This is a genomic window from Kitasatospora sp. NPDC101155 (assembly GCF_044768305.1).
GTDB lineage: Bacteria > Actinomycetota > Actinomycetes > Streptomycetales > Streptomycetaceae > Kitasatospora.
This window is the reverse complement of the sequence record NZ_JBIWPN010000014.1, coordinates 48,189-91,596: the sequence shown is the minus strand read 5'-3', so window position 1 is coordinate 91,596 and position 43,408 is coordinate 48,189. Positions and strand designations below refer to the sequence as shown.

The following is a 43,408-nucleotide window of genomic DNA, read 5'->3' as shown; positions in this document are numbered from 1 at the left end:
GGGGGGGCCCTGCCGGCGGCGGCCCCCGGGGGGGGGTCTCCCCGGGGCCGCCCCCCTCGGGGCGCCGAGCGGGGGGGGCCGGGGGGGGGGGGGGGCCCCCCCCCCCCCCCCGGGGGTGCTCCGAGTGGCTGTGGGTCCTACTTGGTCGGGGTCGCCGAGGGCGAGAGCGAGGCACTCGGCGTGCTGCTCGGCCCGGCGGACGGGGTGGTGCTGGGGGTGCCGCTCGGCGTGGGCGTCGGGCAGCCGGGGGTGGTGGGGGAGCCGGACGGCGTGCCCGTCGGGGTGCCGGTCGGGGTGCCGGTCGGCCTACCCGTGGGGGTGGCCGTCGGGGAGGGGGTGTCGGTCGGCGTGGCGGTGCCGGTGGGCGTCGCGGTCGCCGTCGGGCTCGGGCAGGACGTGGGCGTACCCGTCGGGGTGCCGGTCGGCGTACCCGTGGGGGTGGCCGTCGGGGACGGGGTGCCGGTCGTCGGCGTGGCCGAGGGGCTCGCGGAGGGCGACGGCGAGCCGCTGGGGGTCGGGGTGGTGGTCGGCTGCGGGGCCGTCGTCTGAGTGGGCGTCGGTGTCGGCGTCACTGCCGGCGTGGTCGGCTGCGGCTCGGCGGCGGGCGTGGTCGGCTGGGTGCTCGGGGTCGGGGTCGGGCTCGTGGTGCCGGAGCCGGTGGTCCCGGTGGTGCTGCCGCCCGTGCCGAACGGCGGGAGGTACGGCGTGGGCAGCGTGCCCGGCACGGTCGAGGTGCCGGGGAGGTCCGGGACGCTGGTCACCAGGCCGCTGCCGTAGTGGGCCATCCAGTTGCGGACCGTCCGCAGGTACTCCGTGGAGTTGTTGTAGCTGAGGATCGCCCGGTCGAGCTGGGCCGGGTCGGAGAGGTCGCGGCCGCCCGCGCACAGGTAGCGGGCTGCGGTCTCGGCGGCGTCGAAGATGTTGTTCGGGTCGGCCTTGCCCTTGCCGGTGGTGTCCACGCCCCAGGAGGCCCAGGTGGACGGGATGAACTGCATCGGGCCGACGGCGCGGTCCCAGCGCGGGTCGCCGTCGTAGCGGCCGCCGTCGGTGTCGGGTATCGCGGCGAAGCCGTTGCCGTCCAGCACCGGGCCGAGGATCGGGGTCAGGGTGGTGCCCGAGGCGTCCACCTGGCCGCCGTTGGCCTGGCCGGACTCGACCTGGCCGATCCCCGCCAGTAGCTGCCAGGGCAGGTGGCAGCCGGGCGTGCGCTGGGCGAGGGAGGCCTCCGCCTGCTTGTAGGCGGCGAAGACGGTGGCGGGCAGCGAGGCCCCGGTGGCCGCGAACGGACCGGCCGAGGGCAGGCCGGGCAGCGTGCCGGGCGGCTGGGGCAGTTGGACGGTGCCGCCGCCGTCGGCCGGGCGGCCGGTGCCGGGGGCGGCGGCCGTCGGGCCGCCGAACGGCGAGGCCGGGGTGCCGGGAGCGTCGGTGCCCTGCGCGGTGGTGCCGCCCTGCGCCGGGTTGGTGTCGGCGGCTGCGGCCGGGGCGAGCCCGAGGCCCGACACCTGAGAGCTGGTCAGCGCGGCCAGTGCGGCGAGCGTCGCCGCCGTCCCCGTGACCCGCTTGCCGAGCCGAACCTTCTGCCCACCCTGAGCGCTGCCGAACCTCGCCGCCATCAGTTGCCTCTCCCCATCGCCGTCCGGACCATCCCGGAACGGTTGAGCCCTCGTCATCGTGCCCGCCCACCGCTCGGCGGTAGCCGCCGCCGTGACGATTAGTATCACGACGATCTGACAGGGACAGGATGGCCGGGGGGCGACCCGGCGCCCTCCGAGGGGCGAACGCTGCACTTCAGCGGGGGTCCGGCGGACCCGAACCGCCGTTCCGGAAACCGCCGCGCACCCGATCGGAAACCGCTGCACACCTGATCTCCCATGCTAATAAGGGGAGTTGACCGTGCGCCCAACGGCTGGGGCCCGGGCGCCCCGGTGCCCGGGGCGGCGGTTCGAAGTGCGGGGGTGGTACGTGGGCGTCGCGTCGGGCTCCTCGGCGGCGCCCGTGGTCGACCGCGCTGACCTGCCGGGATGTCCGGCGCCGACCCCGGCGACCCCTAGCAGGGCGGGCCGGTCGACACCAGGGGCCTCCCCAACTCGGCCCTGGAAGGATGACGTTCAGATGAAAGTGGGCATGCCAGGAAATGCCGTCCGGCATGCTGAGCCGCGTGACCATGTGGATGGAGGCCGAAACCGTGAGCGCGAACCTGCCGGAGACCGTCGCTGAAGGAACGGTTGTCCTGCCGGCACCCCCCAGGGTGGTGGACGATCTGGCCCGTGACCTGACCCAGGCCGCCGCCGCCGTCCGGGCGGTGTCACGGTCCGGCCGTTCCACCGGCGGGGACATCGCGGTCGCCGCCTACACCGCGGTGGTGTGCACGGGCCGTTCGGCCGCCCGTGCGCTGGAGGAGGCGGCCGCCTGGTGCCGCCAGGCCCCGGACGCCGAGGTCCACTCGCTGGCCTGGGCCCGGGTGCCGGGGCACCGGGAGGACGTCTACGAGTACCGGGTCACCATGGCCGTCAGCTTCCCCGACGACGAGACCGGCGAGCACCCCGGCGACACCCATCACGCCTGCCGCTGAGTCCTGCGGTGCTCTGCGGCGCTCTGCGGCCGGAGAGCTGAGGCCCGAGTATTGAGGCCGTATCATCGGCCCATGGGTGATGGGGGCACGAACGACATGGTCGACGGTGGCGCGGCGGCGGAATCGGCCAACGGCACCGCGGGGGGCGTCACTTCGACCGCCGCGGCCGACGGCGGTCCGCGCGAGCTGTCGCGGGCCGCCGCCGTCGGGGCCACCGTGCTGGCCGTCCTGTGCGGCTGCGCGGTGCTGCTGGCCATGTTCCACTGGCTGGGCTGGAGCGTGCCCGGTGTGGGCTGGATCGTCGCCAAGGCCGGGATCAAGCTGGCCGTCGGCGGCTTCGCCGGGCTGGCGGCGGCCGCCGCCTGGATCCGGACCAAGCTGCGTTCACGTTCAGGGAGTTCCGGGAGCTGACCTCTCGGCGGCTCAACCCGCCTGCGGCGACGGGCAGGTGAGGTCGTGCTCGGGCGCCTTGCCGTCCAGCAGGTAGCGCTCGACCGTGCCGGTGACGCAGGGATCGGAACCCGGGTACTGGCCGTGGTTGCCGTTCCCGGTGACGGTGACCAGCTTGGAGGCGCGCAGCGCGCGGTGCGCGCCGAGCGCCGCCTCGTAGTACGTCGCCGGGTCGTGCAGCGAGTTGAGCATCAGCACCGGGGGCAGATGGGCGCCGGTGACCTTGACCTTGGGTGCCGGGCCCGTCGGCCAGGCCGCGCAGACCGAGCTGAAGGCGAGCGTACGGGCGCCGAGCAGCGGGTAGCGGGCGGTGTTCTGCGCACCGCGCTCGATCCAGGTGTCCATGTCCTTGGTCCACGGGGTGTCGCCGCACGTCACCGAGAAGTACTCGGCGAGGAACTCCGGGCTGAGGTACTGGCCGAACAGCTGGCGGGCCGTCTGCTTGGCGGCCGGATCGGCGCCCGGCCAGTCGTCCAGGGCGGTCAGGGCCCGGGCGAGGGCCGGGAAGGCCTTGTCGCTGTAGATCGCGCTGATCGTGCCGTTGTCCAGCTGGTTGGGGCCGAGCGTCAACGACCCGTCGGTGATGGGCTGGTCGTGCAGGGCGGCGCGGCGCTGCTCCCAGTGCGCCTTGACCTCCTCCGGGGTCGAGCCCCAGTGGTACGTGGCGTCCCGGGCCGCCATCCAGGGCAGGAAGTCCTCCTCGAAGCGCCGCTGGAAGCTCATCGGCTGGCCCAGCTCGAACTGCTCCCAGGTGCCCTCGAAGCCGATGTTGCTGTCCAGCACCATCCGCTCGACCCGGTGGGGGAAGAGCGTGCCGTAGTAGGCGCCGATCATGGTGGCGTAGGAGGCGCCGTAGTAGCTGATCTTCTTCTCGCCGAGCAGGGAGCGGAACAGGTCCATGTCGTGGACGGTCTGCTCGGTGGTCAGGTAGGGCAGCAGATCGCCGCTGTGCTCCTCGCAACCGGCGACCAGCTTCCGTGAGTTGGCGATGACCCGGTCGATCGCCTCGGGGGACTGGTCCCGGTAGTCCCCGGCCAGGAACTCCTGGAACTCCTCCGGACTCTGGCACTGGGCATGGGTGCTCCGGCCGACACCGCGCTGGTCGAAGCTGACGATGTCGTAGGCGGCGGCGACCGCGGGGGCGCCCTGGGCGAGGTCCATCGGCCGCAGCAGGCCCTGCCCGCCGGGGCCGCCCGCGGCCTCCATCAGCGTTCCCTTCCGCTTCGCCGGGTCGGCGACGCGGTGCCGGGAGACGGCGATGGTCAGGTCGGCCCCGACGCCGGGGTGGTGCCAGTCGCGCGGGACGGCCATGGTGGCGCAGTCGAGCGCCGACTGCCCCCCGCAGGGCTGCCAGTTGAGGGTCTGGTGGGCGTAGCGGGCGGGCGCGGGCTCGGCGTCGCCCGGGTTGCGGCCGGAGTCGGCGTTGGCGGCGGCGGGCAGGGCGAGCGAGGCCAGGACCGCGGTGGCGACGACGGCGGCCGCGCGACGGGTGCGGGATGCGGTGGTGTTCACGGGAACGATCCTGTCCGACACCGCTTCTGACGGGCGATGATGCTGGACACCGTCTTTGGGGTGGTGCTGGGTACACCCGTCTTCCTGGAGGGATGTACCCAGCGGTCGGCGCCTCGGTGGCCGGTTCCTGAACGGTCGGCGTCCCGGTGTCCGGCGTCCCGGTATTCGGCGTCTCAGTAGCCGACGGTGAAGCGGGCGCGCCGGTGGGCCGGGTTCTCCGCCTCGTCGAGCAGCGCGATGGCGAGGTCCTCCATGGAGATGGCCGAGTCGCCCTCGGCGTCGACCAGCAGCTCGTCCAGGCCGAGCCGGAAGCGGCCGGTGCGCACACCCGGTTCGAGCAGGGCGGCCGGGCTCAGGTACGTCCAGTCGACCTTCCCGTCCGCGCGGTAGAGGTCCAGCTGCTCGTTGCAGGCCAGCGCGATCGGCCGGATCTCGTCGGGGAAGCCGGGCGACTCCGCCAGGACGGTGCCGTCGCTGCCCGGGACGGTCAGGCTGCCCGCGCCGCCGACCGCGATCAGGCGCACGCCGGTACCGGCCAGGCCGTCCAGCAGGCCCCGGGTGGCGGCTGTCAGCTCGTGCTCGCTGCCGGGCGCGGGGCGGGTGGCGGTGATCACCAGGTCCTGCCCGGCGGCGATCCGGGAGACGTCCCCCGGGTCGCGGGCGTCGCCGACGGCGAGGGCGACGGTGGACGGCAGGCCGTGTGGCTTGGCCGGGTCCCGTACGACGGCGGTGACCTCGTGGCCACGGGCGAGTGCCTCGGCCACGACGCGGCTGCCGACGTTGCCGGTGGCACCGAACACGGTGATGCGCATGAGGGTTTCTCCTTGGACTGAACGTTGGACCTTTGGGACTGAGGGACTGAGGAACTGCTGGATCCTCGGCGGTGCGGGGTCAGGCGGTTTCCCGTACCGGCTGCTCGTCGGCCCCCTGCTGCGTGGCGGGTGCGGGCACAGGCGCGGGCGTGGCCGTGCGGGGCCGCTGGGTCTGGGCGACGATCAGCGAGCCGAGCACGACCACCGCGCCGAGCGCCTGGAGCGGGCTGAGGTCCTGGTCGAGCGCCAGCCAGCCGGTCACGGTGGCGACCACCGGGCTGAGCAGGGAGAGGAAGGACAGCGAGGTCGGTGGCAGGGCGCGCAGCCCGCGGAACCACATCGCGTAGGTGAGGGCCGCGCCGATCAGGCAGAGGTAGGCGTAGCCGAGCACGTTGTCGGTGGTGTAGTGGGTGGGCGGGGCGCCCTCGGTCAGCAGGGTGACCGGCACCAGCAGCAGGCCGCCGGCGGTGAGCTGCCAGCCGGTGGTGGCCAGCAGTGGGGCGGGGGAGACCCAGCGCTTGGACAGGACGACGCCGAAGGCCATCACCACCGCGCCGCCGAGTGCGGCGAACACGCCGATCGCGTCCAGCCGGGCGTTGGCGCGCAGCACCAGCAGACTGACGCCCGCCACGCCGGCGATGCCGGACAGCACCGTACGCAGCGTGAGCCGGTCGCCGAGCAGCGCGGCCGAGAGCGCGGCGGTGATCAGCGGTTGGACGGCGCCGACGGTGGCCGCGATCCCGCCGGGCAGGCGGTAGGCGGCGATGAACAGCAGGGCCTGGAAGCCCCCGATGTTGAGTGCGCCGAGGACCAGCGCGCGCCACCACCAGTCGCCCTTGGGCAGGGTGCGGGTGAGGGCGATCAGCAGCAGTCCGGCGGGCAGGCAGCGGATGACGGCGGCCAGCAGCGGTCGGTGGGGCGGGAGCATTTCGGTGGTGACGAGGTAGGTCGTCCCCCAGATGGCGGGGGCCAGGGCCGTCACCAGCACCATGGCGAGGCGATTTCTTAGCACTAAGCCAATGTATCTCAGCGCTAAGGCATCTTTCATCGGAAGCGACCGGTGACGTGGCTCACAGTTACCTCACCGCTAAGAAATCTCCTGGGCATCCCCTACCCTGAACCCGTGGCAGATCATGTGGACCGCGTAGTAGCGCAATGGGCCGCCGAGCGGCCTGAGCTGGACACCTCCCCGATGGAGGTGTTCGGCCGGCTCAAGCGCCTCTACCGCCTGGTGGACGCGGAGCTCAACCGCACCTTCGCCGAACACGGCCTGGACGCGGCCTCCTTCGATGTCCTCGCCACCCTCAAACGCAGCGGCCCGCCCTACCGCCTCACCCCCACCGGTCTGATGCAGTCCGCCATGGTCACCTCCGGCGCCATCACCCAGCGCCTGGACCGCCTGGAGGCGCGGGGACTGGTCACCCGCACCCGCAGCGACCAGGACGGCCGCAGCCGCGACGTCGAACTCACCCCCGAGGGCCACGCCCTGATCGACCGCGCCCTGCCCGACCACGTCGCCAACGAGCACCGGATGCTGGCCGGCCTCGACGAGGCGCAGAAGGCCGCGCTCATCGACGCGATGCGCGCCCTGCTCGCGGACCTCGGCGACAGCTCCGGCTGACCGCCGGATTAACCGCTTGCCGGCCCGGCCGCCCTCCCCTTGGATGGCGGCCATGGACGACCCGATCTGGCAGGCCCTGTCCACCGATGCCCGGCGCACGGTGGACGAGCACCTCACGGCCTCGCGCCATGTGTACGCGATCAAGGCGATCCGCGACGCGTCGCCGGATCCGGTGCCCGGCCTGCCCGCCTGCATGGACGTGATCACGGTCCGGCGGGTGGAGCTCGGCCTGGACGGTCGCGGATCGACCCCGCCGGCGGACCCGGCCGACCCGGCTGGCCTGGTGGCCAAGGCCGAGGCGCTGCCGGAGCGCGTCGAGTCGATCCGGGCCGAGTGGGACGGCGACACCTTCGGCTGGTGCGTGGACCTGCGGGCGGTGACCGCCGGGCACCCGGGCGGATACGTGCTCGCGACGATCCGTCACGGCGGTGACATCCGGATCTTCAACGGCGAGGTCCCGCCCTGGACCGAGGAGGCCGAGGCTGAGTCCGTCGGCCGCGAGGTGGCCGCCCGGCTGGGCGTGCCGTTCCACTTCGCCCGGGAGGGCGGGCCCGGGGCTCCGTCCACCGGAATTAGTTGCAGTGTGCCGGGCTTCAGCCCGGTGGTGAAGCGATTCTGAACCCTGCTCTGAGCTGAGCCCGGCTCGTTTTCCCGTACTGTGGACCTCGGCTCAGGCGAGCCGGTTCCGCTGCTCGATATACCGCTGGATGATGCTCAGGGCTGCGCCGCCGACCGAATCGGTGAAGTACGATCCGGACCAGAGCCGCCGTGCTCGCCAGTAGTGCCGGACCAGGTCGGGGAACTCTCCCCCGGAGGGGGCACCCCCAGACGAAGGCGTCGGGAGCTGACGCCCTTGAGACTGTTGACCGGCTTGGAGGTCGCCACTTTCGGCGGGAAGTTCACCAACAGGTGGACGTGGTTGGCCTCGCCGTTGAACTCCACCGGCTCGGTCTCGAAGTCCGCGCAGACCGCCCGCGTGATCTCTTCCATGCGTTTGAGGTGGGAGTCGGTGAACATGCGATGCCGGTACTTCGTCACAAAGAACCAAGTGAGCGTGCATGGTGAAAGCACAATGCCTGCCGGTGTGTGATTTTTTGATACTCGGCCGTAAACCAACTTTTAGTTAGTACAGTGATTGCCGTGCAGCTTCGGTACAGCTTCCGTCTGTACCCGAACGGGCCTCGGTGTGCCGCGCTGGCACGGGCGTTCGGGTGTGCGCGGGTGGTCTTCAACGACGCCCTTCGGGCTCGTGAGAGCGCCCGCGCGGACGGGTTGCCGTTCCCGAGGATCGGCGACCTGTCGAAGCTGCTGATCACCGAGGCGAAGAAGACCCCCGAGCGCGCATGGCTCGGGGAGGTGTCGGCGGTCGTCCTGCAACAGTCCCTCCGGGACCTGGAGACCGCGTACGCCAACTTCTTCGCCGGCCTCAAGGGCACCCGCAAGGGCCCGAAGGCCGGTGTGTCCCGCTTCAAGTCCAAGCGGGACACCAGGCAGTCGGTCCGGTTCACCGCGAACGCCCGGTGGAAGATCACGCCGGGCGGTGACCTGTCCTTGCCGAAGATCGGTGATGTGCGGGTGAAGTGGTCCCGTTCCCTTCCCTCGGTTCCGTCCACGGTGACCGTGGTCAAGGACAGCGCGGGCCGGTACTTCGCGTCCTTCGTCATCGAGACCGATCCGAACGCCGACCTCGGGCGCATGCCCGAGACGGACGGCCGGATCGGGATCGACCTCGGTCTGACGCACTTCGCGATCCTCTCCGACGGAACGAGGATCGACAGCCCGCGTTTCCTGCGCCGGGCCGAGAAGCGCCTCAAGAAGGCGCAGCGGTCCCTGTCCCGCAAGGAGAAGGGCTCGAAGAACAGGGACAAGGCCCGCCGCAAGGTCGCCCGTGCTCACGCGCGGGTGGCCGACGCCCGGCGCGAGTTCCACCACCAGCTCTCAACGAAGATCATCCGCGAGAACCAAGCGGTTGCCGTTGAGGACCTGGCGGTCAAGGCACTCGCCCGGACGAAAATGGCCAAGTCCGTGCACGACGCCGGATGGTCGCAGTTCCTCGCGATGCTGGAATACAAGGCCGCCAGGTACGGGCGCATCTTCACCCGCATCGGCCGGTTCGAACCGACATCGCAGGTCTGCTCGAACTGCGGCGTCAAGGACGGCCCCAAGCCCCTACATGTCCGCGTCTGGCAGTGCCCGGCATGCCGGGTGTGGCTGGACCGGGACATCAACGCCGCCGTCAACATAGCCAAGGCCGCCGGACTGGCGGTGACAGCCTGTCGAGCGCGGGTAAGACCGGGACCTGTCCCCGCGCAGCGCGAAGAAGCAGGAACCCACCGAGACGGTCAGACGACCGTGGTAGGAATCCCCCGGCTCTAGCCGGGGGAGCGGAAGTCAAGGGTTGACCGCCACCGCCTTGAAGAAGGTGTAGTGCAGCGTCCCGCCGGGCTCGGCCGCGCGGCGCAGGTCCGCGATGCCGTGGTCGAAGGCCTCCGGGGTGGTCAGCCCGGAGGCCAGCGCCTCCGCCCGGACGGCCTCGACCATCGCGACGAAGGTCCGCAGGGTGAAGCCCTCCACCAGCGCCGGGCGGCCGCCGTCCGCGTAGGCCGTACGGGGGCGGACCGTGACGTCCGCGAAGCCGGCGGCGGTGAGCAGCGGGTACAGCCGACGCCCGATCAGCGCGTCGCCGCCCGCCTCGGCCTGGAGCCGGACCAGGTGGTCGACGGTGCGGCGGGCCGGCGCGCTCTCCGGGTGGAAGAGGGCCGAGCCGTGGTCGCCCTCGATCACGGTGATCGTCCCGCCCGGCCGGAGCACCCGGCGCAGCGCCGCCAGACCGGCGGCAGGGTCCGGCAGGTGCTCCAGCACGAAGCACAGGAAGACGTGGTCGAACGCGCCGTCGGCGAAGGGCAGCCGGTGCAGGTCGCCGTGGTGCCAGGCGACCTGGGCGGCGGGTGCCTCGGCTGCCACCCGGGCCCGGGCCTGGGACAGCGAGTCCGCCGAGAGGTCCGCCGCCGTCAGCAGCACCCCGGGGCTCCCGGCCAGCAGGTGCACCGTCTGCGCCCCCACCCCGCAGCCCGCCTCCAGCACCCGGCTGCCCGCCGGGTAGGCCGTGCCCGCGTGGAGCAGCTCCGCGAGGGTGTCGGCCTGGTCGCCGAGGCGCTGCGCCTCGGTGTCGGAGTAGCCGTGGACGTAGTGGGTGTGGTGTGTGCTCGTTCGGGTGGTCATGGCTCCACCCTCGCGCCAGTATGGACCGGTGAACAGGTCCAAAAGTGAGGCGGTCGACAGGTCCAAAGAGCTCGGCGCCGACTTCCTCCAGCTCGACGCGGCCGACGCACCGCCCGGCGGCCTCACCCAGTGGCTCGCCCGTCGACTGCGCGAGGCCGTCGCCGACGGTCGCCTCCCGGCGGGCACCCGGCTCCCCGCCAGCCGAGTGCTGGCGGCCGAACTCGGCGTCTCCCGAGGGGTGGTGACCGACGCCTACCGTCGGCTCGCCGAGGCCGGGCAGGTCGCGGGGCGGGGGAGGGGCGGCACGGTGGTTGTCGCGGGCCCGGTCCCCGCCGCCGCACCGCCCGTACCCCGCCCCGCGCCCGTCATCTTCCGAGCGGACCCCGACCCCGAGGTCTTCGGCCACCTGCGCGCCGCCCCCGCCCGGATCGACCTGACCCCCGGCGTCCCGGACCTGGCCGCCTTCCCGCGCGGCGCCTGGCTGCGCGCCGAGCGGGCCGTCCTCGACGGCCTCGCCGCCCACCACCTCGGCTACGGCGACGTCCGGGGCGCGCCCGCCCTGCGCGAGGCCGTCGCCCACTGGCTCGCCCGCAACCGGGGCATCCGGGCCGACCCCGATGAGGTGCTCGTCGTCGCCGGGACGGCCCAGGCCCTCGCCCTGCTCGGCCGCGCCCTCGGGCACCTGGGCATCACCGAGGCCGCGGTCGAGGACCCGGGCTCGCTCGGCGCCCGCCAACAGCTCGCCCACTGGCTCGCCGCCACCCCGCCCGTGCCCGTCGACGCGCAGGGCATCCGGGTCGACGCCCTGCGAGCCACCGGCGCCCCGGCCGTCCTGCTCACCCCCGCCCACCAGTACCCGACCGGCGTCGTCCTCGGCGGCGACCGGCGTCGCGAACTCCTCGGCTGGGCGAGCGAGGGCGGGCTCGTCATCGAGGACGACTACGACGCCGAACACCGCTACGACCGCCCGCCCGTCCCCGCCCTCCGGGCCGCCCTGCCGAACCAGGTCTGCTACGCGGGCAGCATCTCCAAACTGCTCGCCCCCGCCCTGCGCACCGGCTGGCTGCTGGTGCCCCCGCGCCTGCGCGACGCCGTCCTGGACGCCAAACGCTTCGCCGACCTCGGAAACCCGGTGCTGCCCCAGCTGGCGCTGGCGCGGCTGATGGAATCCGGTGAACTCGACCGCCACCTGCGGCTGTTGCGCCGCCGCCACCGCCGCCGCCGGGACGCCGTGATCGCCGCCATCCGCACCCACCTGCCCGGCGCCACGGTGCACGGTGCCGCCGCGGGCCTGCACCTGATGCTGACCCTGCCGGAGGAACTCGGCCGCAGCGACACCGAGTTGGCCGCGGCGGCGCTCGCGGTGGGCGTGAAGGTGCAGCCGCTGTCCTGGCATGCCCGGCTCCCCTACCCGCCGGGCCTGGTCCTCGGCTACGCGGCGGTCTCGCCGGGTGAGATCGAGGAAGGAGTGGCGGTACTGGGGCAGTTGGTCCGGCGCGCGGGGTAGCCGGGCTTCCGTGGGGTGGCGGCGGGTTCCGTGCCTTCTCTGAACTACGGGGAGCTGTCCGGCCGATCACAGGACCGGTACTGAGGAGAGCTCAAGAGGCTTCCGGAACTCGGGCGGACAACTCGTCGTAGGCTGCGCCCATGAGCGTGCGGGATGTCTTGCCTGACAGTGCTACGAGCGACCGGTTCTACTCGGTCCGCAGCGCGGTGGCGGTCCGGGAGCGCGCCGCCCAGCCGGCCGGCAGCAGTGCCCCGAGCAGGGCGATCGCGATCCCGCCGGCCAGCAGCGGGAGCAGTATTCCGGGGGTGTAGACATGGGTCACGCTCGACGGCAGGTTCCTGCCGATCGCGGTCACCATCTGGGTCAGCGTCACCTTCTCCACCGCCATCCCGATCGGGACCCCGATCAGCCCGGCGACCAGGCCGGTGAGGCTCACCGAGGTCAGCACCATCGCGATGGTCTGCTTGGGCGTCATCCCGAGGGCCTTGAAGATCCCCAGGTCGTGAATCCGTTCCCGGGTGTCCTGCACCACGGTGTTCAGCACGCCGAGCGCGGCGACCACGATCATCATCAGTGTGAGGGTGGCCACCAGGGCGACCATGGTGAGCACCGTGGCGTTCTCGTACGTGATGTTCGGGGTGGCTTCGGCGTGCAGCGGGGTCAGCGCGGGGGCGGCCGAGGCGGACCAGGCCGGGCCGCTGACGTTGTCGGCCAGCTTGACGTTGAACTGGGTGATGTACGGCGTCAGACCGGCGGCGGTGAACGTGGCCGAGTCGGTCATCACGACCCCGCTGCTGCTGCCGTCGAAGTCGATGCCGACGATCCGCAGCGGCAGTCGCTTGTTGTCCTGCTCCACGGTGACGGTGTCGCCGACGTGCATCCCGGCCGCCGAGGCCAGGTGGTCGTTGATCACGGCTTCGCCGGTGTTCTGGTACCAGCGGCCGTTAAGCAGCCCCAGCTCGGTCCAGGACAGGTCGCCGGTGGTGGTGTCCACCTTCGTGTAGTCCCCCGTCGGCGCGCCGATCACGGTCGCGCCGCTGTCGCCCCAGCCGAACGCGGCCTTCGTGCCCGGGACCGAGGCGAGCGCGGCGGCCACCCCGGTGGAGTCCAAGTGGGGGACGCCAGGACCACCGCCGGGGGCGTGGAAGCCGGCGGGCGTACCGGCGGGCACCACGAGCATCGACCCGGCCCTGAAACCGGTGGTATCCGCGTCCATGTACTTGGTGAACGTGGTCTCCAGCCCGATTGCGAAGGTGACGCTGACCGCACCGAACAGCACCGCGGCGCCGACCAGCACGGCCCGGGCCGGCTTGGCGAACGGCTGGGCCAGTCCCAGCGACATCGGCCGGGGCAGCGGCAGCCTGCTTGCCAGGCGCTGCGCGCCTTGGCCGCGCTTGGCCTTCGGGGCGCGGCCGACGACCAGGGTCTGCACCGCCGGCATTCGGCCGGCCCGAAGTGCCGGGATGAGCGCGGTGATACCGACGATGACCAGGGTGCCGATCGGGACGACGAGGCTGACCCACACGGGCAGGCTGGTGTCGGCGGCACCGAGGTCCTTGCTGGCTTTGCCCAGGACCGGAACGGCCAGCAGGTTGCCGAACAGCGTGCCGCCCACCACGCCGATCGTCGCCGGGATCAGGGCTTGTGCGGCGTAGGCGCGGGCCACCTGCCAGGGGGTGAAGCCGAGCGACTTCAGGATCCCGATGCGCCGGACTCCCGAGACCACCGCGCCGCTGACCACGATCGCGATGATCAGCACCGACAGGAACAGACCGAGGACGCCGAAGACGATCAGGAACGGCACGAAGGACTTCGCGGCGCCGACGGCCTGCTTCTCCACGGCCAGGTAGGACTGTCCGCTCTCGACCGAGCCGGCCGGCGCGGCGGTGGCGATCGTCTGCTTGTCCGTGGCGAGGTCGGCGTCGGTCCCGGACTTGGCGAACCGGTAGAGCATCTGCTCGTCGGTCTTGGCGCCGGCGGCGGTCAGCCGCGCGAAGCCGTCGCCGGTGAGGAAGCCGGTCGCGGTGTTGGTCAGCGAGTTCGCCAGGCCGACGACCTTGAACGAGGGCTGGCCCGGCAGCGAGTCGAACACCACGGAACCGTCTGCGCAGTGATGGTCCCATGAGGCCAGGACGATCTCGTTCGCGGTGGTCGGCCACCTGCCATCGACCAGGGCCAGATGGTCCAGACCGGAGGTGCCGGCCAGGTCGGGTCGGGTGGCGGCGACGACCGGCTGGTTGGCGCGACCGGCCATCGGCATGCCCGCGGCGATGTTCGCGGTGCAGTCCGTGCCGAAGCTCGTGTTCAGGGCGGCGGTGACCGGGTACGGCCCGGACGCCTCGGTGACGCCGGTGGCGTGCGCGGTGGCGGCGGCCTGCGCCGCAGTGGCCTTCGAGCCGTCGAACTGGACCGACAGATGCGCGCCGTTCCGGGCTTTGAAGGCCTGCTCGAACGGAGCCTGCACGGCGGCCAGCAGACCGAGCGAGAGCACCGAGGAGGTGACGGCCGCGAACGTCGTCAGGGCCATGACGAGGGACTGCACACGACGCCGGCCGACGCCGGAGCGCACGACCTTGCCCAGGGCGCTCATCGGCCCGCCGCCGGCAGCAGACGGGCCACGGCCCGGAAGGAAACCTCGTACAGGCGCTGGGACGGCAGCGCTGGGAGCCGCGTCATCGGACCGCTCCCGTCGAGCTGTTGACGGTGGCGCCGCTGACCGTGTTGACCACGTCCCGGGCCACGGCACCGTCCACCAGCTCGATCGTGCGTCGCGCGGTGTTCGCGGCCAGTTGGATGTCGTGGGTCACCAGCAGGATGGTCTGGCCGTCGGCGTTCAGCTCCAGCAGCAGCCGGCGCACGTCCTCGGCCGAGTTCGAGTCCAGCGCGCCGGTCGGCTCATCGGCCAGCAGCAGCGCCGGGTCGTTCATCAGGGCCCTGGCCACCGCCACCCGCTGCCGTTGCCCGCCGGACAGCCGCTGCGGATAGCCATTGGCGTGCCGGTCGATGCCCAGCGAGCCGAGCAGGTCGACGGCCCGCCGCTTCGCTTCGTTCCTGCCCATCCCGGCCAGCTGCGCCGGAACCATGACGTTGTCCAACACGGTCAGGTCGTCCAGCAGGTTGAAGAACTGGAAGACCATGCCGATGGAGGCCCGGCGGTACCTCGCCGAATCGGCCTCGCCGAGCTGGTCGACGCGGATGCCGTCGACGGTCACGGTGCCGCTGGAAGGCTTGTCCAGACCCGCGACCAGGTTCAGCAGCGTCGACTTGCCACTGCCGGAATGGCCGAGGATCGCCACGCACTCACCGGCCGCCACGGACAAGGTCACCCCGGCCAGCGCGGGCGGGCCGTCGTCGTATTTCTTCATCGCGTCCTGGAGATCGATCATCGGCTCATTCGTCATGGCCATGAACCTAGGAACGGATCATGATCCATCGCGTCGGCCGGCGGATGTCACCTCTGCCCCCAGGCCGTCGGCCCGGGGGCGTACCCCGCGTACATCCCCGGGGTGACGCGCAGCGCCGACGCCAGTCAATACGATCTCCGCATGGAAGAGCTGCTCTGGCGTTTCTCGACATCGGCACCCGTGACCTGGCTGACGTCGCGGGCCGTGGTGCTGGCCGCCGCCGGCTTCTACGCGCTGATGCTCTTCTGGACGATGCCGGTCGGTCGGGTCCGGAGCGCCGGCGGCACGTTCCGGTTCCCCGCCCTCGGGCCCGACCAGATGATCGGTCTCTGCGTCGTGCTCGCCCTTCCGATCCTGCTGGTGCGCCGGCTGCCCGCGGCGGTCTTCGCGGCGGTCCTGGGCGAAGCAGCCCTCGGCGACCTCTTCGGCGCGAACCCCTGGATCGTGGTCCTCCTGCTCCCGGTCCTGGCCGGACACCTCGCCGCCCGGCGGCCGACGGCTGCCGCCGTCGCCTCCGTCGCGGCCGTCGCGACCGATTTCGTCGAGCGCACCCTCGGCTACCACCGGGAATCCGTCGGCTTCGCGGCCCCGCGGGCCGGGCAGCTCGCGTTCGTCTTCGCGGTCGCGTGGGTCTTCGGCGGGGTGTACCGCAAACGCGGTGAATACCTCGGAGCCCTGCACGAGCAGACCGCGGCTCGCGCCGTCATGGCCGAGCGGCTGCGGATCGCCCGCGAACTGCACGACAGCGTCGCGCACAGCATCGGGATCATCACGGTGCTGTCGGGAGCGGCGGCGCGGGTCGTGGAGACCAAGCCCGAGCAGACGCGGCAGGCGCTGACCGGCATCGAGACCACCAGCCGGGAGACGCTGCTCGGGCTGCAGCGCATGCTCGGGGCGCTGCGCCGCGCCGAGCCGGACGACGCCATGCCGGGGGCCGCTCCGCTGGCGCCGGCCGGCAGCCTGGCCGATATCCCGCGGCTCGCCGAACGCACGGCCGACACCGGGGTGCGGGTCCACGTGACCTGGCGGGGCGAGCAGCGTCCGCTGCCGCCGGAGATCGAGCTGTCGGCGTTCCGGATCGTCCAGGAGTCGGTGACGAACGTGGTGCGGCATTCCGGTGCGCGGACGTGCCGGGTCGCGGTCGGTTACGAGCCGACCGGAGTGACGATCGAGGTGGTGGACGACGGGGACGACGGTCTCGGCGGGCCCGGCCGTCCGAGGCTCTCGGCGGCGGCCGGCGGGAGCGGCTTCGGCCTGCTCGGCATGCGCGAGCGGGTGTCGCTGCTGTCCGGCCAGTTCAGCGCGGGTCGGCGTCCGGAGGGCGGATTCCGGGTGGCGGCGAGGATTCCGGCATGAGCGTGCGGGTGCTGCTGGTCGATGACCAGCCGCTGATGCTGGTCGGGTTCGGGATCCTGATCGGCGACACCGACGACCTGGAGGTGGTCGGCGAGGCCGGCGACGGCCGCGAGGCGGTGCGCCTGGTGCGTGAGCTGCGGCCGGACGTCGTGGTGATGGACATCCGGATGCCGGGCATGGACGGGATCGAGGCGACCCGGCAGGCGACCGCCGAGCCGGACCCGCCCAAGGTGCTGGTGCTGACGACCTTCGACGACGACGAGTACGTCTACGGCGCTCTGCGCGCCGGGGCCAGCGGATTCCTGCTCAAGAGCATGGCCCTGGACGCGATCCTGGATGCGATCCGCGTGGTGGCGGCCGGCGACGCGTTGATCGCGCCGAGCGTGACCCGACGGCTGATCGCGGACTTCGCCGGAGCGTCCGGTCCCGCGGCCCCCGAACCGGACGCCGAGCCCGCCGCGGACCCACGTCTCATCGCGGGGATCACCGACCGGGAGCGCGAGGTGCTGGCACTGGTCGGACAGGGACTGTCGAACGCTGAGATAGCCGAGCGGTTGACGATCAGCGCGGCGACCGCGAAGACGCATGTCGCGCGTCTGTTCGCCAAGCTCGAAGCCCGGGACCGCGTCCACCTGGCGATCATCGCCTTCGAGACCGGACTCGTGCCGCGTAGACGGTAGGGCAGGGGGAGAAGGACGATCGAGACTGCGAGTTCGTCGCGTTCCAGACGCGCCAGCACACCCACCTGGCCGCAGCGGGATTCGAGTCGAGGTTGTTCAGGAAGTCACGGACCCCACCTGCGCCTCCTCGGGCGGCGGCGCGAGGGACAGGTACTCCCCGAAGCCCCGCTCGCTGATCCGCTGCACCACGCGTTCGGCCACCACCAGCTCGTCCCGCTCGACCCGCACCTCGGCGAGCTGCTTCACCAACTGCTCCTCCAGGAGATCCAGGTCAGCACGTCGCTGGCTGCCGGGGAAAGCATGGGCGATCTTCTGATCAGGCACTGCTTAGCAGATCGTTTCCGTACGACCGCAGAGTCGTGGCCGGGGTATCGCGGGCGAGGAGATCCCTGAAGTACAGGGCGACGGGCTGGGCCGGGTCCCCGGACGGAGTCAGGAGCTGGTAGGGCTCCCACCGGTCACCTGTCTCGCAGCTTGCCGATCTCCGGCAACACAAAGCTCGACAGGTCCCTCCCGGGACCGCTTCCCGGGCTGCCGGGCAGTCGATCCCTGGGTACGCTGGCGAACCGTAGGCCGCTGCTCACCCTGGAGGCATGATGGCCCCGTTCCGGCGTGTTGCCCAGCTCGGGTCGGTGCTGCTGGTGCTGGGGGCCGCACTCGGGCCGGTCCCGGCCGGGTCGACGACGCGTAGCGGCGCGCTCCCCGCCGAGAGGACCGCAACGGTGATCAGCCAGGACCAGGACTCCCGGCAGCTCGCCGGACGTCGGATCGTACTCTCCTACCCGGGCTCGACGCCGCCGCCCGGAGTGCTCCAGGCCATCCGGGAGGGTCGGGCCGCCGGGGTGATCCTGTTCCGCGACAACGTCACATCGCAACTCGCAGAGGTGGTCACCCAGTTGAAGCAGGCGGCGACCGAGGCGCCACACCCGCGCCCGCTGCTGCTGATGACCGACCAGGAGGGCGGCAAGGTCCGCCGCCTGCCCGGCGCGCCCGAACTCTCCGCCCGCGGCACCGGATCGGCCCCCGACCCGCTCGCCGCCGCCGTGGACTCCGGCACCGGCGCCGCCGCGACGCTCACCGGCGCCGGGCTGAACGTCAACCTCGCGCCGGTGCTCGACGTCTACGACACCCCGGACAACTTCATCGACCACTTCGAGCGCTCCTACGGACAGGACCCTGACCGGGTAGGCGAGTTGGGCAGCGCCTTCCTCACCGCCCAGCAGGGCCGCGGGGTCGCCGCGACCGCCAAGCACTTCCCCGGTCTCGGCTCCGCCGCCCAGGACGAGAACACCGACCTCCGCCCGGTCACCCTCCCGGTCCCGCTGTCCCAGCTCCGCACCCGCGGCGAAGCCCCGTACCGAGCCGCCATCACGGCGGGCGTGCGTCTGGTGATGGCCTCCTGGGCGATCTACCCGGCCCTCGACCCCGACCACCCGGCCGGCTTGTCACCCACCGTCATCCAGGGCGAACTCCGCGACCGCCTCGGCTTCGACGGCGTCACCATCACCGATGCCCTCGAAGCCGGCGCCCTCACCGCCTTCGGCGACACCGGCACCCGCGCCGTCACCGCCGCTGCGGCCGGCATGGACCTGCTGCTCTGCTCCGACCGCGACCCGCAACAGGCCGAGGACGCCGCCGCCGCCCTCGCCGCCGCCCTCGATTCCGGCCGCCTGGACCGCGCGGCGTTCGCGGAGGCCGTCACCCGCGTGGACGCCCTGAGGGACGCGCTGCGCTGATTCAGGGGTGACCCGCGCCCCGCCGCTCACCCGGGGTGGCGGCAGCACCGCCGGTCGACGGTGGCAGCGGGAGAGACGAGGCCGCTACCGAACGGCGGAGCCGGACCGTGGCCCGGTCCTGCTCCGCCGACAGCCGGGCACGCCCGGCCCGGCTACCGGTTGAGCAGGGTGCGCAGGTCGATGAGGCGGTAGCCGCGGGCGCGGGCGGCGTCGATGATGCGGGGGAGGGCCTCGGCGTCGAGGCAGGTGTCGGGGCCGCCCTCGTCGGTGGCGCCGACGTGGAGTTGGAGCACGGCGCCCGGGGTGAGGGCGGCGAGGGCTCGGTCGACGGCGCGGTCGGTGGTCATGCCGTGTCCGGGGCCGAGGTAGCCGTTGGTGTCGGTGGTGAATTCCAGGTCCGCGTAGCCGAGCCCGTTGACGGTCTCGATGGCCTGTGGGGTGGTCGCGCTGTACGGGAAGCGGAAGAACGGCAGCGGGTCGGCGTCGGCGGCGCGGCGGATGGCGGTGTCGGCGCGGCGCACCTCGGCACGGGCCTGGTCGGGGGTGAGGGTGGTGAAGTCGGGGTGGCTGTAGGAGTGGTTGCCGAGGCCGTGTCCTGCGGCGGCGATGGCGCGGACGGCGTCGGGGTGTCGGTCGGCGAAGTCGCCGGTGGGGAAGAAGACGGCCGGGGCGGCGCGGTCGCGCAGGACGGCGAGGACGGTGTCGAGCCCGGTTTCGTTCCAGGCGGCGTTGAAGGTCAGGGCGAGGACGCGCGCCTCGGTCGGGATCCGGCGGATCTCGGTGCCGAGCAGCGGCTCGGGGGCCGGGGCGAAGCCGAGGAGAGAGGCGAGGGCGGCCAGGGCCGCGACGGCGGTGCGGAGGCGGTTCACCCCAGGTTCAACGCGGCGACGTCCGGGATGGTGCAGATGTTCGTCCGTTCGGGCTGGAACGCGCCATCGAAGGTCAAGTTTCGGCCTGGTCGCTAGTTTAAAGGTGAAACTGCGCCTAGGGATTGGAATCTCATGGCAAAGTCTTGGTCATGGCACGTATGAAATATCACATGTGCCACATTGCCTGTTCTCGATCCATTCCTCACACCCTCCGAAGGGGGAGTTCATGAACCGCATCAAGCAGATCGCTGCGGGCGCAGTCGGTGCCGCCGCGCTGCTCGCGACGCCCGTGCCGGCGCTCGCCGCCGTGCCGCAGGCCACCGTGGCCACGGTCACGACCTGCGGCTGGTCCGGTCTGCAGGCCGGGTTGTCCACCAAGGTGTGCGCGGAGGTGACCGGCGACAGCGTCGTGCTGTACGGGCAGATCGGGCTGGCCGGGCCGCCTTCGCCGGGGACGCCGTGGCCGCCGGCGCCGCAGGAGCTGGTCACCGGGCTGTCGGCCGAGGTCGTCGGCGGCGGCTCGCTCGGCGCGGTGTCCGGACGCACCGTCTTCTCGACCAGCACGGTGCGGGTGGACGGCATCAGGGCTACCGTGCCGTGCGGCTCGGTCGTGCACGCCTCCTTCGCCGTGGAGAAGAGCTTCCAGGGTCCGGCCCCGGTCGCCCTGGATCTGCCTGTAGTCTGCTGACGGCTCGTCATCCTGACTGCCGGGCCCGGGAGTTGGCAGCGTCCCGGGCTCGGCCCCGGCTTGCCGGGAATCCGGCCGCGGTGTGGGGGAGGTCACCTCCTGCTGTGAGGACTTGAAGAAATCTTCATCTGTCGCGATGATGCCTACCGGCCGCGGCACGGACCCCGCCCGGTCGAACGACCACCGAGCCGGATCCGAGAGAGGGAGCGGACGATGCCGGTCCCGCTGTACCAGGCCAAGGCGGAGTTCTTCCGCACCCTCGGCCACCCGGTCCGGATCCGGGTGCTGGAGCTGCTCCAGGACGGCCCCCGGCCGGTGCGCGAGCTGTTGGCGGAGATCGAGGTCGAGCCGTCCAACCTCTCCCAGCAGCTCGCGGTGCTGCGCCGCACCCAGCTGGTCACGGCCACCCGCGAGGGCAACACGGTGGTGTACGCGCTCAGCACCCCGGACGTCGCCGACCTGCTGCGCGCGGCACGTCGGATCCTGACCGAGCTGATCACCGACCAGGGCGCGCTGCTGACAGAGCTGCGTGCGACCGGCGGCCGGTCACACCGCTGAGTCCGCAGCCCGCACCCGCGTCAGCGCCCGCGCCCGACCCGACCGGCCGACCCGAGGAGACCCGCACCATGAGCGACAGTGCCAGTGACAGCACGAGTGAGGAGAAGCGCCGCCGCAAGGCGATGCTGATCCGCGCGGGCATCTACGTCTTCGCCACCCACCTGTTCGCGGGCTTCGTCCTGCTGCTGTTCGCGCTCGGCGACCGCAAGTAGGGGCGCTCGCGCGTAGCGGCCGTCAGGAGGGCCGCGGCGGGGCTCAGCGCGGCTGTGCGTCCGGCACCAGGTAGCGGTCGCTGGTGCTGGTCCAGGCATGCACGCCGGTGACCAGCTCCCGGGTGCCGTCCAGGTACCAGCGCCCCGCCGGGTGGCGGCGGCCCAGCTCGCGGCGCAGCTCCTCGTTCTCCTGCCGCAGTCGGGAGACGCGGGCACGCACCGCGCGGACGGCGCGGCTGCGGGTGCAGCCGCGGACCCGTTGCAGGGTGAGGACGGTGTTGAAGGCGGCGGCGCTCTGGCGTTCCTCCCGCTCCAGTGAGTAGAGGTCGTTGATCAGCGTGGCCGCGTCGGCGGTGTTGGCGCGCAGGCGGTGCAGTGCGGGCTCCGCGTGCAGGGCGGCAGGGGCGTCGGCGCCGTGGACCCGTTCCAGTATGTTCATGAACGGGTAGGCGCAGCTGCCGTGGCGGCGCAGCCGCATGGTGTCCGTGAGGCTCAGGCCGAGCGCGGGGACGGTGCCGCGGGAGCGGTGTTCGGCCTCGGCGGTGAAGGTCGCCAGGCAGGCCCGCCACTCGCGGGCGGCCCGGGCACGCCAGGCGGGGGACATCGTCTCGGTCTGGCGGTCCCAGAGTTCCCGCCAGGCGGTGAGGAGCCGGTCGTCGGCGGTGCCGGCGGGGGCGCCGCTGTCGAGGGCGGCGATCAGCGGGTCGACCAGGGCGCGGGCCTGGGTGGGGCGGCGTCCGGGCGGGCCGTCGAAGCGGTCGTCCAGGATGGTGAACCAGCCGAGCATGTCGACCAACAGGTCCAGCTCGCCGCCCCGGGTGGTCGGGAAGGCGAGGCCGATCAGCTCGTGCAGCGCGTAGGCCCGGTAGCCGGGCAGTTCGGCCGGGGTGAGCAGGCCGTGGCGGACCGCCCAGTCGGCATGCCGGTCGGCGGAGGCGCGCAACTCGGCGGGCGGGCGGCGCCGGGCGGGAGCGGCCGGCGCGGCTGCGGCGCCCGCGAAGGGGCAACCGCCGGCCGCCGCCCGCTCGGCACCCGCCGCACCCGCCGCGCTCGACGAGGCCACCGAGGCCGCCGGAGCTGTCGAGGCACCCGCCGGGGCGGCCGTAGCACCCACCGAGTCCGCCGAGCGCGGCGCGAGCCGCACCCGCAGCCCCTGTGCCTGGACCGTCGTCCACACCACCTCCCGGGCCCGCGCCCCCGGCACCGCGACCGGCCGCCAGCGGCGCAGGATCGCCGCCGCCGCGACGGTCAGCTCGGCCCAGGCGAAGGCCTCCCCGATGCACTTGTGCTTGCCCGCCCCGAACGGCAGGAAGGACGGCCGCCCGGCCCCGCCGCCGTCCTGCCAGCGCTCGGGCCGGAAGGCGAGCGGCTCGGGGTGGCGGACCGGGTCGCGGTGCAGGGCGGTGAGGCTGTAGAGCAGTTCGGTGCCCGCCGGGATGCCGTACGGGCCGAGCTCGACCGGCACCCGGGCGGTGCGCATCAGGAAGGCGTTGGGCGCGTGCAGCCGCACCACCTCCTGGGTGACGCTGCGGGTGTAGCTGAGCCGGGCGAGCGCCTCCGGGGTGGGGGCGGTTCCGGCGGGCAGGTGCTCGTCGAGTTCGGCGAGGAGGCGGGCCTCGACTTCGGGGTGGCGCAGGAGTTCGTCCAGCAGCCAGGTCAGGGTGGTGGAGACGGTCTCCGTCCCGGCGCCGAACATGGTGATCGCCTCGGAGCGGACGTCGGCCTCGGTGAGCGGACGGCCGGTGGCCGGGTCGGTGGCGGCCCGCAGCAGGGCGGGCAGGCTGCCCCGTCGTTCGGCCCGGTCCTGCGAACCGGCAGGGCCCGAGCGGCCGTTGACGGCCTGGTCGACGACCCGGTTGAGCACCCGGACGGCGGCGTCGAAGCGCCGGTTGACGGGCAGCGGCAGCCGGGCGAGCGCCGGGTGCGGGTACAGGGACTGGACGATCTGGCCCTTCACCAGGTCCGGCAGCGCCCGGTGGAAGGCGAGGGTGGCGTCCTCGCTGAGCCGGGCATCGAACAGTGAGCGGGTGACGATCTCCAGCGCCAGGTGGTTCATCTCCTTGGCCACGTCGAGGACTTGGCCGGGCTGCCAACGTCCGGCGCGCTCCTCGGTGACCTGGTGCATGACGGTCAGGTACTCGGCCATCCGGTCCGGGCCGAAGGCGGGCTGGATGATCCGGCGGCGGTCGCGGTGGGCCTGGCCCTCGGACATCAGGAGGCCGTCGCCGAAGGCCGTCTTCAGGGTGTCCTGGACGGCGCCGCGCGGACAGTCGTAGGCGAGCGCGACCAGCAGGGTGTGGACCAGCCGGGCGTCGGTGACCACGCAGACAGTGCGCGGCCCGAGCCGGATGCGGACCACACCGCCGTAGCGGGACAGGGAACCGAGGAAGCCGAGCGGGTCGCGCAGCAGGGCGGCGGCGTGGCCGAGGCCGGGGAGCGCCCCGGGGGCGAGCGGGGGGACGGCCGAGCGGGTCGTGGGGGTGTGGGGCGGCGCGGTTCTCGGTGGGACGAGCCGTTTCCGGGTCTCTGTCGGCAGGGCGCCTGTCGGCAGGGCCATGACACTACCTCTCATCGAAGGGGACGGTGCGGCGGTACCGGGGGAGGGTACCGGCGGGCCGGCCGGGAACCGGGGGACCGGTGAGCGCGAGCCCGCGTGCGCCACTGTGGGAGGGCGCACGTCATGAGAAACGCGCCGGTCCCATAGGCGTTGCGCCGAGCGCGGGTGGATCACTCCAACGGTCCATCGGCCCGAGGTTCGGATCTCGCTCCCGAGGATACGGCTGACCTGCGGGAACGATGACGACCTCGCCGCCCGCGGAGGGGGGTCTTTGGACCCTCGCCGCCCAGGCGTGCGAGGGCCACCATGGTATGCGGAGAAGGAGGGCCTGATGACCCGTCTGCGCCACCGGCCCGCCCTCGACTCCACTGACGCCACGACAGGGGGCCGTGACCATGGACTGCGACGACGAGGTCATGCTGACCGTGCGGATCACCGCCGCCGAGCGGGCGCTGCTGCGGGACCTCGCGCGCGGCCACGGCGGCGACGTCTCCGAGGTGGCGGTCGACGGCCTGCTGGAGGTCGTCCCGGCGCTGCACGACGAGGCCTCCGTCCTGCCGCTGACGCGGGTCCTCGCCCGGCCCGCGCCCTGCGCGCTGACCCTCTGGCTGCCCGCCCCGGTGGCGGACCTGCTGCCGCTGCTGGGCGAGCGGCTCGCGCGCACCGGCGGGCCGGCGGCCGGACCGGCCAGCGCGGCGCTCTCCGCGGCCCTGCGGCTCTGGCTCGCCGGGGACCGCACCGTGCTCGCCGCCGGGTTGGCCCGGCTGCACGGCGGCCTCGGGGTCGCCGGGGTCGCGGGGGCGCCCGCGGCGTCCCCGGCTCGGCTGACGGTCGCGGCCTGACCGGTCCCCCCCCGCATGACGGACCGTCGGACACCGGTCGACACCGACAGGTCCGGGGCGTGAACCTGCCTGGTCGAAGCTCTGGTCACCACGCGTCGACAGGTCCGGCATTCCGTCTCGGCCGCCCGGGCCGCCGGCTCCGGGACTCCGGCCGGGTGGCCGCCACCCCCGTGCCGGGGAGCGCACACCTCCGAACGCACTCCCCGGCATCTCCATGCCCTCGCCCGGTCGCCGCCTCACCGTTTCGAACGCCGCAAAGAATTTCGCAAGAGGTTTCTGTTATTCCCGGCCGTCCCAGTCGCTCTCCGGAGTGTCGGAAGGTCCGGGCGTCCCTCACCACGGGGCGCGCGGGCCGTCGCACGAGGAAAGGAACGCGATGGGACACCGGAGCAGCGAACTCCGTCGGCGCAGGCGCCGCCGGCTCACCCGCAGGAGCACCCTGGTCGCCGTGGCGGTGGCGGCCGGACTGATCGCGGGCACACTGGGTCTGCGCACCGTGCTGGAGCCGGCGGCCGTGCACAGCGCGGTCGCGGCGGCGGACGCCCCGGCGGACCGGGCCGACGTGGTCTCGGACGGTGGCGACGACGGTGCCCCCGGGCAGACCGGCACGGCCGAGGGCGCGACCAAGGCGCCTGCCCCGAAGCGGGACGAGAAGGCCGCCCCACCCAAGGCGATACCCAAGGACCAGCCCGAACGCGGCCTGGTCTACGCGGGGTTGAGCCTGCCGACCAGCGACCGCTGCGGCAACATGCTGGAGGTCACCGGCAGCACCCAGTGCAGCCACGGCCCGGACGTGCCGCCCAAGGACGTGGACATCCACAAGGACGTCCAGCCGGTGGCCGCCCCGGTGGCCCAGGCGCCCGCGCTGACCCCGCCGACGAACGCCCAACCGCCCGCCGCAGCCGACCTGTTGAAGGGCGGCGCGCCCGTCCTCGACGCGACCCAGAAGGCGCTGCTGAGCGACTCCGGCGCCGCGGGCGCCCCGCAGGGCGCCCCCTCCCAGGCCCCGGCCGCCGGCTCGGGCCTGGTCTGCGAGGGTGACGGCAGCAGCGGCAACCGCGTCCAGGTGGTGTACGTGCACACCCCGGGCAACGACCGCTTCGCCCAGTACCTGCCCTCGTTCAAGAAGTGGGCCGCGGACGTCGACGTCATCTACGACGCCAGCGCCCAGGAGACCGGCGGCGACCGGCACGTCCGCTTCGTCACCGAACCCGACTGCACCGCCTCGGTCCTGAACGTCCAGATCTCCGACTCCGAGATCCAGGACTTCAACGCGAGCAACCAGGCCCTCGCCGCGCAGGGGTTCAACCGCAAGGACCGCAAGTACATGATGTTCACCGATGCCAAGGTGTACTGCGGCATCGGCACCTTCGCCGGCGACGAGCGCCCCGGCCAGGACAACTTCAGCAACTTCGGCCCCTCGTACGGACGCACCGACGCCGGCTGCTGGAGCGGCTCCACCGCCGCGCACGAACTCGGTCACAACCTGGGTGCGGTGAACAACAGCGCGCCCAACTCCAGCAAGGCCGGTCACTGTACGGACGAGTGGGACATCATGTGCTACTCGGACGCCCCCTACTACCCGAAGATGCGGACCGTCTGCCCGGACCGCGCGCATGACGACCGGCTGGACTGCAACCACGACGACTACTACAACACCGACCCGGCACCCGGCAGCTACCTGGCCACGCACTGGAACGTCGCCAACAACCGCTTCCTCATCGCGGGCAACGGCACCGGTCCGAACCCCACGCCGACGCCCACGCCCACGCCGACGCCCACCCCGACGGCTTCGGGATCGCCCACCCGCACGCCCTCGCCGTCCCCGACGCCCACCGGCAGCCCCACCGCCACACCGACCGGATCGCCGTCACCGACCGCGACCCCGACCACCGGCGGCGGCAGCGCCCCTGAGGTGACGACAAGTCAGATCACCCAGAACTCGGTGATGCTGAGCTGGAACGCCGTCCCGGCCGCGGCCGGCTACGACGTCCAGCTGAACGGCCAGACCATCGGCACCGTCCGCTCCACCGTGGTCGGCGTGGTCCGACTGGCGCCCGGCACCTCCTACACCGTGGCCGTCGCCGTCCGCGACGCGGCCGGGGCCGTCTCCAAGCCCGGTCGCTCCGCCACCTTCCGCACCCTCGCCGACGCGGGCCACCCGCAGCCCGGCACCCACTACACCCTGGTCAACGGCCTCACCGGCCAGGCCGCCGACCTGTGGGGCAGCTCGATGAACGACGGCACCGTGGCCATCGCCTACCAGCGCACCGGCTACGCCAACCAGAAGTGGGCCTTCGAGGACGCCGGTGACGGCGCCGTGCGGATCAAGTCCGCCCGCTCCGGCAAGTGCCTGCAGCTCGGCGGCACGGCCGTCGCCGGCCAGTACGTGGCACAGCAGCCGTGTGCCGACAACGCCGCGCAGAAGTGGCAACTGGGCGCCACCGACGGCGGTTTCACCGTCACCGCGGCTGGTTCCACCCTGGTGCTCGGACTCAGCGACCGTTGGTACTACGGTGGTTGGCTGCTGGAGCTGCAGCAGCCGAACGGCCGGCCGTACCAGAGCTGGTCGCTGCTGAAGACCTCGTAAGCACGCTCGAACCCGCGCAACACGGGTGCGGCCGCAGTCACCACCCGACGGCGGCCGCACCCGGCGTCCACGGCTCAAAGCACCACCGCTCAAAGAACCACCGCTCAAAGCGCCACTGCTCCAAGCACCCTCACCCCATACCGCCCGAGGAATGCCCGCCATGCGAACCCGCTCGCTCCTCGCCGCCCTCGCCCTCTCCGTCGCGGCCGTCCTGCCCGCCGCCGCACCCGCCGCCGCCCACGGCGACTCCGTCCACCTGGATGTCACCGGCCAGCAGAACGGCCACGTCAGCACTGTCGCGACCTGGGAGAACGACCACGACCCGGTCACCGAGGAGTTCGCCGGCACGCTCTCGGCGACCGCAGCCGACGGCCGCGCCGTCGGCCCCTGGCGCCTGGTCGCCGTCCCGGGCCGGCCGGGGACGTACACCACCCGCGAGCTGCTCCCGGCCGGGCACTGGCGGGTGACCGTCGACTGCGCGTTCCCCTCCCTCGGCCACGGTGAGCGCGAACTCGACGTCGAGGCGGCGGCGATCAGCGACCCGGCGCCGCTGGGCCTGAGCACCGAGGCCGCGCCGACCCCCGTGACGGCGGCGGCCACCACCGGCACCCCCGCCCACGAGACCACCGACGACGCCACAACCTGGGCCGCCATCGGCACCGCCACTGCGGCTGTCCTGCTGGTCGCCACCGGGTTCTGGCTCCGCCGCCGCGCGCGCGGCTGATCGCGGAGGCCTACTTCACGGCCTCGCCGGACTTCGCCCAGTTGTCGTGCAGGCGGTCCAGATAGGACTGCGCCTGCGGGCCGATCCTGACGCCCCGGGCGAAGGCCAGCATGTTGCCCGCGCCGGCGTTGTAGCCGAGGGCGAGCAGCTCGTTCTTGTTCAACGGCGCGCTCGGCCGGGCGGGCAGCTGCCCGGAGAGGTCGTGCAGGTGCCAGGCGGCGGCCTGGATCGCCAGGTTGCGGTCGTCCGGCAGCTCCTCCCACTGGCGGGAGGCGAACGGGCGGCCGGGCTTGGTGTCGTCGAAGGCGGCCCGGTGCATGTTGGCGATGCCGAAGGAGGCGTCGGGCTTGTTGCGCTGCCAGGCCCGTTCGAGGTCCGGGTCGTGCGGCTTGTACGACTCGTTGTAGAGGATCGCCATCAGCAGCTGTGGATCGACCCCGGCCTCCGCGGCGTACTGGCGCACCGGCGCCGCGTAGTCGGCCGGGTCGTAGCGGCCGGAGGGCTTGGACGGCGCGGCGGAGGGCGCCCCGGCGGACGGCGCACCGGACGGGACCGCGGCCGCCCCGCCCGCGGTGGCGGAGGCGGACGGCGAGGAGGACGCCGCGGTGTCGTGCCCGCCCCCGCGGACGATGCCCCACCCGGCCGCGACCAGGACGCCGATCACGAGCCAGCGCCCCCAGCGCGACCCTTTCTGCTCCTCGCTCACCGCTTCCGGCCCCTCCCCGTCCGCTCGCATTCCCGTTCGATCGCTGTACAGTCGATCGTGCCCCGCGGCAGGCCTATTCGGCGGGCTTCTGGTCCCCGTCGAGGTTGCGCAGGAAGTCCTTCGCCTTCTCGACGCCGGTGTCGATCTGCCCGCTGTACTTGCCGTCCGTGTGGTCGTCGATCACGTCGCCGACCTTCTCCAGGCCCTGCCCGAGCACGTCGCTGTGCTCACGGGCGAGGTCGGTGGCCTTGCCCGCGAGGTTCTTCAGACTCTCAAACATGGTGACGCTCTGCTCCTCTGACGCGTTCCTGTTGGTGTGCCGACGTGGCGGGGATCATGGTCATCCTAACGACGGCCCACCGGGCGGTTCGCCCCTGCCGAACGGCGGCGGGTGACTTTGCTGAAATGGGTTTGTAAGCTCCAGCCCAACCTCTACAGATCTGTAGAAGTTGGGACCGCCGCAGGACGGAAGGCGTCCCGGCACGTGCGGTGGCGTGGTCGCGCCGCCGCAGCCGAAACGATCGAGGGAAGTGCGCATGGCCGGCCAGCGGGCGAGAACGCCGTACCAGGACGCGGGACCGCGCACCGAGGACCGCGCCGTGCCCGCCCAGCGCTCCCGTCCCGCCGGCGGCCGGGGGGCCGACCGGGCCCGGGACGCCCGCGCCCAGCGCGCCGGGGCCTCGCGCCGCAGGCAGCAGGCCCGTCGGCGCGGCGGACTGCTCGCGGCTCTGGCGGCGGTCGGGCTGCCGCTGCTCGGCGGGATCGCGGACGAGCTGGGCGGCCCCGGCGTGGGCATCCTCTTCACGGTCGGTGCGGTGCTCGGCACGGCCGCCGCGGCCGCGCTGTGCAGCCGGACCGGCCGGTGGTGGGTGGTCACCGCCACTCCGATCGTGGTGCTGCTCACGGCCGCGGGCGTCGAGTACCTGTCGAACCCCGACAAGTACCAGGGCAAGGGCCTCGGCACCGGCGCGGTGCGCTGGGTGGTCGGGGCGTTCCCGGTGATGGCGGCGGCGGTGGCCGCCGCGCTGCTGGTCATCGTGATCCGGACCGTGCTCGACCGCCGCCGACCCGGCGGGGCCGCAGCCCCGAGCGGAAGGAGCCGCCGTGGCTGAGCGCGGCAACCGCCCCCGCCCCCGCGGCCGGACCCCGCGCCGCGGCGCCCCCTCGCTGGCCGTGGCCGGTCGCACCCTGGCCTGTACCGTGTCGGCCGCCGTGCTCGGCGCCAGCGGCTTCACCTGGTACGAGTACCGCAGCCTGGACGACGGCATGATCAAGTCCACCGCGCTGAGCGAGGCCAAGAAGAACGCGCCGCCGCACCTGGACAAGTCCGTCAACCTGCTGTTGATCGGCCTGGACAGCCGCAAGGACATGGACGGCAACGACCTGCCCAAGCAGTTCGTCGAGGACGAACTGCACGCGGGCTCCAGCGAGATCGGCGGCTACAACACCAACGCCCTGATCGTGCTGCACATCCCGGCCAACGGCGGCAAGGTCACCGCGCTGTCCGTCCCGCGTGACGACTACGTGCAGACCGCCGGCGCCGATGGCAGGATGCACAAGATCAAGGAAGCCTACGGCATCGCCAAGGAGGCCGCCGAGGCGAAGCTCGCCGGCAAGGGCCTGTCCAAGGCGGAGCTGGAGCGGCAGAGCCGCGAGGCCGGGCGCTCGGCCACCATCCAGACCGTGCAGAGCTTCCTGGACGTCCCGATCGACCACTTCGCGGAAGTCAACCTGATCGGCTTCTACGACATCGCCAAGGCCGTCGAACCGATCCAGGTCTGCCTCAACCATCCGGTCGACGATCCGATCATCGCCCGTACCGCCACCCACGAGGGCGGCGGTACCGGCCTCAAACTGCCCGCCGGGGTCAGCTCGCTCAACGCCGCCCAGGCGCTGTCCTTCGTCCGTCAGCGCCACCACCTCACCAACGGCGACCTCGACCGCACCCACCGGCAGCAGGCGTTCATCTCCTCCGTCGAGTACCGGCTCAAGCAGCAGGGCGTCCTCAACGACTTCGGGCAGATGCAGAAGCTGTTCGGGGTGATCAAGAAGGACGTCGTCATCGACAACGAGTGGAACATCCTCGACTTCGCCCAGCAGGCGCCCAACCTCACCGGCGGCAACGTCGAGTTCAACACCCTGCCGATCGCCGGGTTCAAGACCATCGGCGGGCAGGAGGTCAACACCGTCAACCCGGACCTGATCAAGAAGATCGTCCGGCAGCTGTTCAACCGCGAACCGGCGCCCGCGGTCCCGGCCGGAGCCCCGCGCGAGGCCCCCGGCGAGACGGCCACCGCAACGCCCTCGCCCAGCGCCGCGCCCAAGTCCGTGGTGGACGTCAACGCGGTGGCCGGCGCGGGCGCGGCCTCCGCCGAGTCCAAGGCGCTGGTCGAACTCGGCTACCAGGCGGGCCGGATCGGGGACGCACCGGCGAGGACCCGGGCGACGACGGTGACGTACGGCAGCGGCGCCAAGGCCGACGCCCAGCAGATCGCGGCCCGCTACGGGGTCGCCGCCGTCCCGTCCTACGCCGTCGCGGCGGGGCACGTCGTGGTCACGCTCGCCGCCGGCCGGACGCCGACTCCCACCCCGGCGACCCCCACCGCGGGAGCCTCGGCCTCGGCGGACGGTTCCACCGACCCGGCCGCGGGCCTGCCGATGCAGGGGCCGGCGGTGAAGGCGGGCGGGATTCCCTGCGTGGACTGAGTGTTGACTCGCCCGGTCAAGGGCGCGGGGCCTTCTCACCGTGGACGGTGGTGTACTCGGCCGCCAGCCAGGGGCCGAGGTCGTCGATCAGCATGCCGAGGGCGGCGCGGTCGGTCGTGGGGGTGCGGGCGATCACGGCGGCGAGGCGCACCTGGGCGGCGCGGTCGGGGTAGTAGCCGGCGAAGGCCTCGGCGGAGGCGGCCAGGTCGCTGGTCCATCCGCCCCAGCGGGGCATGACCAGGGTGAAGCCGGTACGGACGATCCGGCGGGAGACCGCGCGGCTGAGTGCCCTGAGCTCGGCGTCCGAGCCGGCGGCGGCCAGCCGTTCGCGCCAGCCAGGGAGGGCGAGCGCGAGGTCGCCGTTGGTCTCGCGGGCGAGCAGGGAGGTCGGACGGTAGCGGGGGAGCTGCCCGGCGAGGTCCGCGCCGAGCAGCGGGGTGCACAGGCAGGCGACGAACCAGCCCAGGTCGTGGCGCTCCAGCTCGCTCAGCAGCGTGCCGGTGGAGAAGAGGAGCACGCCGACGCCGTCGACCTGGGGGAAGGTGGCGTCCAGACCGGCTTCGAGCGCGTCGGCCTCGGCGCGGTCGGCGGGGGTGGGCTCGTGGTGCAGGGCGAGCAGCAGGTCGAGGTCGGAGACACCGGGGACCGCGGTGCCGCGCGGGATGCTGCCGTAGAGGTAGGCGCTGTGCAGCCGGGCCGGGTCGAAGGCGGCGGCTATTCGCTCGCGGGCGGTGTCGACCACCGCTGTGAACGCCGCGGGCACCCGCTCCAGCGAGCCCTCCCGCGCGATGTACCCGTCCCCGTCCAGTCCCCTGTTGATCATGTCGGCACTCTGCCCGCCCGAAGCGCGGTTGGCCAGCGAATATCCCCGAAGGGCGAGCCCAGGGCCCGGCTGGTCCACCGCGCGTCGGGGGAGCCGGTCGCCACGGTGGAGGTCCGGGCGGCGGACGGGCGGCTGCTCGGGCCGGAGGACGCGAAGGTGCTGCTGCCCTGAGACGTGCCGCTGCCACCGGCCGGGTTCGGACGGTGGCAGCGGGGTCGGGTGGGGTCAGGGAGTGGCGCCGGTCGTGGTGGCGGTCGACGTCGTGCCGGAACTCGTGGAGGTACCCGCCGAGGTCGTGCCGGAACCGGTCGTCGTGGTCCTGTTGCTAGGCGACTGCGGCGACTGGGTGAGCGCCGAAGGGGCGGTGGTCGCCGCCGTCGATGGGGCGGAGGTGTTCGTCGTCGCGGTCGTCTCCGATGGTTTGGCCGAACTGGTCGAAGCCGAAGCAGAGCCGGTCCCCGTCGAGGCACCGGAGGACGTCGGACCGGAGGGCGTAGCACCGGAGGACGTGGTGCCCGAGGACGTCGCGCCGGACGAGGTCGGCCCCGAGGGACTTCCCTTCGAGGTGGTCGCCGAGCCCGATCTTGACGTGGCGCCAGAGGTCGAGGATGTCGCCGTCGGTGTGCCCGGCTTCATCGTCCCTGGCGGCGGAACCCCCGGTGCCAGCGGCCCCTTCGGTGCCTCGACGTGCTTGTCCACCACCTCGATCCGCCCGGTCAGGCGGGTGAACCAGCCGCCCGTCTCGACGTTGACCAGGACGATCTCGGTCACCGGCTGCGGCGCCGGAACCACGATGACCAGGTTGGTCGGCCGGAAGCCCTGCCACGGGTGCCCGATGTACTTGGCGTCGGAGACCAGTACCGGCGGCTTCAACGGGTTGCCGCACGAGCAGCGCACCCGGGGCACGCCCTGGGCGTCCACCAGTACGGCGGTGCCGGCCTGGAGTGCCGACTGGTACTCGGTCACCGCGCCGCTCTTGTAGTTGTGGTTGGTCACCCGGGTGTCCACCCGCAGGTACGCCGAGGTCAGCGAGCGCAGGTAGGACGGGATCGCGGACTGGTCGATGCCGGCGGCGGAGGCCCAGGCCCGGCCGGTGTCGCCGGTGGAGACCATTCCGATCAGCCGCTCGGTGTCGCAGCTCGGTTTGGACATCGTCCCGGCGTAGAGCCCGTTCGAGGCCCCCTGGACGCTGTGCAGGGCGGCCGGGGACGTGCTGTGCCCGGGCTGCTCCGCCTGCGAGGTCGCCGGGGCGGGTGCCGGTGGAGTCACCGGGTTGGTTTCCACCGATGGGGTGAACGGGTCAGGGCCCGGATCGGCCGGCGCCTGCAGCGCGACCTCGTTTGCGGCCGGCAGCGTCTCGGTCTTGCCGCCGCCTCCCTGGTTGTTGACGATCAGCACGGTGGCCACCACGGCCGCCGCCACCGTGGTGGCCGCCACCGCCAGGCCCCTGCCGGAGCGCCACCACGGCGTGTGCGGCCCGCGACCGCCACCGGCGCTGCCGCTCCCGCCACCACCCGAAGGCGGCCCGGACGGCCCGGACGGCCCCGTCGGTCCGGGCGGGCCCGAGGGCGGCGGGGGTACGGATGGCGGTCCGGCCAGTGGGCCGGACGGGGGACCGGACGGCGGGCCGAACGGGGGCTCGCTCGGCGGGCCGGAGGGAGGCGGGTGGGAACTCATCGAGGCTCCGATTCGCAGGCGGCCGGCGAGGACGGCCGGCACGGGAAGCTCCTGCCACTGGGGTTCCATTTCTCCCCCGGTACCCCGTTCGCCGCAACAGCAGGTTTGGCGGCCGTCGCCGAGCGTGCCCACCGGCGGTCGGTCAGGCTGGAACCCGACACCCCGGGGAGACCGGCACCCGTGGGAGTCGAGTCCCCGGGACCGGACCGGCCAGCTCAGTCAGAGGAGGCGGTATGCAGCAGCCCATCACCCGGGCCGCAGGCCCGCCCGGCGTCGTACGCGGATGGCTGGACGCGTTCGCCGTCGTGCTGGCTGGGCTGGTCGCGATGGCGGCCGTGGCCGCACTCGGCCTCTGGCTGGCCGGTGCCGGGGACCTCCCCGAGGGCGGCTTCCCGCCCGTCCTCGCCGCGACGATGGCGCTCGCCGTCGGCGGATCCGTACAGCTCGACGGTGGCGCCGGCAGCTTCGCCGCCGTGGACGCCGGGGTCACCGCGATGCCGCTCACCGTCTCGCTGGTCGGCGCGGTCGCGATGGCTGAGGTGTTCCTGCGTCAACTGCGCTTCCGTGCGGTGGCCGGGGGCGGCGAACTGCTCGGCCGGATCGTCCGGACGGTGCTGCTCTGGGTGCTCGCCCTGGTGCTGATCACGGTCGTGGCCAAGCACACCTTCGTGGTCCCACTCGGCGGCAGTCTGGCGCAGACCATCGGCAGCGCGCTCGGACTCACCCCGGAGGTCGGCTTCCACGCGGACGGCCCGACCACCATCGGGATCGGGCTGGCCTGGCTGCTGCTGGTGCTCGCGGCCGCCTTCGCGGTGTCCCGGCGGGCGCCGCTGCCGGGTGCCCTGCTGCGCTACCAGCTCGCCGTCCGCCCGCCCGCGTTCGCACTCTGGACGGTGCTGCTGGCGTACGTGGTGATCGGCGCGGTGGCCGGGGTGATCACCGCGATCGCGCACGGCAACGCCCGGCAGACCCTGGCCGTGGTGCTGCTCGTCCTGCCCGACCTGGTCTGGCTGGCCTTCGGCCTCGGGCTGGGCGCCCAGTGGCACGGACGGCTGGAGGGCGCGGTCGGCCTGCCCATCCCCAAGGCGCTCAGCTCGGTGCTGCGCGCCCCGAACGGGCGAGAGGCGACCATCGACCTCGGAACCCTGGCCGACCACGACGCCCGCAGCTGGTGGCTGCTTCCGGTGGCCGCCGTCCTGCTGCTGGCCGCCGCCTTCCTCGCCGCCCAGCGATCCCCGCGCACCGTCCGGCTCTGGCAGCACGCCGTCCGCTTCGCCCTGGCCACTGCCGTCACCGTGCTCCTGGTCGGGCTGTGGACCAGGATCGACGCCGACTACGGGCTCTCCGTCCTGGGCGTCGGCCTCGGCCAGGGCGGCCTCGCCGATCTGCTCGGCACCGTACTCGGCGGCAACAACCCGCTGACCGGATTCGGCAGCGGCAGCCTGAGGCTGCGCCCGGCGCTGTGGACGGCGGTCCCGCTGGCGGCGGGCTGGGGGCTGCTCACCGGCGCGCTCGGCGCGCTGCTCGCGGCCCGGGTCCGGCACCGCGGCGAGCTGACGGAGGGCGGCGGCTGAGCCAGTCCGCCGGGGGTGCTGAGCCACCCGCGGAGAGGTGCTGAGCCACCCGCGGAGAGGTGCTGAGCCACCCGCGGAGAGGTGGTGACCCACCCGCCGAGAGGTTCAGAGCGCCTGGGCGATCAGGATGACCACGGCCGGGACGGCCTGGCCGAGGGCGCCGCGCCACAGCTTCGGCTCCGAGACGAACAGGGTGATCCCGCCCGCCACCATGAACGCGCCGATGTAGAGGATCACCGGCCGCCCCGACCCGGCGTGGCCGGTGTGCAGCAGGACCAGGCCGGCGACCAGCCCGAGGGCCAGGAACAGGTTGTAGAAGCCGACGTTGAAGCGCCACAGCCGGACCTCCGGGGCGTCCGCGGTGCTGCCGGTGAGCAGGTAACGCACCCGTGGGTGCCCGTACAGGTAGCTCTCCAGCGGCCACACCACCAGGTGGATCGCGGCGGCAAGCATGGCGAAGACCTGGCTCACGGCGTTCATGGTCGGCGGCTTCCTCTCGGTCGCGGTACGGCGTCAGGCTCGGTCCCGGGGCGGCGGGTGGACCACCGGCGCGGCCCAGGCGGGCGGCTCCGGCACCTGGACGATGCCCGGATCCACCGCCGGGACCACCTGGGTCGCCGGCCCGCCCCCGGCCCACGGGGCGGGAACGGTGGCCGCGCGCAGCTCGGCGACGAACTGCAGGCAGCTGGCGTACCGCTCTCCGGGCGCCTTGGCGAGCGCCCGGGCCACCGCGGCCCCGACCGCCGCCGGCAGGTCCGGCCGGTGCTCGCGCAGAAGCGGCGGCGGGTCGTTGAGGTGTGCCCAGAGCAGCGCGAGGTCGCTCTCCCGGTGGAACGGCGGGTTGCCGACGAGCATCTCGAAGACCACGCAGGCGAGGGAGTACTGGTCGCAGCGCCCGTCCAGCGGCTTGCCGGAGATCTGCTCGGGCGCCGCGTAGTCCAGCGTCCCGACGATCTGGCCGATGCTGGTCAGCCCGCTGAACGAGAGCGACTTCTTGGTGAGCCCGAAGTCCGCCAGGTACAGGTGCTCGGGGTGCTCGCTGTCCGTCCCGGCGGCGACCAGCACATTGCCCGGCTTCACGTCCCGGTGCACCAGGTCGTGGTCGTGGGCGGCGTCCAGTGCGGAGGCGATCTGCAGCGCCAGCCGCGCCGCGCGATCGACCGGGAAGGGGCTGCCCCGGTCGATCAGGGCACGCAGGTCACCGCCGTCGACGTAGCGCATGGCGATGAAGAGGATGCCGTCGTGCTCTCCGGCCTCGAAGATCGGCACGATGTGGGGGTGGTCGATCGCCGCGGCCGCCTCCGACTCGTGCATGAACCGCTGCCGGAACATCTCGTTGCGGGCCAGCTCCGGGGCCAGCAGCTTGATCGCGACGGTCCGGCCCAGCCGCAGGTCCTTGGCCCGGTAGACCACGGCCATCCCGCCGCGCCCGATCTCGCCCTCCAGCTGGTAGCCCGCGACCTTCCGCCCGACCAGGCCCGCGGGCAAGCCGGGCGCGGAGGTCCGGTCGGCGGGGATCACGGCTCACCGGTCCGGGTGGGCGCGTACGGGCCGCGCACCGGCGCGAGCGTCTGCCCGGGCGCGGGCGCGGGCGTTTGCCCAGGCGTGGGGCCGGGCGCGGGCGCGGGCGCCGGCTGCGGCGTGGGCCGGTCGGTGGCCGCGTACGTCTGCAGCTGCAGCCCGTCGCAGTAGCACCAGCGGTCGTGCGCAGGGTCGAACACCCAGATCGCCTCGCCGTCCGCCACCAGGCCGAGCCGTAGCCCGCGGGTCCGCTCCCGGAAGGACTCCAGGTCCAGGGTGCCCGCCGCGAGGTCCTCCAGCAGGGCCCGGTAGCGGGCCAGCGCCGTCTCGGCCTCGGCGAGTGCCGGGCGCGGGTCGGCGGTCCGCGCGGGCGGGCCCCCGACGGCGGGCGGCGGCTGCGGGAGGGTGACCAGCAGGCGGGCGTCCACCCAGGTGGTCCAGCCGTTGGAGCAGAGCACCTGCGCCCAGTCGCCCTGGTGCGCGATCAGCCGCAGCGGGAGCAGCGGGTCCAGCCGGGCGGAGGGTCGCGCCGGGTCCGGGGCTGCCCAGGTCGCCATCCCGTTCGGCGGGGCGACGTGGGTGGGGCTGAACGCGTACTCGTCCATGGGCGGCCGCATTTCCTCCGCCGCACGAGCCGGAGCCGGGGGCAGGGGCTGCGCGCGGCACTCGCACCACAGGTCGTTTCCACTCTACCGGCGGAGGCCGGGGCGGCTACTTGCGCATGATCGCCGGCTCGTGGCGCCGCAGCAGGGCGAGCACCGCCAGCCCGTACACCGCTGCGAGGACGGGCAACGCGGCCATGCTGACCACCCACCCGGCGCGCTCGTGGCGGAACATCGGGTCCGCGGTGATCGGGGTCGCGACGGTGAGCCGGCTCAGGTCGACCGTGCGGGCCATGGCCGACAGGCCCCACCGGGACGGCCACAACCAGGCGAACTGCTCCAGGCCGGGCACGCCGTTCAGCCTGAGCATCAGGCCGCTGAAGACGATCTGGACGATGGCGAGGAGCACCAGCAGCGGCATCGTGGTCTCCTCCTTGCCGACCAGCGCGGAGACCACCAGGCCGAGCATCATCGCCGTGAACGCGAGCAGCGCGACCGCGATGATCAGCTCGGGCAGTTGGGGCATCAGAACGCCGGTGGTCACCGGCGGCGGGGCGTTCGGCTGCGCCTGCGCGGAGAGCGTGACCCCGGCCAGACCGACCACGGTCAGTACCGCGGCCTGAGCGACCGTGATCGCGCCGAGCACCACCACCTTCGAGGCCAGGTACGCCGACCTGGACAGCCCGACCACGCGTTCCCGCCGGTAGATCGCGCGTTCCTTGACCACCTCGCGCACCGAGTTGGCCGAGCCGGTGAGCACGCCGCCGAGGCAGAGCGTGAGCAGGCAGTTGATGGCGTTCTCATCGGTGAGCCGTGAACCGGCCATCACCCGGCACATCAGGCCGATGATGAACGGCAGCGCGATCATCACGGTGAGGAACAGCCGGTCGGCGGCGAGCACCGCGGCGTACCGGCGCACCAGGGTGCTCAGCTGGGAGAGCCAGCTCTGCGGCTTCTCGTGGCCGATGATCGGTGCGGCTGCCACGGGTGGGTGCGGCAGGTGCGCCGCTTCGGTCGTCACGTACCGCCGGTACTGCGGCGAGGCGCGGAAACGCTGCTGGCAGACACCCTCGGAGTCGCTCTCGAACGCCTCGAAGGCCTCCGGCCACTCCTCGTGGCCGAAGTACGCCAGCGCCTCGGTCGGCGGCCCGTAGTAGGCGGTCCGGCCGCCGGGGGCGAGCACCAGCAGGCGGTCGCACACGTTGAGGCTCAGCACGCTGTGCGTCACCACGACGACCGTGCGGCCGTCATCGGCCAGTCCGCGCAGCATGTGCATCACCGAGCGCTCCATGCCCGGGTCCAGGCCGGAGGTCGGCTCGTCGAGGAAGAGCAGTGAGGGCTTGGTGAGCAGCTCCAGCGCGATGCTGACCCGCTTGCGCTGGCCGCCGGAGAGGCTGGCGATCACCTGCTCGGACCGGTCGTCCAGGCCCAGTTCGTGGATCACCTCGGAAACCCGGGCCTCCCGCTCCTCCTTCGCGGTGTCGTCGGGGAAACGCAGCTCGGCGGCGTAGGACAGGGCGCGGTGGACGGTCAGCTGGGTGTGCAGGATGTCGTCCTGCGGGACGAGACCGATCCTTCGGCGCAGCTCGGCGTAGTCGTGGTACAGGTCGCGTCCGTCGTACAGCACGGTGCCCTGGTCGGCGGGGCGAAGCCCGGTGAGCGCGTTGAGCAGGGTCGACTTGCCCGCGCCGCTCGGGCCGGCCACCGCGAGCAGCGCCTTCTCGGTGAGCGGGAAGCCGACGTCGTCCAGCAGCACCTTGTGCTCCGGGCCGACCCGTACGACCAGGTGCTGGACATCGAGCGAGATCTCGCCGGTGTCGGTGTACTCGACCAGCCGGCCGTCGATCAGGCAGAGCTCGCAGTGGCCGATGCCGACGATGTCGGCCGGGCCGACCGGGGCGTGGCTGACCGGACGGCCGTTGAGGTAGGTGCCGTTGTGGCTGTGCAGGTCGACGATCTCGTGGCCGCCGTCCGGCAGTTCGCGCAGCTCGGCGTGGTGCCGGGAGACCACCAGGTCGTCCAGCACCAGGCCGTTGTCGTCCGAGCGTCCGATCCGTACGGTGTGGTCGGGCAGTTGGAGGACGGCGCTCGGTCTGCGGAAGACGCCGGAGGACCGCGGGGTGACCAGGACGGTGCCATCGCTCTGGGCGGGGCCGGGCAGCCCAGCGAAGGTCGCGGACGGGCCGGTGGCCGGATCGCCGAAGCGCAGCCGGGTGCCGGGGCCGACGTCCTCGCGGCTGATCCGCTGGCCCTGGTCGTAGGTGCCGTTGGTGCTGCCGACGTCCTCCAGCAGCCAGTGGTCCTCGGCGGTGCGCAGCACCGCGTGGTGCCAGGAAACCCGGGGGTCGTCCAGCACGACCTCGCTGGTCGGATCGCGGCCGAGGTGGTAGGCCCGGGTCGGGTCGATCAGCTGGGAGCCGCGGTCGGTGACCAGGACGAGGGGCGGCGCGGTGGGCGCGCCAGGGCGCTCTCCCATGGTGTGCATTCTATCGTCGGTGCCCGTGAACGGCCCTTCCGGATGGCGGGATTGGACTGGACCATTGTCGTGGCGCAGCACTGTCGTGACGTAGCACTGTCGTGACGTAGCACCACCGTTCGGGTGCCCGCACATCGGGCCCGGGGAACCCATGGGCATCCGGCCGCGGTCGTGCCGGTCCCGGACCGTCCGAGCGGACCGCGCCGACGGCCGGGTGCCGTGCCTGAGCCTGGCCCGGAGACCGTCGCCCGGTCGGCCGTGCTCACCTGAACGAGGGAGCGCGGGTGGCCGCGAGTGGACTCACCCCAACGGGCCCTCGCCCTCCTCGTCGAGCCCCCACGGCAGGTCCCATGAACACGCCGAGGTCGCCCCCGAGGTGAGCCCCCACGGGTTCGGCACCTCCTCCTCGCCCTCGCCCTCCCCGCCCTGCAACGGCAGCCGGTCGATCACCGCGACCAGCGCGGGCGGCAGCTGCGGCGCCAGCCCCCGGTGCACCCGGGAGAGGATGCCGCGCCGCACGTTCGCCGGCAGCAGTGGCCTGCTCATCCGCAACGGCCGTGGTGCGGGCTGGCGTTCGGCCGCCGACAGCTGGTCCGACCAGGCCCGCCAGTAGTCCGCGTCGTCGGTCTCGCCGAGCTTGAGGTGGTGCAGGTGCAGGCAGTACGCGGCGGTTCCGCTGCCCGAGCCGGCCGCGAACCGCCACCAGAACTCGGCGCCCTCCTCCTTGCCGGTGGCGTACAGCAGCGCGCCGAACACCTCCGCCCCCTCCGGCTGGATGCGGCGCGCGTTGACCAGCAGGTCCAGCCCCTGGGAGGCGCACGGCGCGCCCAGCACCAGGGCGATCACCAGGCCGAGTTCGAAGGCGGCCTGTTCGTGCTCCGAGGGCAGATGGGCCGGGGCGGCGGTCAGTCGGGCCTGCCGGAGGGCGGCGATCCGCTCGGCGTTGGCACGTTCGACTCGGGGCACGTGGAAGACCGCGCGCCCCCCGCCGGTGGTGCACGCCCCGCTCGGCGTCCGTTCCTCGCGGTCGGTGGTCACAGTTCGCCTCCCCGGTCCGGCAGTTCACGCACCCCGAGCCGGCGCGCCAGCCGCTCCCGGGCGTGCCGGAGGTTGGAGTGCACCGTCGCCACCGGCCGTCCCAGGTACGCGGCGATCACCTTGGCGTGCAGACCCAGCAGATAGCGCAGGATCACCACGTCCCTTTGCCGGTCGGGCAGTTCGAGGATCGCCGCGTAGAGTCGGACCTCGTCCGCCTCGCTGTGCAGCAGCCCGTCGGCGACCCGCTTGAACGCCCCGATCACAGCCGCGAAGGTGACCGCCTCCACCTCCACCGGCTCCTCGGCGGCCACCCAGTCCGCGACGTGCCGGGTGGCCAACCGCCAGGCGTATGCTGCCGGTTCCTCGAACCGCAGCACCTGCGGCCAGCAGCGGGCCAGGTCGGACTTGACCGCCTCGACCACCAGTACGGCGTCGGCCTGGCTGCCTATCCGGGTCAACGCGAGGGCGTGCCAAGCGGGTTGGTGCGTCTCGCAGAAGGCGGCACAGGTGAGGTCCAGGCGCAGGCCGAGTTCCGCCTCGGTCACCCACTGCGCCCCGGTCCCGTCGGTGTGGTCCACCGCCGTCCCGCCCCGGTGCCCGTGCGCGGGGGCGCCCCTGTCGATCGTCATCGAGCCTGCTTTCCGTGGCCGTCGGTTGCTCGCCGTGCCACCCGAGGGTCGGGCTGTCTGCGCCCATCCTCATTCCATCAGGTCTGTCACTCCAGGCTGCAAACCGAATACAGATTGTCATCTCATGGGATCTGCCGAGGGGTTGAGCCATGGCGAGCGACGATTGGCCCCCGAATACGGTGGGCAGCAATTCGGACGTTGTCCGCGATGCCGAGGGGGAGCGCGATGAGTCTCTACGACGGGGTCGACCTGCGGTTGAACGTGCCGCACTCGGCCCGGATGTACGACTACTTCCTCGGTGGCTTCACCAACTTCGCTGCCGACCGCGAGGCCGCCGGCCACGTCCTGGCGATCGCGCCCTGGGCGCGCGACGCCGCCCGCGCCAACCGCTCCTTCGTCCACCGTTCGACCCGCGCCCTCGCCCTGGCCGGCATCGACCAGTTCCTCGACATCGGCACCGGCATCCCCACCTCACCCAACCTGCACGAGGTCGCCCAGAGCGTCGAACCGCGCGCCCGGGTCGTCTACGCCGACAACGACCCGATCGTGCTCACCCACGCCCAGGCCCTGCTGGCCGGCACCCCCGAGGGCCGCACCGCCTACATCGAGGCGGACGTCACCGACCCGGCCGGCCTGCTCGCCGCCCCGGGCCTGCGCGACACCATCGACTTCAGCCGCCCGGTCGCGCTCTCCCTCAACGCCCTGCTCCACTTCGTCCCCGACGCCCACGGCGCGTACGAGCTGGTCGAACACCTCAAGTCCGCCCTAGCCCCGGGCAGCGCCCTGGTGATGACCCACCTCACCGTGGAGTTCGCCCCCGAGGAGATGGGGCGGGTCGTCGGCATCTACCAGGCCGCCGGCACCGCCCTCCAGGCCCGCACCCGCGTCGAGTTCGCCCGCTTCTTCGACGGCTGGACCCTCCTGCCCCCGGGCATCGTCCCCGCTCCGCACTGGCGGCCCACGGCCGACGACCCGGCCGTCTCGGGCTCCGACGCGTCCGGGTACGCGGGCGTGGCGCTGCGGCCGACGTCGGCATCGCCCGGACCCCGGCCGGCCGGCCGGTCCTGCTCGCCGTCCCGACCACCAAGCCCTCCGGCCAGGCCGCCCGAACGGACGAACCGCTGATCGCCGGGACGACGACGCTGCTGCTCGTCGCCGCGCTCGGCCGATCGCGCGGCGGTGCACGCTCGCCTGTCCGAGGGGCGGGCGGGCCGGCTCCGACATGGACAGGCTGCGCGGGGAAGCCATGGCTGGAGAGGGCGCCGGCGCCTGCCGTGCGCCCTGACCTGAAGAAGGAGAACAGTCATGCGTCGTCGTATCGCCGCGGTCGGCTTGCTGGCCGCCGCCGGTGTGTTCGTGCTCGCCGTCCCTGCCCAGGCGGCGACGGGCGTCCTGGTGGTGAACGGTGTGCCGCACGAGAACCCGCAGCGGGGCTGCTACGCGACCTCCTCGCCGGTGTCCATCCAGAACTTCACCACTTCCATGGTCCTGGTGCACGCCGCGGCCAACTGCCAGGGGCCGGTGACCGCCGAGGTGGACCCCGGCCGGTCCGCCACGGCCTTCGGCGCGAGCTACTTCGTCTTCTGAGTCCCGTGGCCGTGAGTACCGCGCGCGTCAGTACCGTGAGCGCCGGGCCGTCGGCCGCTCCTTGAGGCTCCGTCCGGGCCCGCCCGGGGGGGGGGGGGGCCCCCCCCCCCCCCCCCCCCCCCCCCCCCCCCCCCCCCCCCCCCCCCCCCCCCGCCGC

The 43,408-nt window shown here is 73.1% G+C and carries 40 protein-coding genes and 1 pseudogene; 20 read left to right on the top strand and 21 right to left on the bottom strand.

Annotation, left to right across the window (positions count from 1 at the left end; translation table 11 throughout):
* Positions 1–137 precede the first annotated feature (137 nt).
* Positions 138–1,613: a lytic transglycosylase domain-containing protein gene (locus tag ACIRYZ_RS22250; protein WP_402946612.1), complete on the bottom strand. Its 1,476-nt coding sequence runs from the start codon at positions 1,611–1,613 to the stop codon at positions 138–140.
* Between the two features lie 545 nt (positions 1,614–2,158).
* Between ACIRYZ_RS22250 and ACIRYZ_RS22245 the strand changes: the two genes are divergently transcribed.
* Positions 2,159–2,572, top strand: coding sequence for a hypothetical protein (locus ACIRYZ_RS22245; protein WP_402946610.1), 414 nt, complete (start codon positions 2,159–2,161; stop codon positions 2,570–2,572).
* A gap of 72 nt (positions 2,573–2,644) precedes the next feature.
* Entirely contained in the window at positions 2,645–2,983 is a 339-nt protein-coding gene (locus tag ACIRYZ_RS22240; protein ID WP_402946608.1) for a hypothetical protein, read from the top strand.
* 12 nt (positions 2,984–2,995) lie between these two features.
* On the opposite strand, the gene ACIRYZ_RS22235 is transcribed toward ACIRYZ_RS22240, so the two are convergent.
* From ACIRYZ_RS22235 to ACIRYZ_RS22225, 3 genes are all read right to left on the bottom strand, one after another.
* Complete coding sequence (locus ACIRYZ_RS22235) at positions 2,996–4,534, bottom strand: alpha/beta hydrolase (RefSeq protein WP_402946606.1); 1,539 nt, start codon at positions 4,532–4,534, stop codon at positions 2,996–2,998.
* A 173-nt stretch (positions 4,535–4,707) separates the two neighbouring features.
* A complete protein-coding gene (locus ACIRYZ_RS22230) occupies positions 4,708–5,346 on the bottom strand; it encodes an NAD(P)-dependent oxidoreductase (RefSeq protein WP_402946604.1) in 639 nt (212 codons plus the stop codon).
* 79 nt (positions 5,347–5,425) lie between these two features.
* Positions 5,426–6,337 (bottom strand): EamA family transporter, encoded by a 912-nt coding sequence (locus ACIRYZ_RS22225; protein ID WP_402946602.1) that lies wholly within the window; start codon positions 6,335–6,337, stop codon positions 5,426–5,428.
* A gap of 132 nt (positions 6,338–6,469) precedes the next feature.
* Between ACIRYZ_RS22225 and ACIRYZ_RS22220 the strand changes: the two genes are divergently transcribed.
* A complete protein-coding gene (locus ACIRYZ_RS22220; RefSeq protein WP_402946600.1) occupies positions 6,470–6,967 on the top strand; it encodes a MarR family winged helix-turn-helix transcriptional regulator in 498 nt (165 codons plus the stop codon).
* A gap of 52 nt (positions 6,968–7,019) precedes the next feature.
* Positions 7,020–7,586 carry a hypothetical protein gene (locus ACIRYZ_RS22215; protein ID WP_402946598.1) on the top strand — a complete coding sequence of 189 codons (567 nt, stop codon included), beginning with the start codon at positions 7,020–7,022 and terminating at the stop codon, positions 7,584–7,586.
* 51 nt (positions 7,587–7,637) lie between these two features.
* Here ACIRYZ_RS22215 and tnpA read toward each other — a convergent pair.
* Positions 7,638–8,027: pseudogene (gene tnpA / locus ACIRYZ_RS22210) on the bottom strand (IS200/IS605 family transposase).
* 80 nt (positions 8,028–8,107) lie between these two features.
* On the opposite strand from tnpA, the gene ACIRYZ_RS22205 reads away from it, so the two are divergent.
* Entirely contained in the window at positions 8,108–9,343 is a 1,236-nt protein-coding gene (locus ACIRYZ_RS22205) for an RNA-guided endonuclease InsQ/TnpB family protein (RefSeq protein WP_402946596.1), read from the top strand.
* Positions 9,344–9,358: 15 nt separating this feature from the next.
* Here ACIRYZ_RS22205 and ACIRYZ_RS22200 read toward each other — a convergent pair whose 3' ends face one another.
* Entirely contained in the window at positions 9,359–10,189 is an 831-nt protein-coding gene (locus ACIRYZ_RS22200; RefSeq protein WP_402946594.1) for a methyltransferase domain-containing protein, read from the bottom strand.
* Here ACIRYZ_RS22200 and ACIRYZ_RS22195 point away from each other — a divergent pair.
* Entirely contained in the window at positions 10,188–11,696 is a 1,509-nt protein-coding gene (locus ACIRYZ_RS22195; protein WP_402946592.1) for a PLP-dependent aminotransferase family protein, read from the top strand. The two genes, ACIRYZ_RS22200 and ACIRYZ_RS22195, sit on opposite strands and share 2 nt — an antisense overlap.
* 187 nt (positions 11,697–11,883) lie before the next feature.
* Here the strand turns inward: ACIRYZ_RS22195 and ACIRYZ_RS22190 are convergent, their stop codons facing one another.
* Together ACIRYZ_RS22190 and ACIRYZ_RS22185 are read right to left on the bottom strand one after the other, a co-directional pair.
* Complete coding sequence (locus ACIRYZ_RS22190) at positions 11,884–14,223, bottom strand: ABC transporter permease (RefSeq protein ID WP_402946590.1); 2,340 nt, start codon at positions 14,221–14,223, stop codon at positions 11,884–11,886.
* Positions 14,224–14,368: 145 nt separating this feature from the next.
* Positions 14,369–15,097: an ABC transporter ATP-binding protein gene (locus tag ACIRYZ_RS22185; protein WP_402946588.1), complete on the bottom strand. Its 729-nt coding sequence runs from the start codon at positions 15,095–15,097 to the stop codon at positions 14,369–14,371.
* A 144-nt stretch (positions 15,098–15,241) separates the two neighbouring features.
* Here ACIRYZ_RS22185 and ACIRYZ_RS22180 point away from each other — a divergent pair, with 144 nt between their 5' ends.
* Together ACIRYZ_RS22180 and ACIRYZ_RS22175 are read left to right on the top strand one after the other, a co-directional pair.
* Positions 15,242–16,456, top strand: coding sequence for a sensor histidine kinase (locus tag ACIRYZ_RS22180; RefSeq protein WP_402946586.1), 1,215 nt, complete (start codon positions 15,242–15,244; stop codon positions 16,454–16,456).
* The gene (locus tag ACIRYZ_RS22175) at positions 16,453–17,136 is read left to right on the top strand and encodes a response regulator (RefSeq protein WP_402946584.1); all 684 of its coding nucleotides are present in this window, start codon (positions 16,453–16,455) and stop codon (positions 17,134–17,136) included. The genes ACIRYZ_RS22180 and ACIRYZ_RS22175 overlap by 4 nt, the downstream gene beginning before the upstream one ends.
* A 96-nt stretch (positions 17,137–17,232) precedes the next feature.
* Here the strand turns inward: ACIRYZ_RS22175 and ACIRYZ_RS22170 are convergent, their stop codons facing one another.
* Positions 17,233–17,460, bottom strand: a complete 228-nt coding sequence (locus tag ACIRYZ_RS22170; RefSeq protein ID WP_402946582.1) for a hypothetical protein — start codon at positions 17,458–17,460, stop codon at positions 17,233–17,235.
* 269 nt (positions 17,461–17,729) lie between these two features.
* Here ACIRYZ_RS22170 and ACIRYZ_RS22165 point away from each other — a divergent pair, with 269 nt between their 5' ends.
* Positions 17,730–18,872 (top strand): glycoside hydrolase family 3 N-terminal domain-containing protein, encoded by a 1,143-nt coding sequence (locus ACIRYZ_RS22165; RefSeq protein WP_402946580.1) that lies wholly within the window; start codon positions 17,730–17,732, stop codon positions 18,870–18,872.
* Between the two features lie 152 nt (positions 18,873–19,024).
* On the opposite strand, the gene ACIRYZ_RS22160 is transcribed toward ACIRYZ_RS22165, so the two are convergent.
* Positions 19,025–19,741, bottom strand: a complete 717-nt coding sequence (locus tag ACIRYZ_RS22160) for a polysaccharide deacetylase family protein (protein ID WP_402946578.1) — start codon at positions 19,739–19,741, stop codon at positions 19,025–19,027.
* Between the two features lie 226 nt (positions 19,742–19,967).
* On the opposite strand from ACIRYZ_RS22160, the gene ACIRYZ_RS22155 reads away from it, so the two are divergent.
* The 3 genes from ACIRYZ_RS22155 to ACIRYZ_RS22145 all read left to right on the top strand — a co-directional run bounded on the left by ACIRYZ_RS22155 (position 19,968) and on the right by ACIRYZ_RS22145 (position 21,199).
* Positions 19,968–20,429, top strand: coding sequence for a hypothetical protein (locus ACIRYZ_RS22155; RefSeq protein WP_402946576.1), 462 nt, complete (start codon positions 19,968–19,970; stop codon positions 20,427–20,429).
* Between the two features lie 213 nt (positions 20,430–20,642).
* The gene (locus ACIRYZ_RS22150; protein WP_393028218.1) at positions 20,643–20,987 is read left to right on the top strand and encodes an ArsR/SmtB family transcription factor; all 345 of its coding nucleotides are present in this window, start codon (positions 20,643–20,645) and stop codon (positions 20,985–20,987) included.
* Positions 20,988–21,055: 68 nt separating this feature from the next.
* Positions 21,056–21,199 carry a DUF6126 family protein gene (locus ACIRYZ_RS22145; RefSeq protein WP_387625281.1) on the top strand — a complete coding sequence of 48 codons (144 nt, stop codon included), beginning with the start codon at positions 21,056–21,058 and terminating at the stop codon, positions 21,197–21,199.
* Between the two features lie 43 nt (positions 21,200–21,242).
* On the opposite strand, the gene ACIRYZ_RS22140 is transcribed toward ACIRYZ_RS22145, so the two are convergent.
* Positions 21,243–23,756, bottom strand: coding sequence for a cytochrome P450 (locus tag ACIRYZ_RS22140; RefSeq protein ID WP_402946574.1), 2,514 nt, complete (start codon positions 23,754–23,756; stop codon positions 21,243–21,245).
* A gap of 395 nt (positions 23,757–24,151) precedes the next feature.
* Here ACIRYZ_RS22140 and ACIRYZ_RS22135 point away from each other — a divergent pair, with 395 nt between their 5' ends.
* The 3 genes from ACIRYZ_RS22135 (at position 24,152) to ACIRYZ_RS22125 (ending at position 27,912) form a co-directional block, all read left to right on the top strand.
* On the top strand, positions 24,152–24,598 hold the full coding sequence (locus ACIRYZ_RS22135) for a hypothetical protein (RefSeq protein ID WP_402946572.1): 447 nt from the start codon (positions 24,152–24,154) through the stop codon (positions 24,596–24,598).
* A gap of 376 nt (positions 24,599–24,974) precedes the next feature.
* Positions 24,975–27,188, top strand: a complete 2,214-nt coding sequence (locus tag ACIRYZ_RS22130; RefSeq protein ID WP_402946570.1) for an RICIN domain-containing protein — start codon at positions 24,975–24,977, stop codon at positions 27,186–27,188.
* Positions 27,189–27,348: 160 nt separating this feature from the next.
* A complete protein-coding gene (locus ACIRYZ_RS22125; protein ID WP_393028212.1) occupies positions 27,349–27,912 on the top strand; it encodes a hypothetical protein in 564 nt (187 codons plus the stop codon).
* A gap of 10 nt (positions 27,913–27,922) precedes the next feature.
* Here the strand turns inward: ACIRYZ_RS22125 and ACIRYZ_RS22120 are convergent, their stop codons facing one another.
* Both ACIRYZ_RS22120 and ACIRYZ_RS22115 read right to left on the bottom strand, forming a co-directional pair.
* Entirely contained in the window at positions 27,923–28,618 is a 696-nt protein-coding gene (locus tag ACIRYZ_RS22120) for a transglycosylase SLT domain-containing protein (protein WP_402946567.1), read from the bottom strand.
* A 73-nt stretch (positions 28,619–28,691) separates the two neighbouring features.
* The gene (locus tag ACIRYZ_RS22115; protein ID WP_402946565.1) at positions 28,692–28,898 is read right to left on the bottom strand and encodes an antitoxin; all 207 of its coding nucleotides are present in this window, start codon (positions 28,896–28,898) and stop codon (positions 28,692–28,694) included.
* Positions 28,899–29,154: 256 nt separating this feature from the next.
* On the opposite strand from ACIRYZ_RS22115, the gene ACIRYZ_RS22110 reads away from it, so the two are divergent.
* A complete protein-coding gene (locus tag ACIRYZ_RS22110) occupies positions 29,155–29,730 on the top strand; it encodes a DUF6542 domain-containing protein (RefSeq protein ID WP_402946563.1) in 576 nt (191 codons plus the stop codon).
* Positions 29,723–31,324 (top strand): LCP family protein, encoded by a 1,602-nt coding sequence (locus ACIRYZ_RS22105; protein WP_402946561.1) that lies wholly within the window; start codon positions 29,723–29,725, stop codon positions 31,322–31,324. Before ACIRYZ_RS22110 ends, ACIRYZ_RS22105 begins: the two co-directional genes overlap by 8 nt.
* 16 nt (positions 31,325–31,340) lie before the next feature.
* Here ACIRYZ_RS22105 and ACIRYZ_RS22100 read toward each other — a convergent pair whose 3' ends face one another.
* Together ACIRYZ_RS22100 and ACIRYZ_RS22095 are read right to left on the bottom strand one after the other, a co-directional pair.
* On the bottom strand, positions 31,341–32,147 hold the full coding sequence (locus ACIRYZ_RS22100; protein WP_402946559.1) for a nucleotidyltransferase: 807 nt from the start codon (positions 32,145–32,147) through the stop codon (positions 31,341–31,343).
* 225 nt (positions 32,148–32,372) lie between these two features.
* Positions 32,373–33,584, bottom strand: a complete 1,212-nt coding sequence (locus ACIRYZ_RS22095; RefSeq protein ID WP_402946557.1) for a DUF6777 domain-containing protein — start codon at positions 33,582–33,584, stop codon at positions 32,373–32,375.
* Between the two features lie 473 nt (positions 33,585–34,057).
* Between ACIRYZ_RS22095 and ACIRYZ_RS22090 the strand changes: the two genes are divergently transcribed.
* A complete protein-coding gene (locus tag ACIRYZ_RS22090) occupies positions 34,058–35,398 on the top strand; it encodes a streptophobe family protein (RefSeq protein WP_402946555.1) in 1,341 nt (446 codons plus the stop codon).
* 105 nt (positions 35,399–35,503) lie between these two features.
* On the opposite strand, the gene ACIRYZ_RS22085 is transcribed toward ACIRYZ_RS22090, so the two are convergent.
* The 6 genes from ACIRYZ_RS22085 to ACIRYZ_RS22060 all read right to left on the bottom strand — a co-directional run bounded on the left by ACIRYZ_RS22085 (position 35,504) and on the right by ACIRYZ_RS22060 (position 41,664).
* Positions 35,504–35,878 carry a DUF1304 domain-containing protein gene (locus ACIRYZ_RS22085; RefSeq protein ID WP_402946553.1) on the bottom strand — a complete coding sequence of 125 codons (375 nt, stop codon included), beginning with the start codon at positions 35,876–35,878 and terminating at the stop codon, positions 35,504–35,506.
* Between the two features lie 33 nt (positions 35,879–35,911).
* On the bottom strand, positions 35,912–36,919 hold the full coding sequence (locus ACIRYZ_RS22080) for a serine/threonine-protein kinase (protein WP_402946551.1): 1,008 nt from the start codon (positions 36,917–36,919) through the stop codon (positions 35,912–35,914).
* On the bottom strand, positions 36,916–37,524 hold the full coding sequence (locus tag ACIRYZ_RS22075) for a hypothetical protein (protein WP_402946549.1): 609 nt from the start codon (positions 37,522–37,524) through the stop codon (positions 36,916–36,918). Before ACIRYZ_RS22075 ends, ACIRYZ_RS22080 begins: the two co-directional genes overlap by 4 nt.
* Positions 37,525–37,630: 106 nt before the next feature.
* Positions 37,631–39,997 carry an ATP-binding cassette domain-containing protein gene (locus ACIRYZ_RS22070; RefSeq protein WP_402946547.1) on the bottom strand — a complete coding sequence of 789 codons (2,367 nt, stop codon included), beginning with the start codon at positions 39,995–39,997 and terminating at the stop codon, positions 37,631–37,633.
* 300 nt (positions 39,998–40,297) lie between these two features.
* Positions 40,298–41,035 (bottom strand): hypothetical protein, encoded by a 738-nt coding sequence (locus ACIRYZ_RS22065; RefSeq protein ID WP_402946545.1) that lies wholly within the window; start codon positions 41,033–41,035, stop codon positions 40,298–40,300.
* Positions 41,032–41,664, bottom strand: a complete 633-nt coding sequence (locus tag ACIRYZ_RS22060; protein WP_402946543.1) for an RNA polymerase sigma factor — start codon at positions 41,662–41,664, stop codon at positions 41,032–41,034. Before ACIRYZ_RS22060 ends, ACIRYZ_RS22065 begins: the two co-directional genes overlap by 4 nt.
* Positions 41,665–41,889: 225 nt before the next feature.
* Between ACIRYZ_RS22060 and ACIRYZ_RS22055 the strand changes: the two genes are divergently transcribed.
* Both ACIRYZ_RS22055 and ACIRYZ_RS22050 read left to right on the top strand, forming a co-directional pair.
* Entirely contained in the window at positions 41,890–42,789 is a 900-nt protein-coding gene (locus ACIRYZ_RS22055) for an SAM-dependent methyltransferase (protein WP_402946541.1), read from the top strand.
* Between the two features lie 180 nt (positions 42,790–42,969).
* On the top strand, positions 42,970–43,251 hold the full coding sequence (locus tag ACIRYZ_RS22050) for a hypothetical protein (RefSeq protein ID WP_402946539.1): 282 nt from the start codon (positions 42,970–42,972) through the stop codon (positions 43,249–43,251).
* Positions 43,252–43,408: the final 157 nt, after the last annotated feature.

What these genes read in the sequence shown, in the direction of transcription:
- ACIRYZ_RS22230 (WP_402946604.1), bottom strand. Translation starts at nt 5,346, where the DNA reads ATGCGCATCACCGTGTTCGGTGCCACCGGCAACGTCGGCAGCCGCGTC.
- ACIRYZ_RS22145 (WP_387625281.1), top strand. Translation starts at nt 21,056, where the DNA reads ATGAGCGACAGTGCCAGTGACAGCACGAGTGAGGAGAAGCGCCGCCGC.
- ACIRYZ_RS22075 (WP_402946549.1), bottom strand. Translation starts at nt 37,524, where the DNA reads ATGGACGAGTACGCGTTCAGCCCCACCCACGTCGCCCCGCCGAACGGG.
- ACIRYZ_RS22125 (WP_393028212.1), top strand. Translation starts at nt 27,349, where the DNA reads ATGCGAACCCGCTCGCTCCTCGCCGCCCTCGCCCTCTCCGTCGCGGCC.
- ACIRYZ_RS22135 (WP_402946572.1), top strand. Translation starts at nt 24,152, where the DNA reads ATGGACTGCGACGACGAGGTCATGCTGACCGTGCGGATCACCGCCGCC.
- ACIRYZ_RS22110 (WP_402946563.1), top strand. Translation starts at nt 29,155, where the DNA reads ATGGCCGGCCAGCGGGCGAGAACGCCGTACCAGGACGCGGGACCGCGC.
- ACIRYZ_RS22055 (WP_402946541.1), top strand. Translation starts at nt 41,890, where the DNA reads ATGAGTCTCTACGACGGGGTCGACCTGCGGTTGAACGTGCCGCACTCG.
- ACIRYZ_RS22225 (WP_402946602.1), bottom strand. Translation starts at nt 6,337, where the DNA reads ATGGTGCTGGTGACGGCCCTGGCCCCCGCCATCTGGGGGACGACCTAC.
- ACIRYZ_RS22085 (WP_402946553.1), bottom strand. Translation starts at nt 35,878, where the DNA reads ATGAACGCCGTGAGCCAGGTCTTCGCCATGCTTGCCGCCGCGATCCAC.
- ACIRYZ_RS22070 (WP_402946547.1), bottom strand. Translation starts at nt 39,997, where the DNA reads ATGGGAGAGCGCCCTGGCGCGCCCACCGCGCCGCCCCTCGTCCTGGTC.
- ACIRYZ_RS22150 (WP_393028218.1), top strand. Translation starts at nt 20,643, where the DNA reads ATGCCGGTCCCGCTGTACCAGGCCAAGGCGGAGTTCTTCCGCACCCTC.
- ACIRYZ_RS22190 (WP_402946590.1), bottom strand. Translation starts at nt 14,223, where the DNA reads ATGGCCCTGACGACGTTCGCGGCCGTCACCTCCTCGGTGCTCTCGCTC.
- ACIRYZ_RS22090 (WP_402946555.1), top strand. Translation starts at nt 34,058, where the DNA reads ATGCAGCAGCCCATCACCCGGGCCGCAGGCCCGCCCGGCGTCGTACGC.
- ACIRYZ_RS22200 (WP_402946594.1), bottom strand. Translation starts at nt 10,189, where the DNA reads ATGACCACCCGAACGAGCACACACCACACCCACTACGTCCACGGCTAC.
- ACIRYZ_RS22050 (WP_402946539.1), top strand. Translation starts at nt 42,970, where the DNA reads ATGCGTCGTCGTATCGCCGCGGTCGGCTTGCTGGCCGCCGCCGGTGTG.
- ACIRYZ_RS22140 (WP_402946574.1), bottom strand. Translation starts at nt 23,756, where the DNA reads ATGGCCCTGCCGACAGGCGCCCTGCCGACAGAGACCCGGAAACGGCTC.
- ACIRYZ_RS22060 (WP_402946543.1), bottom strand. Translation starts at nt 41,664, where the DNA reads ATGACGATCGACAGGGGCGCCCCCGCGCACGGGCACCGGGGCGGGACG.
- ACIRYZ_RS22185 (WP_402946588.1), bottom strand. Translation starts at nt 15,097, where the DNA reads ATGACGAATGAGCCGATGATCGATCTCCAGGACGCGATGAAGAAATAC.
- ACIRYZ_RS22180 (WP_402946586.1), top strand. Translation starts at nt 15,242, where the DNA reads ATGGAAGAGCTGCTCTGGCGTTTCTCGACATCGGCACCCGTGACCTGG.
- ACIRYZ_RS22130 (WP_402946570.1), top strand. Translation starts at nt 24,975, where the DNA reads ATGGGACACCGGAGCAGCGAACTCCGTCGGCGCAGGCGCCGCCGGCTC.
- ACIRYZ_RS22240 (WP_402946608.1), top strand. Translation starts at nt 2,645, where the DNA reads ATGGGTGATGGGGGCACGAACGACATGGTCGACGGTGGCGCGGCGGCG.
- ACIRYZ_RS22100 (WP_402946559.1), bottom strand. Translation starts at nt 32,147, where the DNA reads ATGATCAACAGGGGACTGGACGGGGACGGGTACATCGCGCGGGAGGGC.
- ACIRYZ_RS22165 (WP_402946580.1), top strand. Translation starts at nt 17,730, where the DNA reads ATGATGGCCCCGTTCCGGCGTGTTGCCCAGCTCGGGTCGGTGCTGCTG.
- ACIRYZ_RS22250 (WP_402946612.1), bottom strand. Translation starts at nt 1,613, where the DNA reads ATGGCGGCGAGGTTCGGCAGCGCTCAGGGTGGGCAGAAGGTTCGGCTC.
- ACIRYZ_RS22215 (WP_402946598.1), top strand. Translation starts at nt 7,020, where the DNA reads ATGGACGACCCGATCTGGCAGGCCCTGTCCACCGATGCCCGGCGCACG.
- ACIRYZ_RS22115 (WP_402946565.1), bottom strand. Translation starts at nt 28,898, where the DNA reads ATGTTTGAGAGTCTGAAGAACCTCGCGGGCAAGGCCACCGACCTCGCC.
- ACIRYZ_RS22155 (WP_402946576.1), top strand. Translation starts at nt 19,968, where the DNA reads ATGAACCGCATCAAGCAGATCGCTGCGGGCGCAGTCGGTGCCGCCGCG.
- ACIRYZ_RS22175 (WP_402946584.1), top strand. Translation starts at nt 16,453, where the DNA reads ATGAGCGTGCGGGTGCTGCTGGTCGATGACCAGCCGCTGATGCTGGTC.
- ACIRYZ_RS22195 (WP_402946592.1), top strand. Translation starts at nt 10,188, where the DNA reads ATGGCTCCACCCTCGCGCCAGTATGGACCGGTGAACAGGTCCAAAAGT.